General features: G+C 71.1%; 59 protein-coding genes and 2 pseudogenes (2 of these 61 cut by a window edge). 22 read left to right on the top strand and 39 right to left on the bottom strand.

Annotated features, from left to right (window positions below):
• Positions 1 to 351, top strand: partial view of a hypothetical protein gene (locus tag AB0C26_RS30830; protein ID WP_360254600.1) — the 3' portion only. It extends 54 nt beyond the left edge of the window; only the last 351 of its 405 coding nucleotides appear in the window; its start codon lies beyond the left edge, outside the window; its stop codon occupies positions 349 to 351.
• 62 nt (positions 352 to 413) lie between these two features.
• The gene (locus tag AB0C26_RS30825; RefSeq protein ID WP_360254598.1) at positions 414 to 1,349 is read left to right on the top strand and encodes a transporter; all 936 of its coding nucleotides are present in this window, start codon (positions 414 to 416) and stop codon (positions 1,347 to 1,349) included.
• Here the strand turns inward: AB0C26_RS30825 and AB0C26_RS30820 are convergent.
• The 4 genes from AB0C26_RS30820 to AB0C26_RS30805 form a co-directional block, all read right to left on the bottom strand.
• Positions 1,346 to 1,747, bottom strand: coding sequence for a VOC family protein (locus tag AB0C26_RS30820; RefSeq protein WP_360254596.1), 402 nt, complete (start codon positions 1,745 to 1,747; stop codon positions 1,346 to 1,348). The genes AB0C26_RS30825 and AB0C26_RS30820 overlap by 4 nt on opposite strands.
• Positions 1,748 to 1,897: 150 nt before the next feature.
• A complete protein-coding gene (locus tag AB0C26_RS30815) occupies positions 1,898 to 2,194 on the bottom strand; it encodes a barstar family protein (protein WP_360254594.1) in 297 nt (98 codons plus the stop codon).
• Entirely contained in the window at positions 2,191 to 2,448 is a 258-nt protein-coding gene (locus AB0C26_RS30810) for a hypothetical protein (RefSeq protein WP_360254592.1), read from the bottom strand. Before AB0C26_RS30810 ends, AB0C26_RS30815 begins: the two co-directional genes overlap by 4 nt.
• A gap of 9 nt (positions 2,449 to 2,457) precedes the next feature.
• Complete coding sequence (locus AB0C26_RS30805) at positions 2,458 to 2,826, bottom strand: MerR family transcriptional regulator (protein WP_360254590.1); 369 nt, start codon at positions 2,824 to 2,826, stop codon at positions 2,458 to 2,460.
• A gap of 91 nt (positions 2,827 to 2,917) precedes the next feature.
• Here AB0C26_RS30805 and AB0C26_RS30800 point away from each other — a divergent pair, with 91 nt between their 5' ends.
• Both AB0C26_RS30800 and AB0C26_RS30795 read left to right on the top strand, forming a co-directional pair.
• Entirely contained in the window at positions 2,918 to 3,667 is a 750-nt protein-coding gene (locus AB0C26_RS30800; RefSeq protein WP_360254588.1) for an NAD(P)-binding domain-containing protein, read from the top strand.
• A gap of 16 nt (positions 3,668 to 3,683) precedes the next feature.
• Entirely contained in the window at positions 3,684 to 4,331 is a 648-nt protein-coding gene (locus AB0C26_RS30795; protein WP_360254586.1) for a hypothetical protein, read from the top strand.
• On the opposite strand, the gene AB0C26_RS30790 is transcribed toward AB0C26_RS30795, so the two are convergent.
• Positions 4,328 to 5,116, bottom strand: a complete 789-nt coding sequence (locus AB0C26_RS30790) for an SAM-dependent methyltransferase (RefSeq protein WP_360254584.1) — start codon at positions 5,114 to 5,116, stop codon at positions 4,328 to 4,330. The two genes, AB0C26_RS30795 and AB0C26_RS30790, sit on opposite strands and share 4 nt — an antisense overlap.
• 49 nt (positions 5,117 to 5,165) lie before the next feature.
• Positions 5,166 to 7,916 carry a DEAD/DEAH box helicase gene (locus AB0C26_RS30785; RefSeq protein ID WP_360254582.1) on the bottom strand — a complete coding sequence of 917 codons (2,751 nt, stop codon included), beginning with the start codon at positions 7,914 to 7,916 and terminating at the stop codon, positions 5,166 to 5,168.
• Between the two features lie 64 nt (positions 7,917 to 7,980).
• Between AB0C26_RS30785 and AB0C26_RS30780 the strand changes: the two genes are divergently transcribed.
• The gene (locus tag AB0C26_RS30780; RefSeq protein ID WP_360254580.1) at positions 7,981 to 8,721 is read left to right on the top strand and encodes an HAD-IA family hydrolase; all 741 of its coding nucleotides are present in this window, start codon (positions 7,981 to 7,983) and stop codon (positions 8,719 to 8,721) included.
• Between the two features lie 2,243 nt (positions 8,722 to 10,964).
• On the opposite strand, the gene AB0C26_RS30775 is transcribed toward AB0C26_RS30780, so the two are convergent.
• The 8 genes and pseudogenes from AB0C26_RS30775 to AB0C26_RS30740 form a co-directional block, all read right to left on the bottom strand.
• On the bottom strand, positions 10,965 to 11,321 hold the full coding sequence (locus AB0C26_RS30775) for a hypothetical protein (RefSeq protein ID WP_360254578.1): 357 nt from the start codon (positions 11,319 to 11,321) through the stop codon (positions 10,965 to 10,967).
• A gap of 41 nt (positions 11,322 to 11,362) precedes the next feature.
• A pseudogene (locus AB0C26_RS30770) lies at positions 11,363 to 11,866 on the bottom strand (sphingosine kinase); the annotation flags it as partial.
• A gap of 465 nt (positions 11,867 to 12,331) precedes the next feature.
• Positions 12,332 to 12,649 (bottom strand): annotated as a pseudogene (locus tag AB0C26_RS30765) (acylglycerol kinase family protein); the annotation flags it as partial.
• A 39-nt stretch (positions 12,650 to 12,688) separates the two neighbouring features.
• Positions 12,689 to 13,654, bottom strand: a complete 966-nt coding sequence (gene tatC / locus AB0C26_RS30760) for a twin-arginine translocase subunit TatC (protein ID WP_360254576.1) — start codon at positions 13,652 to 13,654, stop codon at positions 12,689 to 12,691.
• Between the two features lie 9 nt (positions 13,655 to 13,663).
• A complete protein-coding gene (gene tatA / locus AB0C26_RS30755) occupies positions 13,664 to 14,023 on the bottom strand; it encodes a Sec-independent protein translocase subunit TatA (RefSeq protein WP_360254574.1) in 360 nt (119 codons plus the stop codon).
• A 162-nt stretch (positions 14,024 to 14,185) separates the two neighbouring features.
• The gene (locus AB0C26_RS30750) at positions 14,186 to 14,383 is read right to left on the bottom strand and encodes a hypothetical protein (protein ID WP_360254796.1); all 198 of its coding nucleotides are present in this window, start codon (positions 14,381 to 14,383) and stop codon (positions 14,186 to 14,188) included.
• 15 nt (positions 14,384 to 14,398) lie between these two features.
• Positions 14,399 to 15,358, bottom strand: coding sequence for a YafY family protein (locus AB0C26_RS30745; protein ID WP_360254572.1), 960 nt, complete (start codon positions 15,356 to 15,358; stop codon positions 14,399 to 14,401).
• A complete protein-coding gene (locus AB0C26_RS30740; protein WP_360254570.1) occupies positions 15,355 to 16,323 on the bottom strand; it encodes a WYL domain-containing protein in 969 nt (322 codons plus the stop codon). Before AB0C26_RS30740 ends, AB0C26_RS30745 begins: the two co-directional genes overlap by 4 nt.
• A gap of 133 nt (positions 16,324 to 16,456) precedes the next feature.
• On the opposite strand from AB0C26_RS30740, the gene AB0C26_RS30735 reads away from it, so the two are divergent.
• Both AB0C26_RS30735 and AB0C26_RS30730 read left to right on the top strand, forming a co-directional pair.
• A complete protein-coding gene (locus AB0C26_RS30735) occupies positions 16,457 to 17,458 on the top strand; it encodes a cation diffusion facilitator family transporter (protein WP_360254794.1) in 1,002 nt (333 codons plus the stop codon).
• Positions 17,459 to 17,469: 11 nt separating this feature from the next.
• Complete coding sequence (locus AB0C26_RS30730) at positions 17,470 to 18,540, top strand: DUF3866 family protein (RefSeq protein WP_360254568.1); 1,071 nt, start codon at positions 17,470 to 17,472, stop codon at positions 18,538 to 18,540.
• Here the strand turns inward: AB0C26_RS30730 and AB0C26_RS30725 are convergent.
• Positions 18,533 to 19,180, bottom strand: coding sequence for a class I SAM-dependent methyltransferase (locus AB0C26_RS30725; RefSeq protein ID WP_360254566.1), 648 nt, complete (start codon positions 19,178 to 19,180; stop codon positions 18,533 to 18,535). The genes AB0C26_RS30730 and AB0C26_RS30725 overlap by 8 nt on opposite strands.
• Between AB0C26_RS30725 and AB0C26_RS30720 the strand changes: the two genes are divergently transcribed.
• Positions 19,179 to 19,634, top strand: coding sequence for a DUF4362 domain-containing protein (locus AB0C26_RS30720; RefSeq protein WP_360254564.1), 456 nt, complete (start codon positions 19,179 to 19,181; stop codon positions 19,632 to 19,634). The genes AB0C26_RS30725 and AB0C26_RS30720 overlap by 2 nt on opposite strands.
• Here AB0C26_RS30720 and AB0C26_RS30715 read toward each other — a convergent pair.
• The 4 genes from AB0C26_RS30715 to pafA all read right to left on the bottom strand — a co-directional run bounded on the left by AB0C26_RS30715 (position 19,606) and on the right by pafA (position 22,729).
• Positions 19,606 to 20,439, bottom strand: coding sequence for a helix-turn-helix domain-containing protein (locus AB0C26_RS30715; RefSeq protein ID WP_360254562.1), 834 nt, complete (start codon positions 20,437 to 20,439; stop codon positions 19,606 to 19,608). The two genes, AB0C26_RS30720 and AB0C26_RS30715, sit on opposite strands and share 29 nt — an antisense overlap.
• Before the next feature lie 14 nt (positions 20,440 to 20,453).
• Positions 20,454 to 20,996 carry a flavoprotein gene (locus AB0C26_RS30710; protein ID WP_360254560.1) on the bottom strand — a complete coding sequence of 181 codons (543 nt, stop codon included), beginning with the start codon at positions 20,994 to 20,996 and terminating at the stop codon, positions 20,454 to 20,456.
• 180 nt (positions 20,997 to 21,176) lie between these two features.
• Entirely contained in the window at positions 21,177 to 21,344 is a 168-nt protein-coding gene (locus AB0C26_RS30705; protein WP_360254558.1) for a hypothetical protein, read from the bottom strand.
• Positions 21,345 to 21,370: 26 nt separating this feature from the next.
• Positions 21,371 to 22,729: a Pup--protein ligase gene (gene pafA, locus AB0C26_RS30700; protein ID WP_203379869.1), complete on the bottom strand. Its 1,359-nt coding sequence runs from the start codon at positions 22,727 to 22,729 to the stop codon at positions 21,371 to 21,373.
• A 55-nt stretch (positions 22,730 to 22,784) separates the two neighbouring features.
• Here pafA and AB0C26_RS30695 point away from each other — a divergent pair, with 55 nt between their 5' ends.
• Complete coding sequence (locus AB0C26_RS30695) at positions 22,785 to 23,711, top strand: GDP-mannose 4,6-dehydratase (RefSeq protein ID WP_360254556.1); 927 nt, start codon at positions 22,785 to 22,787, stop codon at positions 23,709 to 23,711.
• 348 nt (positions 23,712 to 24,059) lie between these two features.
• Here AB0C26_RS30695 and prcA read toward each other — a convergent pair whose 3' ends face one another.
• The 7 genes from prcA to arc form a co-directional block, all read right to left on the bottom strand.
• Complete coding sequence (gene prcA / locus AB0C26_RS30690) at positions 24,060 to 24,947, bottom strand: proteasome subunit alpha (RefSeq protein WP_360254554.1); 888 nt, start codon at positions 24,945 to 24,947, stop codon at positions 24,060 to 24,062.
• A 50-nt stretch (positions 24,948 to 24,997) separates the two neighbouring features.
• Entirely contained in the window at positions 24,998 to 25,837 is an 840-nt protein-coding gene (gene prcB / locus AB0C26_RS30685) for a proteasome subunit beta (RefSeq protein ID WP_360254552.1), read from the bottom strand.
• Positions 25,756 to 25,938 carry an endonuclease domain-containing protein gene (locus AB0C26_RS30680; RefSeq protein ID WP_360254550.1) on the bottom strand — a complete coding sequence of 61 codons (183 nt, stop codon included), beginning with the start codon at positions 25,936 to 25,938 and terminating at the stop codon, positions 25,756 to 25,758. Before AB0C26_RS30680 ends, prcB begins: the two co-directional genes overlap by 82 nt.
• A gap of 375 nt (positions 25,939 to 26,313) precedes the next feature.
• Positions 26,314 to 26,529 (bottom strand): ubiquitin-like protein Pup, encoded by a 216-nt coding sequence (locus AB0C26_RS30675; RefSeq protein WP_097321086.1) that lies wholly within the window; start codon positions 26,527 to 26,529, stop codon positions 26,314 to 26,316.
• Positions 26,530 to 26,628: 99 nt separating this feature from the next.
• On the bottom strand, positions 26,629 to 28,146 hold the full coding sequence (dop, locus tag AB0C26_RS30670) for a depupylase/deamidase Dop (RefSeq protein WP_360254547.1): 1,518 nt from the start codon (positions 28,144 to 28,146) through the stop codon (positions 26,629 to 26,631).
• A 47-nt stretch (positions 28,147 to 28,193) separates the two neighbouring features.
• Positions 28,194 to 29,429: an acyltransferase gene (locus tag AB0C26_RS30665; protein ID WP_360254545.1), complete on the bottom strand. Its 1,236-nt coding sequence runs from the start codon at positions 29,427 to 29,429 to the stop codon at positions 28,194 to 28,196.
• 60 nt (positions 29,430 to 29,489) lie between these two features.
• A complete protein-coding gene (arc, locus tag AB0C26_RS30660) occupies positions 29,490 to 31,271 on the bottom strand; it encodes a proteasome ATPase (RefSeq protein ID WP_360254543.1) in 1,782 nt (593 codons plus the stop codon).
• A 174-nt stretch (positions 31,272 to 31,445) separates the two neighbouring features.
• On the opposite strand from arc, the gene AB0C26_RS30655 reads away from it, so the two are divergent.
• Positions 31,446 to 31,739 carry a ferredoxin gene (locus AB0C26_RS30655; RefSeq protein WP_360254541.1) on the top strand — a complete coding sequence of 98 codons (294 nt, stop codon included), beginning with the start codon at positions 31,446 to 31,448 and terminating at the stop codon, positions 31,737 to 31,739.
• A gap of 91 nt (positions 31,740 to 31,830) precedes the next feature.
• Here AB0C26_RS30655 and AB0C26_RS30650 read toward each other — a convergent pair whose 3' ends face one another.
• From AB0C26_RS30650 to AB0C26_RS30640, 3 genes are all read right to left on the bottom strand, one after another.
• Complete coding sequence (locus AB0C26_RS30650; RefSeq protein WP_360254539.1) at positions 31,831 to 32,421, bottom strand: hypothetical protein; 591 nt, start codon at positions 32,419 to 32,421, stop codon at positions 31,831 to 31,833.
• A gap of 108 nt (positions 32,422 to 32,529) precedes the next feature.
• On the bottom strand, positions 32,530 to 33,510 hold the full coding sequence (locus AB0C26_RS30645; protein WP_360254537.1) for a tRNA (adenine-N1)-methyltransferase: 981 nt from the start codon (positions 33,508 to 33,510) through the stop codon (positions 32,530 to 32,532).
• A gap of 8 nt (positions 33,511 to 33,518) precedes the next feature.
• Positions 33,519 to 34,583 carry a site-2 protease family protein gene (locus AB0C26_RS30640; protein ID WP_360254792.1) on the bottom strand — a complete coding sequence of 355 codons (1,065 nt, stop codon included), beginning with the start codon at positions 34,581 to 34,583 and terminating at the stop codon, positions 33,519 to 33,521.
• A gap of 166 nt (positions 34,584 to 34,749) precedes the next feature.
• Here AB0C26_RS30640 and AB0C26_RS30635 point away from each other — a divergent pair, with 166 nt between their 5' ends.
• From AB0C26_RS30635 to AB0C26_RS30625, 3 genes are all read left to right on the top strand, one after another.
• On the top strand, positions 34,750 to 35,754 hold the full coding sequence (locus AB0C26_RS30635) for a PD-(D/E)XK nuclease family protein (protein ID WP_360254535.1): 1,005 nt from the start codon (positions 34,750 to 34,752) through the stop codon (positions 35,752 to 35,754).
• An 823-nt stretch (positions 35,755 to 36,577) separates the two neighbouring features.
• Positions 36,578 to 37,276, top strand: coding sequence for a response regulator transcription factor (locus AB0C26_RS30630; RefSeq protein ID WP_360254790.1), 699 nt, complete (start codon positions 36,578 to 36,580; stop codon positions 37,274 to 37,276).
• Between the two features lie 658 nt (positions 37,277 to 37,934).
• Entirely contained in the window at positions 37,935 to 38,792 is an 858-nt protein-coding gene (locus AB0C26_RS30625) for a universal stress protein (protein WP_360254533.1), read from the top strand.
• Between the two features lie 61 nt (positions 38,793 to 38,853).
• Here the strand turns inward: AB0C26_RS30625 and AB0C26_RS30620 are convergent, their stop codons facing one another.
• Genes AB0C26_RS30620 through AB0C26_RS30610 form a run of 3 tightly spaced genes read right to left on the bottom strand, consistent with a single transcriptional unit; the run spans position 38,854 to position 40,914 of the window.
• Positions 38,854 to 39,003, bottom strand: coding sequence for a hypothetical protein (locus AB0C26_RS30620; RefSeq protein WP_360254531.1), 150 nt, complete (start codon positions 39,001 to 39,003; stop codon positions 38,854 to 38,856).
• A complete protein-coding gene (locus AB0C26_RS30615) occupies positions 39,003 to 40,418 on the bottom strand; it encodes a DUF4097 family beta strand repeat-containing protein (protein WP_360254529.1) in 1,416 nt (471 codons plus the stop codon). Before AB0C26_RS30615 ends, AB0C26_RS30620 begins: the two co-directional genes overlap by 1 nt.
• Before the next feature lie 22 nt (positions 40,419 to 40,440).
• The gene (locus AB0C26_RS30610; protein WP_360254527.1) at positions 40,441 to 40,914 is read right to left on the bottom strand and encodes a hypothetical protein; all 474 of its coding nucleotides are present in this window, start codon (positions 40,912 to 40,914) and stop codon (positions 40,441 to 40,443) included.
• Between the two features lie 204 nt (positions 40,915 to 41,118).
• Here AB0C26_RS30610 and AB0C26_RS30605 point away from each other — a divergent pair, with 204 nt between their 5' ends.
• Positions 41,119 to 41,856 carry an ABC transporter ATP-binding protein gene (locus AB0C26_RS30605; protein ID WP_360254525.1) on the top strand — a complete coding sequence of 246 codons (738 nt, stop codon included), beginning with the start codon at positions 41,119 to 41,121 and terminating at the stop codon, positions 41,854 to 41,856.
• Positions 41,856 to 44,384 (top strand): ABC transporter permease, encoded by a 2,529-nt coding sequence (locus tag AB0C26_RS30600; protein WP_360254523.1) that lies wholly within the window; start codon positions 41,856 to 41,858, stop codon positions 44,382 to 44,384. Before AB0C26_RS30605 ends, AB0C26_RS30600 begins: the two co-directional genes overlap by 1 nt.
• Here AB0C26_RS30600 and AB0C26_RS30595 read toward each other — a convergent pair.
• A complete protein-coding gene (locus AB0C26_RS30595; protein WP_360254521.1) occupies positions 44,353 to 45,015 on the bottom strand; it encodes an HAD family phosphatase in 663 nt (220 codons plus the stop codon). The two genes, AB0C26_RS30600 and AB0C26_RS30595, sit on opposite strands and share 32 nt — an antisense overlap.
• Positions 45,016 to 45,111: 96 nt before the next feature.
• Between AB0C26_RS30595 and AB0C26_RS30590 the strand changes: the two genes are divergently transcribed.
• Positions 45,112 to 45,834 carry a DUF2071 domain-containing protein gene (locus AB0C26_RS30590; protein ID WP_360254519.1) on the top strand — a complete coding sequence of 241 codons (723 nt, stop codon included), beginning with the start codon at positions 45,112 to 45,114 and terminating at the stop codon, positions 45,832 to 45,834.
• On the opposite strand, the gene AB0C26_RS30585 is transcribed toward AB0C26_RS30590, so the two are convergent.
• Complete coding sequence (locus AB0C26_RS30585) at positions 45,803 to 46,609, bottom strand: class I SAM-dependent methyltransferase (protein ID WP_360254517.1); 807 nt, start codon at positions 46,607 to 46,609, stop codon at positions 45,803 to 45,805. The genes AB0C26_RS30590 and AB0C26_RS30585 overlap by 32 nt on opposite strands.
• A 97-nt stretch (positions 46,610 to 46,706) precedes the next feature.
• On the opposite strand from AB0C26_RS30585, the gene AB0C26_RS30580 reads away from it, so the two are divergent.
• On the top strand, positions 46,707 to 46,982 hold the full coding sequence (locus tag AB0C26_RS30580) for a YggT family protein (RefSeq protein WP_360254515.1): 276 nt from the start codon (positions 46,707 to 46,709) through the stop codon (positions 46,980 to 46,982).
• On the opposite strand, the gene AB0C26_RS30575 is transcribed toward AB0C26_RS30580, so the two are convergent.
• Genes AB0C26_RS30575 through AB0C26_RS30565 form a run of 3 tightly spaced genes read right to left on the bottom strand, consistent with a single transcriptional unit; the run spans position 46,975 to position 49,331 of the window.
• Complete coding sequence (locus tag AB0C26_RS30575) at positions 46,975 to 47,724, bottom strand: hypothetical protein (RefSeq protein WP_360254513.1); 750 nt, start codon at positions 47,722 to 47,724, stop codon at positions 46,975 to 46,977. The genes AB0C26_RS30580 and AB0C26_RS30575 overlap by 8 nt on opposite strands.
• Before the next feature lie 23 nt (positions 47,725 to 47,747).
• Positions 47,748 to 48,455: an SDR family oxidoreductase gene (locus AB0C26_RS30570; RefSeq protein ID WP_360254511.1), complete on the bottom strand. Its 708-nt coding sequence runs from the start codon at positions 48,453 to 48,455 to the stop codon at positions 47,748 to 47,750.
• A 9-nt stretch (positions 48,456 to 48,464) separates the two neighbouring features.
• Positions 48,465 to 49,331 carry a helix-turn-helix domain-containing protein gene (locus tag AB0C26_RS30565; RefSeq protein ID WP_360254509.1) on the bottom strand — a complete coding sequence of 289 codons (867 nt, stop codon included), beginning with the start codon at positions 49,329 to 49,331 and terminating at the stop codon, positions 48,465 to 48,467.
• A 754-nt stretch (positions 49,332 to 50,085) separates the two neighbouring features.
• Here AB0C26_RS30565 and AB0C26_RS30560 point away from each other — a divergent pair.
• Positions 50,086 to 50,412: a hypothetical protein gene (locus tag AB0C26_RS30560; protein WP_360254507.1), complete on the top strand. Its 327-nt coding sequence runs from the start codon at positions 50,086 to 50,088 to the stop codon at positions 50,410 to 50,412.
• On the opposite strand, the gene AB0C26_RS30555 is transcribed toward AB0C26_RS30560, so the two are convergent.
• Positions 50,306 to 50,878: a phosphoribosyltransferase family protein gene (locus AB0C26_RS30555; RefSeq protein WP_360254505.1), complete on the bottom strand. Its 573-nt coding sequence runs from the start codon at positions 50,876 to 50,878 to the stop codon at positions 50,306 to 50,308. The genes AB0C26_RS30560 and AB0C26_RS30555 overlap by 107 nt on opposite strands.
• A 100-nt stretch (positions 50,879 to 50,978) precedes the next feature.
• On the opposite strand from AB0C26_RS30555, the gene AB0C26_RS30550 reads away from it, so the two are divergent.
• Positions 50,979 to 51,749: a CDP-alcohol phosphatidyltransferase family protein gene (locus AB0C26_RS30550; protein WP_360254503.1), complete on the top strand. Its 771-nt coding sequence runs from the start codon at positions 50,979 to 50,981 to the stop codon at positions 51,747 to 51,749.
• Here AB0C26_RS30550 and AB0C26_RS30545 read toward each other — a convergent pair.
• On the bottom strand, positions 51,712 to 52,131 hold the full coding sequence (locus tag AB0C26_RS30545) for a GNAT family N-acetyltransferase (RefSeq protein WP_360254788.1): 420 nt from the start codon (positions 52,129 to 52,131) through the stop codon (positions 51,712 to 51,714). The two genes, AB0C26_RS30550 and AB0C26_RS30545, sit on opposite strands and share 38 nt — an antisense overlap.
• A gap of 58 nt (positions 52,132 to 52,189) precedes the next feature.
• Here AB0C26_RS30545 and AB0C26_RS30540 point away from each other — a divergent pair, with 58 nt between their 5' ends.
• The 3 genes from AB0C26_RS30540 to AB0C26_RS30530 all read left to right on the top strand — a co-directional run.
• Entirely contained in the window at positions 52,190 to 52,741 is a 552-nt protein-coding gene (locus AB0C26_RS30540) for a hypothetical protein (RefSeq protein ID WP_360254501.1), read from the top strand.
• A 126-nt stretch (positions 52,742 to 52,867) separates the two neighbouring features.
• Positions 52,868 to 53,737, top strand: coding sequence for a PAC2 family protein (locus tag AB0C26_RS30535; RefSeq protein ID WP_360254499.1), 870 nt, complete (start codon positions 52,868 to 52,870; stop codon positions 53,735 to 53,737).
• 212 nt (positions 53,738 to 53,949) lie between these two features.
• On the top strand, positions 53,950 to 54,472 hold the 5' portion of the coding sequence (locus tag AB0C26_RS30530; RefSeq protein WP_360254497.1) for a GntR family transcriptional regulator. Its footprint extends 269 nt past the window's final position; the window shows 523 of its 792 coding nt (coding positions 1-523); it begins with the start codon at positions 53,950 to 53,952; its stop codon lies off the right edge, out of view.

Genomic DNA, 54,472 nt, shown 5'->3' with positions numbered 1-54,472 from the left:
GGGCGACGACCGTCCTCGGCGGCATGGCCAACACCATCGGCGCCGACGGACCCGTACCTGCTGGGCGCTCTCGGGGCTGTGCTGACCCTGCCGTTCCCGGCCTGGAACGCCGCCGTCCTGGCCAGGACCGTCGCCATCACCCCCGAGCACCTGTTCGGCCGCGTGCAGAGCGTGCGCCAGCTGGTCTCCCGGCTCGCCACCCCGTGCGGCCCGCTGCTCGCCGGCCTCGCCTACGAGTCGTTCGGCGGGCACGCGACCGTCCTCATCCTGCTCGCCGCCGCCCTGCTGATGGCCGTCACCGGCAGCACCCTGCGCGAGCCTCGTCACCGGATCCGCCAGTCAATCGACTGATCCACCCCGATGGTCCTCCGGCGAGCCTGGAGGTGGCAGAAACCATCGATGGAAGGACCACGATGCCGCTCAACCTCTTCGGTATCGCCTTCGGGCTCGCCGGGCTGGCCGGCACCTGGACGGCCTCGGCCGCCGCCGGTCTCGTTCCCGCGGTCGTGGGCGACGTGCTCTGGTGGGCGGTGCTGGTCGTCTGGCTGGCCCTGCTGGCCCGCTACTTCACCAAGGCCTCGCCGGCCGACCTGCGCCATCCCATTCTGGGACCGTTCGCCGCGCTGGTGCCCACCACCGGCCTGCTGATGGGCGGCCGCCTGACCGGCGCCTGGCTCACCGGCGGGCGGGTCGTCATCGCCGTGATGCTGGTACTGGCCACGGTCTTCGCCGGCTGGTTCGTGGCCCACCTGCTCAGCGGCGGCCTCGACATCGACACCCTGCACGCCGGCTACCTGCTGCCGACGGTGGCCGCCTCGCTGGTCGGCGCCCAGTCGGCCGCGCTGGCCGGCTGGCACGCCGTCGCGGTCGGCGCGTTCGGCGTCGGCATCCTGTTCTGGTTCCTGATCGGCGCCCTGCTGCTGGGCCGGCTCGCCCTGCGGCCCGCCCTGCCCGGACCGCTGCTGCCCACGATGGCCATCTTCTCGGCCCCGCCGGCCGTCGCCGGCAACGCCTGGTACGCCATCAACGGCGGCACCCTGGACACCATCGACCTGCTGCTGCTCGGCACGATGGTGCCGCTGCTGCTGGTGCAGCTGTTCCTGACCCCGAACTACCTGCGCCAGCCGTTCGCCCACGGCTTCTGGGCCCTGACCTTCACCATCGCCGCCAGCGGCACCTACACCATCCACTGGCTGTCCGGCGAGCACGCGGCGGCCTGGCGCCCCCTGTCCTGGCTGGTCCTGGCCGTCGTCACGGTCCTGATCGGCCTGATCGCCCTCAAGTCGGCCACCCTGGCCCTGCGCAAGCAGTCCCGCCGCCACGCCGCGACGCCGGTCACGGTCGGCTAAAGACCGGGCGCGAGCAGCACGCAGAACTCGTTGCCGCCCGGGTCGGCCAGGGTCCACCACGGCTCGTCCGCGCTGGGCTCGGCCCGGGCGACGGCGCCCGCGGCGAGCAGGGCGGTCAGGTCGCGGTCGCGGGCTTCCAGGTGCCATCGGGTACGGCTGCGGTAGCGCTCGATTCCCGGAACCGGGTCGAAAACCATGTAGTCCCACGGGAACTCGGGGGCGCCGAGCACCGCCGCCGACTCGCCCTCCTCGACCACGCGGCCGCCGAGCACGCCGGCCCACCAGCGGGCCAAGCCGTGCGCGTCGGAGCATTTGACGACGAGCTCGAACATTCCGGCCGGCCGGTCGTCGACCGCCGGGAACGCGCAGAACTCGGTGCCCTCGGGGTCGGCCAGCACGAACCAGGGGTCGTCGCCGGGCGGCCGGACCCCGCCCGGGGTCGGCGGTGTCGAGGACCAGACCGTCGAACTGGGCGATGGGATGCGTCACCTGGCGCAGAGTGTCGGGCAGCATGCCGCCGATTACCGCGCCTCGCCGCCGTTCAAACTCTAACGATCATCCTCGATGGAGTGAACCGTCAGCCGCGACCGTTCGCCGCCGAAGTCCCGCGCGAACGGGCCCGCGTTCCGCTCGTCGGCGAACCACCCGGCCCGGTCGACGTGGACGACCACCCGGTCGTGGCCGTCGACGACCTCGGAGATGCCGCCGCTTTCGACGGTGTCCTGCCAGGCGTCGAGGTTGCGCCCGGCCCAGTCGGGCAGCCCGGCCGGCCCGGCCAGCGCCGCCCAGAAGTCACGCGCCGTCGCGAACACGCGGCCACGCAGGTCGATGACGAGCTCGTTCATTCGTACGCCACGATGTTCACGGCGGCCAGGGCCGCCCCGATCAGCACCGGCCACAACACGACCCCGGTGAACGCCCCGACCGCGTTGTCGGCCCGGGCCCGCCGCTTGTGCCAGACGCCGAGCACCACACACCCGAGAAGCCCGGCGGTCATCGCGGTCAGGGCCACAGCGCTATTGCGTACGGACAAAGCGACGACCACAACCGCAACCCAGATCGCCGCCGTCTGCCCGAGCCCCACGCCCACCGTCCGCACGCACCCAGCCTAGGACCCGGTCTCCACATCACATCTCCAGGTGGGGTCCGTGGCGATGGCGATGACCTCGTCGAGGCGTACCCGGGCCTCGGTCATCGCGGTGATCTCCGCCTCCAGCCGCTTCCGCTCGGCGTCCAGCAGGGCCCGCGAACGCGGCACGCACGCGGCCTCGAGCAGCGGCAGCAGCTCGGCGATCACCCGGCTGGACAGGCTCGCCGCGAACCCGCGCCGGATCAGCGCCACCCGGGCAACGGCCGCCTCGGCGTAGCGGCGGCGGCCCGCCGAGTCCCGCTCGGCCGTCAGCAGGCCCTGCTCCTCGTAGTAGCGCAGCGACCGCACGCTCGCACCGGTGCGGGCGGCCAGCTCCCCGATGCGCACCTATGACCACCACCACAACGCCGGGACCTCACATCAATGTCAGCTCCTAGCGTAGCCACCGCACCCGTTTCCCTCGCTCAGGAGCAGTCACATGACCGGAACGCTCGGCATCATCGGCAGCGGCACCATCGGCTCCGCCCTCGCCCGCAGCGCGGTCGGCGCCGGCCGGCACGTGGTGATCAGCAATTCGCGCGGGCCGGCGAGCCTCGGCGACCTGATCACCGAGCTCGGCCCGCTGGCCCGGGCCGCCACCCCGGCCGAGGCGGCGCGGGCGGGCGACCTCGTCGTCGCGACCATCCCGCTGGCCAACTACGAGCAACTGCCCCAGGAGGCGCTGGCCGGCAAGACGGTGATCGACATTATGAACTACGCACCGGCCGTGACCGGCTGGGCGCGCCCGGAGCTCGACGCCGACGAGCTGACCTCCAGTGAACTCGTGCAGCGGTTCCTGTCGCGCTCCTCGGTGGTCAAGGCGTTTCACGACGTGAACGGCAGACTGCTGCGCGAACTGGCCCGCCCGGCCGGCGCCCCGGACCGCACCGCCCTGCCCATCACGGGCGACGACGCCGCCGCCAAGGCGAGGGTCGCCGAACTGATCGACGACTTCGGTTTCGACACGGTCGACGTGGGCGGCCTCGCCGAAAGCTGGCGCATCGGGCCCAACACCCCGCTGTACTACGAGGTCTTCACCGGAACGGTTCCGCCCGGCCTGAGCCTGCCGGAGATCTACGCCTGGCTGGCCACCACGCCGCTGATCCCCATCTCGGCCGCCACGGTCGCCGAACTGGCCGCCACCACCGAACGCCAACCGGCCGGCTTCCGGATCACCCCCTCGGCCTGACGGATAGGGTCTGGCAGTGATCGACGAACGGGAATCCCGGGGACCGCTGCTGACCGCTGTCGTGATCGGACTCGGCGGGCTCCTGCTGGCGGCGGCCGCCCTGACGGTGGCCAGTCCGGCCATCACGGTCGGGCTGCTCCCGGACTGGCTCGCCGACCACGACGCCGCCCAGCTGACCATGCGCATCGCCGGCTGGGTGGTGATCGTGGTGGTCGTGCTGTGTCTCGTCGTGGCCGCCCGCTGGACCGCCTCCCACATCGCCGGCCGGATGCCCGCCCGCTCAACGGTGGTCAAGGGGCTCGCCGGCTCCGCCGTCGTGGCGTTCTGGCTGCTCTGCGTGGCGCTTCCCATGATCGCCGACAGGGATCCGGGGCTGCTGCGGGACGCCGCCCCGCAGACCTTCGGCGACTACTCGTCGATCGACCGGACCATGCTCCTCAGCGGCCTGCTGGCCCTGGGCCTGCCGCTGCTGGCCGCCCTGGTGGCCGGGGTTCGTTACCGGGCGCGCGGAACAGCCGGCGTACTCGTCGTCCTGGTCCTGGTGATCTTCTTCCCGGTCGTCACCTCGGTCCGGAACGGTGTCAACCACCTGCAGGACGAGCGCCGCCACCACCGAACCGAATGCGTCTACTTCGTCGGCGGTTACGACTGCCCGGGCGATTAGGGTACGCGGGCCACGAAACCGTTGCAGGCCACATCCTCCGCCGCCGGGCGGGGCTGCGGCTCGTCCGAGGCGTGCCAGTGGGCGACCGACGCCACGCCCGGGTCGACCAGTTCGAGGCCCTCGAACAGGCGCGCGAAATCCGCGCCGTCGCGGGCCTGGAAACGGCCGTCCGGGTTGGCCGCGGTCAGCTTGGCGATCGCCTCGGCCGGCAGGTATTCCCAGGTGGCGTGGGTCGCCGCGACGTAGCTGCCGGGGGGCAGGGCGTCGAGCAGCGTACGGATGACGCCGGTGACGTCCTCGTCGTCGCGGATGAAATGCAGCACCGCGATCAGCAGCAGCCCGACCGGCTCGCTCAGGTCGAGGGTGGCCTTGAGGTCGGCGTGGTCCAGGATGGACCGGGGATCGCGCAGGTCGGCGTCGAGGTACGCCACGGTGCCGGCCGGCGCGCTCGTCAGCAGCGCCCGGGCGTGGCTGAGCACGATCGGATCATTGTCGACGTACACGATCCGGCTGGCCGGGTCGACGGCCTGGACCACCTCGTGGGTGTTGCCGGGCGCCGGGATGCCGGTGCCGATGTCGAGGAACTGCCGCACCCCGCGGTCCGCGATGAGCCTGGCCGCACGGCCCAGGAAACGGCGATTTTCCAAGGCCATCGTACGGATCGACGGCATGGCCGCCTCGATCGCGTCACCGGAGGCCCGGTCGGCCGCGAAGTGGTCCTTGCCGCCCAGCCAATAGTTGTAGCGCCGCGCCGGATGAGCGACCGTGGTGTCCACCCTGTCCAAAGCCGACCCCCGCGTTTAATACATCGACAGTGCACACATCCTAGAGCGATCACAGCCCGGCCTGGTAGGCCAGGACCCCCCGGTTGACCAACTTGATCGCTTCGCGGGCCGTGTCGCGCACGTCGGCCGAGGCCGCCGACGCCTCCCGGATCTGGCCGAGCAGGTCGAGCACCTGACGGGCCCACCGCACGAAGTCGCCGGCCGGCATGTCGGCGTCGAAGTTGTGCCCGCTGGCCAGTACCCGGGCCAGCGGCTCACCCCGGGCCCACCGGTACATCGGCCAGACGAAACCGGGGTCGGGCTCGCGGGTCAGGCTGAGCCCGTGGCCGGACTCGTCGGCCGCGATCTCGCCCCACAACTTCGTGCACGCGTCGACCGCCGAGGTGACCGGCCCCTTCGGCACCGACGCCCGGTCGTCGCCCTCGCGGCGCGACTCGTAGAGCACCATGGACACCGCGGCCGCCAGCTCGTCGGGGGCCAGCCCGTCCCAGACGCCCTGCCGCAGGCACTCGGCGACCAGCAGGTCGGCCTCGGACCAGATACGGCCCAGCATCCGCCCGGCCTGGGTCACCTCGCCGTCCCCGCTCAGGTAGCCGCGCTCGGCCAGCACCGCGCAGACCTGGTCGAACGTGCGGGCGAGCGACCCCGTACGCCCGGCGACCTTGTCCCGCAGCGCCTCGGTGTCACGCTCGAGCCGGTGCCGCCGCTCGGCCCAGCGGGCGTGTTCCTCGCGATCGGGGCAGGCGTGACACGGATGCTGCCGCAGCCGCACCTTGAGCAGGGCGATCTCGGCGTCCTCACCCGGCTGGGCGCCCTTGTTGCGCCGGCGGCCGCTGCCGTGCCGGTCGAGGCCGGTGGCGGCGATCTGGGCGGCCAGGTCACGCCGGGCGCCCGGCGAGCGGTGGTTGAAGTGTTTCGGCACGCGCAGCCGCTCCAGCACCTCGGCCGGCCCGCCGAAGTCGGCCGGGCTGACCCGCCCGGCCCAGCGGTCCTGGGTGAGCACGAGCGGGCGCGGCTCGCCGAAGCCACCGGTCGGCGCCTCGAGCACGACGGCCAGCCCCGCCCGGCGGCCCTGCGGCACCCGGATCACGTCGCCCACCCGCAGTTTCTCCAGCGAGGAGGTCGCGGCCGCGCGGCGCTGCGAGGCGCCCTCGCGGGCCATGGCCCGCTCCCGGTCGGCGATGGCGACGCGAATGGCGAAGTACTCGTCGAAGTCACCGTGGTGGCAGGCGGCGTCATTGCCGTACGTCTGCATGGTGTCGACGTTGCGCTGCACCTGCCGCGCCAGCCCGACCACCGACCGGTCGGCCTGGAACTGCGCGAACGACGACTCGAGCAGCTCCCGCGATTTCTCGGCCCCGACGGTGCCGACGAGATTGACGGCCATGTTGTACGACGGACGGAACGACGACCGCAGCGGGTAGGTCCGCGTGGACGCGAGCCCGGCCACGTGCCGCGGGTCGACCTCGGGGCTCCACAGCACGACCGCGTGACCCTCGACGTCGATGCCCCGCCGGCCGGCCCGGCCGGTGAGCTGCGTGTACTCCCCCGGGGTCAGGTCGACGTGGGCCTCGCCGTTGAACTTGACCAGCCGCTCCAGCACGACACAGCGGGCCGGCATGTTGATGCCCAGCGCCAGCGTCTCGGTGGCGAACACGGCCTTGACCAGGCCCTGCACGAAGCACTCCTCGACCGCCTCCTTGAAGGCGGGCAGCATGCCGGCGTGGTGGGCGGCCAGGCCCCGCTCGAGACCGTCGAGCCACTCCCAGTAGCCCAGCACCGACAGGTCCTCGCGCGGGATGCTGGCCACCTTCGCCTCGGCGATGCGCCGGATCTCGGCCCGCTCCTCGGCGTCGGTGAGCCGCAGCCCCGCGCTCAGGCACTGCTGCACGGCGGCGTCACAGCCGGCCCGGCTGAAGATGAACAGGATCGCCGGAAGCAGGCCGGCCCGCTCCAGGCGGTCGACGACCTCGGCCCGCGGCGGCGGCTGCCACCGCTTCGAGCGTCCACCGCGAGGACCGTACGACCGATCGGTCAATTCGAGGCGGCGTTGCATCTCACGGGTGTAACGCAACAGCTCAGGGTGCACGTCGTGCTTCTTGGCGGCGTCGGCGTCGTGGAACAGGTCGAACATCCGGCGGCCGACCAGCATGTGCTGCCAGAGCGGCACGGGCCGGTGCTCACTGACCACGACCTCGGTCTGCCCGCGCACGGTGACCAGCCAGTCGGCGAACTCCTCGTAGTTGCTGACCGTCGCCGACAGGGAAACAAGGGTGACGGACGCCGGAAGGTGGATGATCACCTCTTCCCAGACGGCGCCCCGGAACCGGTCGGCCAGGTAGTGGACCTCGTCCATCACCACGTACGCCAGGTTCTTGAGCGCCGAGGAGCCCGAGTAGAGCATGTTGCGCAGCACCTCGGTGGTCATGACGACCACCGGCGCGTCCCCGTTGATGGCGTTGTCGCCGGTCAGCAGGCCCACCTTGTCCGGGCCGTACCGCTCGACGAGATCGTGGTACTTCTGGTTGGACAGCGCCTTGATCGGCGTGGTGTAGAAGCACTTGCGCTCGCCGGCCCGCAGAGCGAGGTGCACGGCGAACTCGCCCACCACGGTCTTGCCGGCACCGGTGGGCGCGCAGACCAGCACGCCACTGCCACGCTCGAGCGACTCACAAGCGGCACGCTGGAAGTCGTCGAGGTCGAAACCGACGTCGAGCATGAAATCGTCCAGCGCCGGAAACTCGGCCACCCGGGCCGCCCGCCGCTTCGATTCCGCATACCGTTCGGCGGGACTCGTCATGACCACAAGGCTAGTTCGTGGGTGTGACAACTTGCAGCACGGGCACGATAGGTATGGTGCTCCCGTGCCGGATGTTGAATCGACCGATCACCCTCCCCATCGGCCGCACCGTCAGGTCGACGCCGTGCTGTTCGACTTCCACGGCACGTTGGCGCAGGTAGAGGACCCGGTAACCTGGGTTCTGGCCGCGGCCGCGGCATGCGGTCACAGCCTCGACCGAGGCAAGGCCACCGTCCTGGCCGACCGCCTGGTCATGGCCGGCCGCGCCGGCGGCCCGCTTCCCACCCGCGTACCCCCACACCTGGCCGAACACTGGTCCGACCGCGACCTGTACGCCCACAGCCACCGAGCCGCCTACACCGGCCTGGCCGCCACGGTGGCCACGGACGTGGAGGGTCTGGCCGACGCCCTGTACGACCGTCTGCTGGGCCCCGACGGCTGGCTCCCCTACGCGGACACGGCGTCCACACTGCGCACCCTGCACGAGGCGGGCATCAAGGTGGCGGTGGTGAGCAACATAGGTTTCGACATCCGCCCCCACTTCGACGCGTGGGGCATGTCGCCCTTGGTGGACGCGTTCGCCCTGAGCTACGAGCTGGGCCGCACAAAGCCCGACCCGGCCATCTTCCTGCGCGCGTGCGGCATGGTCGGCGCCGACCCGGAACGCACCCTGATGGTCGGCGACACACCGGCCGACGCGGGCGCGGTCAAGGCGGGCTGCGCGGCCCTGGTCCTCCCCGCAGCCGAACCGGGCCGCCCCAACGGCTTGGCCGCCACGCTGGCACTGGCAGGGTGCGCGGCTTAGCGGTCTGGTCGCTTTGGGGCAGTTCGCCGCTTTCGGCGGTACGGAGGTGTGGGGTCGCGCTTCAAAGCCCGCCTCACCTCTCCACCTACCCGCTACCGCGGCTCTCTCGCCTCTCGAGTTACCGGCTTCCACGCCCGGCCTCGCGCCTCCGCTCACCCGCTTCCACGCCGGCTCGTCGTCCGCTTCCACGCCCGCCTCACCGCCTCGCCCCTCCCCTTCCACGCCCACCTCGCCCCTGCGCCCCTCCCCTTCCACGCCCACCTCGCCCCTGCGCCCCTCCCCCCATGCCCGCCTCGCCGCTCGGCTCGCCCACTTCCAGGCCCGCCTCGCCCTGCGCCCTCCCCTTCGACGGCTGCCTCGCCGCTCCGCTCGCCCGCCTACCCCTCACTCACCTGCTTCCACGCCCGCCTCGCCGCTCCGCCCAGCCGATTCGACCTCGCCGGCGGCGCCCCGCCGGCCACAGCGCGAGGCGCCGAGCCGCTCCGATACCCGCCTCACCCGGCGGCCGGTCGCGCTCCACTTCCACGGAACGGGCGTGCCTGGGCCCACTGCAACACCGACCTCACCCGCAGCGACCGATTGCGCCCACTTCCCATGGCGCCGGCTTCGCCTTTGGAGGGGCGGTTTGTTCGGCTCTCCACGGCACTGGGTGCCGAGTCGCGCATGGTGGCCCGACTTGCGCTTCGTGCGCTCCGGGCCTCGCGCACCTCGGCCCGCCTTTTTCCATGATTTGATTCATGTAATACCAGGCGCAGAGTGCTGGCACAAGTTGGCATGATCGAGAACCGATTCCGGATGGCCCGCCCTCGCCGATCGCGAGATAATTGGTCATGCATTACCAGCAGATCGGCCTATTCTCTCGCAAGCAGATGTCCGCGATGAGCGATCGAACACTGTCCCGCAAATGGTCACCCGGAAACGACGCCGAGCGACGCAAACTGGATCGCCGCCGAAAATGGGGCCTAGCTCAGCGTCACGGAATCAAGCTTTTCCGTTTACGAATGGAGGAAAGCCACCACCAGGCCGAGCAAGAAGCCAAGGCGCAACCACAAGCGGCAGCACCGCCCTCACCCCCGCAGCCGCCGGCACCCACGTCGGTTCCACCATCGCCGACATCCGTTCCACAGCCGTCAGCAACAGCCCCAGTTCCAGAGCCATCAACAGCCAGGCCCAGCCCTCAGCCGCAGGCGATCCCACCAACCCGCACGCCCAGCCCTCAGCCGCAAGCGATCCCACCCACACCCACGCCGAACCCTCAGCCGCAGGCGATCCCACCCACTCCGACACTTGCCCCTCCACCGCCGATGGCCCTTGCGACGCGACCGACTCCCACGCCGAGCCCACGCCCGCCAGCGATCACTGCGCCGACGCCACCGATGACGAATTCTGCCGCAGCCTCAATGTCAGCGAGTTCCGTCCCCCATTCGCGTGCCACGATTGCGGTAACGCGGTCGCGACCGACCATGACCAGTCGGAGCTCGCCGAATCAGGCCAGGACAAAAGCTCACGGACACTTCACCGCGCCTGCGTTCGAACGGGAGATCCGGTCGCCGCTTGCCGCACTCATCGGCGCAAGCCAACGAAAGCGTGCACTCTGTCGCACTCGCGCAAATATAGTCGATATCCGCAACTCAACGCCGAGAGAACGTCCGCCAAAGACTATACCGCCGAAGTGCACCACGCATACCGGCGGAATGCAGGAACTCGGCCATTCTCGCGAGGCGTGCGGCCGCAATAGTTCGGCATTAACGAGAGGCCGTCGGACCGTCACGCGGCCGCCTTGGTCGACGTCGGACGGAGGGAAGGTCAAACACGCCAGCCGCAAGCGACCGTCATCGGGCCGTCGTGCCGCACGCCCAAAACGTGGGCCGCCGTCGAGCCGATTCTGACCATCAGCGCACGTCTGCGACGGCCCATGCAGTCGACCGCGGCAAGACCGCGATCAAGGAAGGGGCCGTAGCCACCTGCGATCAGGGAAGGGGGCGTAGCCACCCAGGTGGTCTTGAGGGAGGGTCACGAGAAGGCACCCAAGGCGAGAACCTCAGCGAACCCCGAACGGCTCGGGCTCGCTGCCGCAACCTCGCGGGTGGGTCACGCGTAAGCGTCCAACGCGTGCCGTGGCGAACCTTGGCCAGTTCTAGCCTGGTACTCACAGCCTCGCGAGAAGGTCATGAGTAGGCGGCACGACCCCCCTGGCCGGACCTTGAACGGCTCGGGTTCGCTGCCGCGACCTCGCGGATGGGTCAGGCGTAGGCGTCGAGGGCGAGGCCCTGGCGGACCTTGAGTGGCTTGGGGTCGGTGGCGGCGGCCTGGCGGTCGGCCACGGCCTGCTCGATTGCGCCTAGGGTCGGCTTCTCGGCCGCGGCGGTGGGCTTCGTGGCGTCGGTGGGAGTGGCGCCGCCGGGCTTCGTGGAGCTGGAAGACTTCGCGGTGTCGGAGGACTGCGCGGTGTCGGAGGACTGCGCGGTGTCGGAGGACTTAGCGCGGGCGGCGTTGGCCTTCTCGGACTGGGCGGCAGCGGCCTCGGCCATGTCCTTCAGGGTGCTGCGGGCGCTGTTGAAGGCGGCGGACGCAAGCGAACTGAGCGAGGTCATCTGCATGCCTTCACGTTCGGCCGTGGGCCGCGATTCTGACCGTGTGGCTAGCGGAGCAACCGGACTGCACCCGGCACACACGTAATGTCGAGCTCCAAAGGGCCGACCCGCTCGCCGTCGGCGTAGCCGATGATGCCGGGCGAGCGGAGGCGCACCTGTTTTGCGCGGAATGTCTGGACACGCCGGTCATGGATGTGTGTGCCGCGATTGAGGCGTGGTTTGAGGCGGGCCAGGGCCAGACGGCCGAAGGGTACGGCGACAACAACATCGAGCAGGCCGTCGTACGGGTCGGCGCCCGGCAAGATGCGCATGCCGCCGCCGTAGCTGGCACAGTTGCCTACCGCCACCAGCATGCCGGTGAAGCCGTGGTCGGCGCCGTCGGTCTCCAGCTCGTAGACGCGCGGGCGCAGGCGGGCCAGCTCGAGCAGGATGGCCAGGTCGTAGCGGCGAGGCCCGCGCGGCCAGCGCATCCGGTTGGCCCGCTCGTTCACCAAGGCGTCGAAACCCCCGGCAAGCACCGCCCCGAACCAGCGGACCTGCCCCTCGGCCGCGACATCCCGATCCGCAGCCGGACCGACACCCCCGCCGGCGGCTGCGCCAAGGTCAGCGACCCCACCGCCAGCGGCCGACCCGAGGTCGACGACGGCACCGCGGTCGGCGCCCGGAGAGGCCAAGCCGAGGTCAACGACATCACCGCGGTCGGCGCCCGGAGAGGCCAAGCCGAGGTCAACGACATCACCGTGGTCGGCGCCCGGAGAGGCCAAGCCGAGGTCAACGACATCACCGCGGTCGACGGCCGGGGAGGCCGAGCCGAGGCCGTCGGTGGCCGGGCCAAGGTTGAAGACGGCACCGCGATCGGTGGCCGAGCCGGAATCGGCGGTGGGAGCGCGATCGGCGGCTCGAGAGAGGTCGATGCCAGAACTGCGATCAGCAGCGGCGGCGAGGGCGGTCGGAGCAAGGCGAGTCATGCGGGCCAGGTCGATGCCGACCGTCCGGTTTGCGGCGATGGCGCGGGTGATGACCGTGGCGGCTTCGGAGGGGTCGGTGGGGAGGCCTACGCCGGCTGCGAAGTCGTTGCCTGTGCCGGCGGGGATCACGCCGAACGGGATCTGGGTGCCCGCCACCGCCTGCAGAGCGCGATGCACGGTTCCGTCGCCGCCCACGGCGACCAAGGCCAGCGGGCCCGACGAGACGGCCTCGCGGCATGCTCGTTCGGCGTCGGGGCCGCTGTGGGCTTCCAGGACGCGTACGGCACCCGCCTGGGACAGGGTCTTCAGAGCCGCCGACAGCAGATCGCGGTGCCGGCCTCGCCCCGCGGAGGGGTTGGCCAGCACCGCGATCTCATTGCTCGTCACAGCCGAGGAGCGTAGACCCTACGAGATGTCGTCGAATCGTCCGTCCAGCGGGCGTGGCTTGGACACCGGGCTCGGGGCCTCGATCGGTGTCGGCGCCTCGATCGGGTCGGACGCGCCGACCGGCACCCGGTCGTCGGCCAGCGGTGAGATCTCGTCGTCGCTCAGGTCGGCGTAGAGCTCCTTGCCGCGGCCCTTGCGCTTGTCGTTCAGGAAGGCGACGCCGACCGCGATCCAGTACAGCAGGATCATGCAGGCGGCCAGCAGCGTCATGCCGAACGGGCCCGGGTCGGGGGTGGCGATCGCCGCGAAGGCGAACGACAGGAAGACCACGATCCGCCACCAGCCCGCCAGCCGGCGGGCCGAGACCACGCCGGTGAAGTTGAGCATGAGCAGGATCAACGGGAACTCGAAGGCCGCTCCGAAGATCAACAACATGTTGGTCACGAAGCCGACGTACGACGACACTTCTAGTTTGGTGCTCTCCCCCAGGACACCGGCCTCCATGATGAAGGCGAGGCTGTGGCCGACCACCAGGTAGGCCAGCACGGCGCCGGCCACGAACAGCGGCACGGAGATCGCGACGAAGACGTACGCCCACTTGCGCTCGTGGCGGTGCAGGCCGGGCGCGATGAACGCCCACAGCTGGTAGAGCCAGACCGGCGCGCCGACGATCAGGCCGACCCACAGGGCGATCTTGAGGCGGAGCAGGAGCTGGTCGCCGACGCCGAGCACGATCCAGTCGCAGTACTGAGTGCCGTCGGCGCGGCGCGCTTGCGAGCTCGGCAGCCGGCAGTACGGCTCCTCGAGCAGGTGGAACACCCACTTCGAGAGGATGAAGCCGACGATCAGGCCCACCACCAGGCCGAGCGAGGCGATGAACAGCCGGTTGCGCAACTCCCTGATGTGGTCGATCAGGGTCATCGAGCCGTCGGCCGCCTGCTCGAACTTGCTAGGCCCTCTGTTGCGGCGAAGGGTCAGCTGCATGGCCGAGGGTCAGCGGTCGTTGGTGCGCTGCACCGGGTCGACGTACGGCTGCGCCGGCGGCTGCTGCGGCTGCTGGTACGCCGACGCCGGCGGTGGCGGAGCCTGCTGGTACGCCGCGGAGGGCGGCGGCGGAGCCTGCTGGTAACCGCCGGGCTGCTGCACCTCGCCCTGCAGGGGCTGCCGGCCGTACTGCGGCTCGGCCTTCTCGGCGACGTCGTTGTTGTCGTCGACCAGGCCCTTGGTCTCGGCCTTGATGATCCGCAGCGACCGGCCCAGGGAACGAGCCGCGTCGGGAAGACGCTTCGCGCCGAAGAGCAGCACGAGGACCACCACGAAAACGATGATGTGCCATGGCTTGAGGGCGCCCATGGGTTTACTCCAGTCGGTCGGATCAGTTGTGCGGGGTCCATCGTACGTGTCAATTCTGGGGAGTTGACCCCGTGGACCCACTGGTTTTGGCACTATCTCCCGAAGTCTTGGACAACGGGGAAGGAACGCGGACGCTACCGTCGCGTCAAAGATCTGTAAAGACTATTGCCGGAGCTGCGGAAGCGATTCGGCCTTGCGCTGCAGCGCTTCGACCTCTTTCTGCAGCTCGAGCACCTCGGCCTGGCGGCGCTGCAGCTTCACGACGGCACGGCGAAGCCCGCCCAGCGGGCCGAGGAGCCGTCCGCCGGCGAAGCCGAGAATGACCAGCGCGACCACCACGACGGCGATCCAGATCCACATCAGCACCGGGCCACCCTACCGGCCGGGCGTGCTGTACTGATCCAGCGCGGCCGTGGCCTGGTCGTGAATCCGGGTCAGCAGCTCGGGCGGGCCGAGCACGGTGACGTCCGGCCCGAGGCCGAGCAGCAGCCGCTGGGCCCAGCCCAGGTCGGTGACCCGCATGGTCACGACCCATTCGTCGCCGCTGCGCGTCACCTCCTCCACCGGGTAGTACTCGGTGATCCACCGGCTGCCCCGGCCCACCCGCAGCGTCACCAGCTGCAGTTCCGGGCCCGGCCGGAAGACGCCCTCGCTCACGTCGTGCGGCACGGCCTCCTCCGGAGGCAGGGACGGTTCTTCGAGTTCCTCGTACGCGTCGACGCGGTCCACACGGAACAGCCGGGTCCCTTCGGCCCGGCGGCACCAAGCCTCCAGATAGGCCCGTCCGTCGACCATGACCATCCGCATCGGGTCGACGACCCGCTCGGTGGTCTCGTCGCGGGCCGCCGTGTAGTACGTCATCCGCAGCGCGTGCCCGCGCTCGACCACGGCCCGGAACTCGTCGAGCCGCTTCTCGTTGCCCGGCAGCCGCACCTCCACCGGCGCGTCGGCCTGGTCGCCGGCCGCCGTCTCGATCTTGGCGAGGGCGCGCTCGATGACGTCGCGGTTGCCCGTGCCGGGCGTCTCGGCCAGCATCCGCAGCGCCACCACCAGGGCCAGGGCCTCGTCCTGGGTCAGGCGCAGCGGCCGGTCGATGCCGGCGTCGTGGCTGATCGTCACCGTCGAGTCGTCCAGCGCCATGTCGATCAGGTCGCCGGGGCCGTAGCCGGGCAGCCCGCACACCCAGAGCAGTTCGAGGTCCTCGCGCAGCGTCTTCTCGCTGACCCCGAAGTCGGCCGCGGCCTCCGAGACGAGGATCCCGGGCCGGGCCAGCAGGTACGGGACGAGGTTGAGCAGCCGGCCGAGGCGATCACCGGTGGGACGGGGTCCGGTCATGAGCGGGCCACCACTTCCTTGAGACGCTGGATCACGGCGTCGCGCACCTCCGGCGGTCCCTCGACCCGGACGTCCGGCCCGTAGCCCACGATCTTCGACGCCAGGTAGTCGGCGTCGCCGTACGACAGGGTCAGCCGGTCGCCGTCCGGCCCGGGCACCGTGTCGGTGGCCCAGCGGCGCAGCATGGCGCCGCGCCCCGGCTTGACGATGACGGTGGCCCGGCCGTTGTGGGCCACCGGTCCCGACCACTTGGCGACGTGGCTGATCAGGTCGGGGTTCTCGGGCGGGGTGAACGCGTCGGGGCGGCCCACCGGCTTGACCGCGCCGACGATGCGCGAGAGCCGGAAGCAGCGGGTGGCGTCGCGGTCGCGGTCGTGCCCGACCACGTACCACCGGCCCCGCCAGCACACCACGCCCCACGGCTCCAGCCGGCGGGTGGCCGGGTCGTCGACCTCGGGCACCCGGTACGAGAACGTCACCGCCCGGCGGTCGCGCGCCGCCGCCGCCAGCGGACCGAACGCCGGGTCGACCGTGACGACCGGCTCGACGCCGAGGGTGGCCTGCGGGTCGACCTCGACGCCGGCCGCGCGCAGCTTGGCCAGCCCGGAGGACGCGGCGGCGGCCAGGCCCGCGTGCTGCCAGAGCCGGGCGGCGATGCCGACCGCGGCCGCCTCGTCGGGCTCCAGCAGAATGTCCGGCAGCGCGTACTCGCGGTGCGCGATGCGGTAGCCCGGCTCCTGGTCGAAGACGCTGGCCGTGCCGGTCTCCAGCGGCACGCCGAGCTCGCGCAGCTCGGCCTTGTCGCGCTCGAACTTGCGCTGGAAGGCCTCGTGGTCGCGCGGGTCCTCGGGGTCGTGCTCGTAACCGGGCACGGTCAGGGCGATCTGCGCGGCGGTGAGGAACCGTCGCGTGGACAGAAGGCAGATCACCAGGTTCACCAGGCGCTCGGTGCGGGTGCGCGACACGATTGGCAACGCTAGCAGCAAGGACGCCGGGGTGACGTACGCGCTACTCCCCGGCGGTTTCCGGTGGCCTCCGCCAGGAAAGGATGCCCGGGTGAGTCCCGCACAGACCCCAGACGAGCAGTTCCCGGTCGGCCTGGCCGCCGCCGAACCACTCAATCCGTTCGATTCGCCCCAACAGTCCGAAGAACCGGAGAATGAGAGCGTCGGCACCGTCGTGGTCGCCGGCGCCGCCAACCTGGGCATCGCCGCCGCCAAGCTGGTCGCTGGCCTGATCTCCGGGTCGGCCGCCATGATCTCCGAGGCCGCCCACTCGCTGGCCGACACGATCACCGAGGTGTTCCTCTTCGTCGCGCTGCGCCGCGGCGCCCAGCCGGCCGACGAGGAACACCCGTTCGGGTACGGCAAGGAGGGCTACGTCTGGGCCTTCATCGCCGCGATCTTCACCTTCGTGGGCGGCGCCGGCTTCTCGATCTACCACGGCGTCATGACGATCATCGACGGCGAGCACAGCGGCAACTACCTGTGGTCGTACATCGTCCTGGTCGTCTCCTTCGTCGCCGAGGGCATCTCGTTCCTGCGCGCGCGCCGGCAGGTGGCCGGCGAGTCGATGCGCTGGGGCATCAGCCCGTGGCGGTTCCTGCGGCTCACCCCCGACACCACGGTCAAGGCCGTCTACTTCGAGGACTCGGCCGCCCTGATCGGCCTGATCCTGGCCGGCGCCGGCCTCGGCCTGTCCCAGCTGACCGGCGACGAACGGTGGGACGGCGCGGCCTCGGTGGCCATCGGCGTGCTGCTGTTCCTGGTCGCGATGATCCTGGCCAAGAGCAACGCGTCGCTGCTGGTCGGCCGGGCGGTGCCGCGCCAGGTGCACAACCTGATCGCCCAGGACCTCAACTCGATTCCGATCGTGGTGGCCGTGCCGACCCTGCTGACCATGCAGCTCGGCCCGGGCGACATCCTGGTCGCGGCCAAGGTCGACTTCGTCGACGAGTGCACGGGCGCCGACATCGAGGCCGCCTCCGACGAGGCCGAACGCCGGCTGCGGGCCCGTTTCCCCGGCATCCGGTACGTCTTCCTCGACCCGACCCGGGGCATGGCCGGACGCAACCACATCGACGGCGGCATCGACGGATAGGGTCTGACGCCATGGTGCGGTGGCGGTCGGGGACGGTTCAGGCGGTACGGCGTCGGTGGCGAGGCGCCGTCGAACTGGACGTCGTCACTTCCGACGGCCCCCTCCGGGCGCTCGCCTACCCGGCGCTGGTCGGCTCGCCGGCCGAGGGCGACCGCGTGCTGCTCAACGTGGGCGCCCTGGTGATGGGCCTCGGCACCGGCGGCTACGCCCTGGTGGTGGCCCTGCCCGACCGGCTGCCGGCCGATCCCGTGGACGACGGCACCACCCGCGACGCCGGGCATCTGGTCAAGGCGCGCTACACGCCGTCGCAGGTCATCGGGCTCGGCGTCGACGAGGAGGCCTCACCGCACCGCGCGGTCATGGAGGCGGCGACGTCGCTGGACGGCATGCCGGTGGTCACGGCCGATCTCCACTCGGCCCTGCCGGCCATCCTGGCCGGGGTTCTGGCCACGGAGCCGGGCGCCCGGGTCGCCTATGTGATGACCGACGGCGGGGCATTACCGGCGTGGTTCTCCCGTACGCTCGACGGGCTCGCCGGCCACTTGGCCGGCACCGTCACCACGGGTCAGGCCTTCGGCGGCGACCTCGAGGCCAGCACCGTGCACACGGGTCTGCTGGCCGCCCGCCACGTCCTCGGCGCCGACGTCGCGATCGTCGCCCAGGGCCCCGGCAACCTGGGCACCGGCACCCCGTGGGGCTTCTCCGGGGTGGCCCTGGGCGAGGCCGTCAACGCGATCGGCACCCTCGGCGGCCGCCCGGTCGGCTCCCTGCGCCTGTCCACCGGCGACGCCCGGGCCCGGCACCAGGGCCTCTCCCATCACAGCCTGACCGCGTACGGGAAAGTGGCCCTGCTCCCGGCCGACCTGCCGGTCCCCGCCGGCCTCGAGGCGTCCCTGCGGGCCGAGATCGAGCCGCTCGCGGCGAGGCACCGCATCGTCACCGTCCCGGTCGACGGCCTGGACGAGGCGCTGCGGGCCTCCCCGGTCACCCTGTCGACGATGGGCCGCAAACTCGACGAGGACCACACGTACTTTATGGCCGCCGCGGCCGCCGGACGGCACGCGGCGAGCCTGCTCAGCTGAGCTTGCGGACCAGCGTCACGCCGTCGCGAACGGGCAGCAGGACCGACTCGACCCGGTCGTCGGTGACGATGCGGTCGTTGAGGGTGCTCACCACGACGTCGGACTCGTTGCCGGGGTTCAGGACCCGGCCGTCGCGCAGGGTGTTGTCCAGCACGAGCAAGCCACCGGGGCGCAGGCGCGGGATCAGCTCGTCGTAGTACTCCGGGTAGCCGGTCTTGTCGGCGTCGACGAACGCGAAGTCGACCTCCGGCGCCGAGGGCAGCGTCCGCAGCGTGTCGCCGGCCGGGCCCAGGCGCAGCTCGATCCGGTCGTCGACGCCGGCGCGCTGCCAGAAGCGGCGGGCCACCGCCGTGTACTCCTGCGAGACGTCGCAGCACAGCAGCCGGCCGTCCTTCGGAAGTCCCCGCGCGATGCACAGACCCGAATAGCCGGTGAAGACGCCGACCTCGACGGCATTGCGGGCGCCGGTCAACCGGACGAGCATGGTGAGCAGCTCGCCCTCGTCGTGCGAGATCTGCATGCCGGCCGCGTCCGGGAACAGGCGCCGGGTCTCGGCGGCCAGGTCCCGCAGGACGTCGTCCTGGGGCGTGCAGTGGGCCAGGAGGTAGTCGCTGATCGTGTCGCTGAGGATTTCCGCCATGCCCTCCACCGTTGACCCTTCGCGTCCCGCCCGCAAGACCGGGAGCCGACGGCACCCCCGGCGCATCGCGCTTGTCGCCGTGCTCGCGCTGGCCGCGTGCTCGGACACGGCGGCCGAACCGCCCGAGGTGCTGAGGCTGGCGTCACCGGGGACGGTCGTCGACTGTGGAACGTTCCGCCTGGAGGACCGGCAACTGCCCCAGGAGGCGGGGCTGTGCCTGCTCGGGGCGGCGCGGCAGGGGCAGATCGCCCGCCTCGAGGTGACCGCGCCGACGACCGAGGGCGACCCCATCACCACCGTGTACGCGACGAGGCCGGACGGCGGCGTCGAGGTGGTCGAGGACAACCGGCGGGATTCGCGGGGCTCGCGGGAGGTCACGCGCGAGGTCTGCACGGGTCCGGCCATCGGGGAGTACGGGCTGCAGTTCAGCCAGTGCGGTAAGCCCCCGGAGTAGTGCCCAGGACGGCCCGGAACGCCCGCCGCAGCTGAGTCTCCCCGCCGAAGCCGCAGGCGGTCGCGAGGCCGGCCACCGCCCGGTGCGGGTGCAGCCGCAGCAGCCGCGCCGCCTCGGCCACCCGCAGCCGGCGCAGTTCCCCGGCCCACGACAGCGGCTCCCCCGCGAAGCTCCGGAACAACGCCCGCCGCGACAGGTGGCAGGCCCGCGCCACGGCATCGGCGTCGAGGCCCGGATCCCGGTAGGCCTTACCCAGATACTCCAGCACCCGCTCGCGGGCGCTCGCCGCCGGCGATCCGGCAGCGCCCGCGAGCGCCAGCGCCTCTCCCAGCAGTCCGATGCCATAAGGGGCGAAACGGGCGGAGACATGTGGCGTCAGCGAGCGGAAGAACGCCACCACCGGGTCGGCCCCCTCGACCGGGACGGCGGTCGCGCGGGGCGACGGCCAGGACGGCAGCAGGTGGGCGGGGACCTGGACGACGATCTGCTCGAACGGGGCCGGGAAGGTGAACGCGAACGGCCGGGTGCTGTCGCAGAAGACCAGGTCACCCGGTTTCAGCCGGGACGTGCGGCCGTCCTGCGACACCTCGCTGTGGCCGCTCACCTGGATGGTGGCCAGCGCGTACGCCTCGGCCCGGTCGTCGGTGCGCCGCACCCGGTGCGGGGACGCGGCCACGGTGGTGATCCGCAGGTCGCCGTCGCCCGCGGGCCGCAGCCGGGCCTCGAACGGGGCCGGGCCGAGCGGCTGGGCGGTCAGCGGGACGAACGTCCGGCTGATCGCCGCCCGGTAGTCGCTGAACTCCATGCCCCGATCATGGATCAGCCGAGCGCCTCCTTGGTTGCGGCCACAACTTCCGCCGGCGACGGCAGCGACGGCCCCCGCGCCGTCCGCACCGGATCGACGACCCGGTATCCGTCCTGGCGGAGCCGCTCGATGGTGCGCCCGACGGCGGCCTTGGCCAGCATCGGCGGGCTCATCATCGGAAAGAACACGACGGGCACGGCCGCGGCCAGGATCACACCGCCGAGCAGGTTCGGCGCCGCCCCCGACGCCGCCACCGACAGCATGTTGGCGGTGGCCGGCAGAATCAGAACCGCGTCATGCGACCCCGCCAGCGCCGCCTGGTTGTCACTCGGCCACCGGCGGGGATCCTCCCCGGTCACCACCCGGTCGGCGTGCAGCGCCACAGTCTGCTCAGGCAGAAACAGCCGAGCCGACCGCGTCATCACCACAGTGACGGTCGCGCCGAGATCAATTCGCAGAGCATCGAGGTACGCGGGCAGCCCCGCCACAGAAGCAGAGCCCGAGGCCCCCACAAGCAGTTTGGTCATGCCGCCAACGGTGGTCCCGGCCGAGCCCACCCCCGCACACCATGAGTGCCAGCCAACGGTCAAGAAGTGACAAGAGCGCGACCACTCACGCACGTCGCCGTGGCGGGCCGAGCGTCCTGGGCGCGCCAGCGCCCAGCTCGGCTCGTCGCGGCCCTCGGCGGGAGCGACGGTCCGAATCCCCCACCCCGCTACGACATCAAGCCTTTGATCTTAAGAAGTTAAGATCAAATACGCCCAGCCCAGCAGGATCACGCCGAGGACGGCCGCCAATACCCAGGTGGGGAGGCGATGGCCGCCGGCGCGGTTGCGCTGGATCTCGGCGCGGATGCGTTCGCGCTTGCGGTCGACGCGGGAGGACGGCTGGTCGGGCTCGTTCATGGCCCGACCAGCCTAACGACAGTTCGTCACATGCTGGCGATCAGCCGCTCCACGCGTTCGTCGTAGGCCCGGAACGGGTCCTTGCAGAGCACGGTGCGCTGGGCCTGGTCGTTGAGCTTGAGGTGGACCCAGTCGACGGTGAAGTCGCGGCGTTTCTCCTGGGCGTGGCGGATGAACTCGCCGCGCAGGCGGGCCCGCGTGGTCTGCGGCGGGGTCTCCTTGGCCTCGAAGATCTCCAGGTCGTTGGAGATGCGGTCGACCTGCTTGCGCTTCTCCATCAGCGCGTAAAGGCCGCGGCCCCGGCGCACGTCGTGGTAGGCCAGGTCGAGCTGGGCGATGCGCGGGTGCGACATCGGGATCTCGTGTTTGGCCTGGTAGCGCTCGATCAGCTTGTACTTCGAGACCCAGTCGATCTCGCGCGAGACCGGGTCGAGGTCGCCCGACTCGATCGCGTTGAGGACCCGGCCCCACAGTTCGACGACGCGCTTGGCGGTCTGGTCGCCGCCGCGGCGCTCGACGAACTCGGTCGCCTTGGCCAGGTATTCCTGCTGGATCTCGAGGGCGCTGACCTCCTTGTTGTTGGCCAGGCGGATCTTGCGGCGGCCGGTGACGTCGTGGCTGACCTCGCGGATGGCCCGGATCGGGTTCTCCAGCGACAGGTCGCGCATCACCACGCCGGCCTCGATCATCCGCAGCACGATGTCGGCGCTGCCCACCTTGAGCAGGGTGGTGACCTCGTTCATGTTCGAGTCGCCGACGATCACGTGCAGGCGGCGGTAGCGCTCCGCGTCCGCGTGCGGCTCGTCGCGGGTGTTGATGATCGGCCGGGACCGGGTGGTGGCGCTGGAGACGCCCTCCCAGATGTGCTCGGCGCGCTGCGACAGGCAGAACACGGCCCCGCGCGGCGTCTGGAGCACCTTGCCGGCGCCGCAGATCAGCTGGCGGGTGACGAGGAACGGGATCAGGACGTCGGCGAGCCGGCCGAACTCGCCGTGCCGCGACACGAGGTAGTTCTCGTGGCAGCCGTACGAGTTGCCGGCGGAGTCGGTGTTGTTCTTGAACAGGTAGATCTCGCCCGCGATGCCCTCGTCGTGCAGCCGTTTCTCGGCGTCGACGAGCAGGCCTTCCAGGATCCGCTCGCCGGCCCGGTCGTGGGCGACCAGGTCGGTGACGGAGTCACACTCGGGCGTCGCGTACTCGGGGTGGGATCCGACATCCAGGTAGAGGCGGGCGCCGTTACGGAGAAAGACGTTGCTGCTGCGTCCCCAGGACACCACTCGGCGGAACAGGTAGCGAGCCACTTCGTCCGGAGACAGCCGCCGCTGCCCCCGGTAGGTGCACGTGACTCCGTACTCGGTCTCGAGGCCGAAAATTCGCCGTTCCATGACGAAACATTAGCCTCATCGGCCACCCGATGGCAGCCACTAAACTGCTGGCAGGATGAACGTTCTGGTCACCGGTGGCGCGGGCTTCGTCGGGTCGCACTTCGTGCGGGCCGTCCTCGGCGACCGGCTGCCGGGCCTGCGAGGCGCGTCGGTCACGGTTCTGGACAAGCTTGTGTACGCCGGCGCGGCGTTCGCCAACCTCAACGAGGTCACCCACGCCAAGCGGCTCGACTTCCACCCGGGCGACGCGGCCGACGCGGCGCTCGTGAGCCTGGCCCTGCGGGGCTGCGACACGGTCGTGAACTGCGCGTACTCCCCCGGCCCGGAGCACGTGCTGGCGACTTCGACACTCCTGGAAGCGGCCCAATATCACGGGATCGCCCGATTTGTACACATGTCGTGCGATTCGGTGTACGGTTCTGTCGCCGAGGACGCGCTCACCGAGGCCACACCGTTGTCCCCCACCAGCCCGGCCGCCGCCTGCGTCGCCGGCGCCGACCTGCTCGCGACGGCCTTCCATCGCACGCACGGCCTGCCCGTCGTGATCGTCCGTGCCGCCACGACGTACGGAAGCCGTCAGCCACCCACCGCCGTGCTGCCCCGGGCCGTGACGGCGCTGCTGGACGGCCGCACGGCACCCATGTGCCCCGGCCGGGTGCGGGACTGGCTGCACGTCGACGACCTCTGCCGGGCGATGGCCCTGGCGGCCACCGCGGGCGAGCCCGGCGCCACCTACCACGTGGGCGGATCGGTGGAGCTCAGCGAACGCGCACTCCTGGAACTGGTGCTGGCCGAGTTCGGCGCCGGCTGGGACCGGGTGACGACCGAGCCACCGTCAGGCGATCTCCGGTACGCCCTGAACGACGACAAGATCCGCGAGCACCTGGACTGGCACCCCCGGGTGGAGTTCACCTCGGGCCTGGCCCACACGATCCGCTGGTACCGCGACAACCCCGGCTGGTGGCGCCCGCAGCTCTACTAGTTCGACTTCAACCCGTTCAGCAAGGCCTGTTTCCGCGCCGGCGCCTGGTTTGCTCGTGGTGACGAGGTGGACGCGTCGTGGCGGGTGCCGGATGCCGGTTGCGGCGTCCCGGTGGCCGGCCGAGAGGTTGTGGCGCGGCGGCGGGGTTGCCGGCTTCGCGGTGCGGGAACCGAAACCCTCGCCGGACACGAACGGGAGTGAGCCGGTCGCTGGGGGCGGGCGTTCTCGGGGCCGGCGTAGATCCGCGACGGCGCTCCGGGCGAGGCGTAGTGCGGTGTAGGCGGCCAGAACCAGCGCAGGACAGTCTCCAGACCGTGGGGCGCGGCGTTCCCGCCGCGCCCCGCGTTGTCAGGAACCGTCGCCGTTGACGCCGTCGGCCGGCTCGGCCGGGTCCTTCGGCTCGGACGGCTGGGGGGCGGCGGCCTTCTCGGCCGCCTTGTCCTCGGTGTCCTCGGAAGCGGCCGACACGGTCGGCTTGTCGGTGGCCGGGCTCGGCGGCGCCGCGTCGACGTCGCCCAGCTCCTTCTCCGGCACGTCCTGGCCGCCCTCGAGCAGCGTGGACAGGGCGGCCCCGGCGATCCGGCGGAACGCGCGGCCCTTGCGGCGCCGGTCGAGGACCGCCACCTCGAGCTGCTTGGTGGTCAGCTGGCGGGTGGCGCCGTTCTCGCCGCCCACGCTGCCCAGCGCCTCGGCCGCCAGGGCCAGCGCCGACGGCAGGTCGGCCGCGGTGTCGTGCCGCTCGCGCAGCACGTTCGAGATCGCCTCGGCCTGCCCGCCCATCGCCATGAAGCCCGGCTCGTCCATCACCGAACCGTCGTAGGTGATCCGGTACAGCTCGTCGGTCTCGGGCGAGGAGCCGACCTGCGCGACGCAGATCTCCACCTCGTACGGCTTCTGGGTCTCGGTGAAGATCGCACCCAGGGTCTGCGTGTACGCGTTGGCGAGGCCGCGCCCGGTCACGTCGCGCCGGTCGTAGCTGTAGCCGTTGAGGTCGGCCATCCGCACGCCGGCCCGGCGCAGGTTCTCGAACTCGTTGTACCGGCCGACCGCCGCGAAACCGATCTTGTCGTAGATCTCGCTGATCTTGCGAAGGGTGGTGATGTTCTCGGCGACCAGCAGGATGCCGCCCTCGTACGTCAGCACCACGGCGGAACGGCCGCGGGCGATGCCCTTGCGGGCGTACTCCGAGCGGTCACGCTGGACCTGCTCGGGTGATGCGTAGAACTGCATGGCCACGGGTGGCTACTCCCTCATGAAGTCGACTGCGGGCTCTGGTCGGCGGGCGTCTAGCCGCCCGGGTTCTCCATGCGGCCGGAGACCACCTGCTCGGCCACCGCGGTGATCTCCTGCTCGGACAGACGGTGCGTGCCGTTCGCCGTCGCGCTCATCACCACCGGGAAGATCTTGCGGGTCAGGTCGGGCCCACCCGTCGCCGTGTCGTCGTCGGCCGCGTCGTACAGCGCCTCGACGGCCAGCCGGACCGCCTCGTCGGTGCTGATGCCGGGCCGGTACTTCTTCTTCAGCGCCGACTTGGCGAACAGCGAGCCGGAGCCGATCGAGTCGTAGCCGGTCTCCTCGTACAGACCGCCGGCCACGTCGAAGCTGAAGATGCGCCCCACCCGGGCCGGGTCGGCCGGGGTCAGGTCGAAGCCCGCGAACAGCGGCACGACCGCGAGGCCCTGCATGGCCGCGCCCAGGTTGCCCCGGACCATGCCGGCCAGCCGGTTCGCCTTGCCGTCGAGCGAGAGCATCGTGCCCTCGATCTTCTCGTAGTGCTCCAGCTCGACCTGGAACAGCCGCATCAGCTCGATGCCGATGCCGGCGGTGCCGGCGATGCCGATCAGCGAGTACGAGTCGGCGGGGTGCACCTTCTCGATGTCGCGGCTGGCGATGAGGTTGCCCATGGTCGCCCGGCGGTCGCCGCCCATGACCACGCCCTCGGCGGTGGCGATGGCGACGATCGTCGTACCGTGCGGCGCGATGTCAGCGGCCATCCCCGGCGGCAGCGGCCGGCGCCCCGGCAACATCTCGGGCGCCGCCTGGGTCAGGAACTGCGTGAAGGACGACGTCCCCGAGTTTTGGAAGAATGCTGGTAGACGCCCGGATGGATCAAAGTCCATTGCCACGTGGTTCCTTTCAGATACGTGATCGCCTCGGCGAGGAACACAGGATTGTCCCGGAACTGCCCGAGCCCGCCGTTGCAGTTGAAGCACAATATCCCGCGCACCCATCCAGTGCGATGATCGTGATCGACGTGTTGAGGGTCAGGAGCGCCACAGATCGCACCCCACCCTGCTCCGCCAGAAGCTCTTCAACGTCAGCTTCGGTGATGCCGTAGCGCCGCCGAAGGTGATACTCGCGAGAGCCACCCCAGAGCCGTTCCCTCGACTCCCGGCCGCGCGCGTTGGGACAGGGCTTGCAGTACCGGCCGTGGCCACCACTGTCGTTTCGGCTGCGGGGAAACTCCGCCAACGGCTTCGTCTCCCCGCAATCAGGGCAATAGCAGAGATCGGGCGGCTTCCACTCGCCGCAATCGCGACAGCGACGCCGCCCGTTCTCATCATCGCCCGGGAGAGGCATGTCCGATTTGTTCGGCTATGCCCTATTCTCCGCCCTTTTGCACGTATCCGCGCACAAATTCTTCGGCGTTCTCTTCGAGGACCGAGTCGATTTCGTCCAGGAGGTCGTCGACGTCCTCGGTGATTTCGGCGTGCCGCTCGGCTACCTCCGGGTTGGCCTCAGTGGTGACGTCCTCAACCTCTGAGTCCTGCCGGCCCTTGCCGGACTGCGACTGACCGCCGGTGTCTCGAGTTGCCATGGGGTACCACCTTTCTAGCCACCCGAAGCCCGCGACATCGGGTGGCTAAAACCTACCTCGCCGTTACGACAAAAAACCGCCCGTGGCCGCTCGTGTTTCTCAGCGGCTCGTGATGACTTCGAGGAGGTCCTTCGCGCTCTCGCACTTGTCGAACAGCGCGCCCACGTGCTTCTTGGTGCCGCGCTCGGGCTCCATCATCGGCACCCGCACCAGCGACTCGCGCCCGACGTCGAAGATGACCGAGTCCCAGCTCGCCGCGACCACTTCGGACGCGTACTGGGCCAGGCAGCGCCCGCGGAAGTACGCACGCGTGTCCTCCGGCGGCTCGGACATGGCCAGCTGCACGTCGGCCGGGTCGAGCAGCGTCTTCATCGAGCCGCGGGCCACCAGCCGGTGGTAGAGGCCCTTCTCCGGGCGCACGTCGGAGTACTGCAGGTCGACGAGCTGGAGTTTCGGCGACGACCAGGTGAGGTTCTCCCGCTCGCGGTAGCCCTCGAGCAGCCGCAGCTTGGCCACCCAGTCGAGGGTGTCGGCGCACTCGAACGGGTCGCGGCCGAGCTTGTCCAGGACGTCTTCCCAGCGGTCGAGCACGTCGAGGGTCTGCTCGTCGGCGTCGTCGCCCTCGCGCTCCTCGACGAACGCGCGGGCCCGCTCGTAGTACGCCCACTGCAGGTCGAGCGCCGTGAGGCGGCGGCCGTCGCGCAGGCGGATCAGGTGTTTGAGCGAGGGGTCGTGGCTGACCGATTTCAGCTCGCTGACCGGGTCGGCGATGCCGAGGTCGCCGCTGAAGACCTTCTCCTCGATCATGTTGAGGACCAGCGACGTGGTGCCGACCTTGAGGTAGGTGGCGATCTCGGAGAGGTTGGCGTCGCCGATGATGACGTGCAGGCGCCGGTACTTGTCGGCGTCGGCGTGCGGCTCGTCGCGGGTGTTGATGATCGGCCGCTTCAGGGTGGTCTCGAGTCCGACCTCGACCTCGAAGAAGTCGGCCCGCGAGGAGATCTGGAAGCCGGAGCCGGAGCCGTCCTGCCCGAGGCCGACGCGGCCGACACCGGTGAAGATCTGCCGGGTGACGAAGAACGGCGTCAGGTGGGCGACGATGTCGGCGAACGGCGTCTGCCGGCGCATCAGGTAGTTCTCGTGCGACCCGTACGAGGCGCCCTTGTTGTCGGTGTTGTTCTTGTAGAGCTGGATGCGGTGGGTGCCGGGGATCGTGGCGGCCCGCCGCGACGCCTCGGCCATGACCCGCTCGCCGGCCTTGTCCCACTTGACGATGTCGAGCGGGTTGGTGCACTCGGGCGTGCTGTACTCGGGGTGCGCGTGGTCGACGTAGAGCCGGGCGCCGTTGGTCAGTATCACGTTGGCCAGGCCGAGGTCTTCGTCGGCGAGGGCGTCGGCCGGGTCGTAGGCGGCCCCGGAGTAGGTGAATCCGCGTGCGTCGCGCAGCGGCGACTCTTCCTCGTAGTCCCACCGGGCGCGGCCGCCGCGGTTCAACTCGGGTCGTGCGCCGTAGGCATTGACCACCTGCGATGAGGTGACCATCGGGTTGGCGCCGGGCTGCCCCGGGACGGAGATGCCGTACTCGACCTCGGTGCCCATAATCCGTCGAACGCTCATGCGACCACCCCGCCCGCCGTACTGCCCCTGCTGCTCATGTACCGAGCCTAGACGCTCTGGCGCTCGTTCTCGCCCCGGGCCGTGCCCGGCAGCGCACGCTCGGTGGCCGTTATCGGCCTCGCCGGGCCGGGTCCAGCGATCTTGCGAACCAGTCGCTGGGCGGGAAGTTCCACCATTCGGTACGAGAGCCACGCCAGTCCTATCGCTCCAATGAGGTACGTAACCCCAGCGAGCAGGCGTACGAGGACGGGCTGCGTCCCGAGTTCCGGGACGATGCGGAGGGTCAGGAAGAGCAGAACGACGTGCAGCAGATACAGCGAGTAGCTGATCCGTCCGAGCCATGGCAAAACGAGGGGCATGGCCCGGTTTCGCATGGCGTATGCGAAAAGGAACGTGACGGCGAGCGCGGCCGTCGTCGCGTACGTCCTTTGCGAACCGAGAAGCCCGAGAGTGACCATCGTCAGGGCCGTGAGGCCGGCGAAGCGGCCGATCTGGCCGTGCTGCCAGCGGTAGACGACGGTGCCCGCGAACATCACGGCCAGGAACGTCAGGGCTTGCCGGGAGGAGGTGACGGTGCTGTCGGCGGTCGGATGCCCGTTGAGCGCCGGCACAAACACCACGGCCAGGCCGAGAACCCCGGCCAGCTTCACGAAGCGCCGCTTCAGACAGGCCAGGACCACCAGAGCCACGACAATGAGGAGTACGCCGGCGAGCACGCGACGCCGCGCGAAAGTGTCTCCGAACAGATCGTCGGGCAGGTACGGCCCGGCCAGCAGCGAGACGATCGCGAGCCCGGCCGCCCACCAGGCGCTGAGCCGGTGCAGGCGCCAGGCGTAGAGCCCGGTGACGATCAGGTAGAACACCATCTCGTACGACAAGGTCCAGAAGACCCGGACCACGCCGCGCAGCCCGGCCAGATCGGGGGTCATGCTCGCGTGGGCGAGGACGCCGGTCACGGTCTCGGCCCGCAGGGAACCTTGCCAGCGCATGAGCCCGGCCGTGACCAGCAGCGTGACCAGGGCGATCGTGACCAGGTAGGCCGGGTAGATCCGCAGCAGACGGCCGATCCAGAACCGGCGCAGCGAGCCGTGCCGCTCCAGCGACATCGGGATGACGTAGCCACTGACCAGGAAGAACAGGAGTACGCCGTACTTGCCGACGTCGATCTGGCGGTAGATCGCCAGGTGGCGGTCGACGCCGATCATCTGCGGGCTGAGATGGAACAGGACGACGGTGAGCGCCGCGTAGCCGCGCAGCGCGTCGAGCCACGCCATACGTCTCATGCCGTGGAGAACGACGACGCGGGCCGGGGGAAACCCCCGGCCCGCGTCTTACCGCTGTCGTTACAGGTACTGACCGGTGTTGCTGGCCGTCTCGATGGAACGGCCGGCCTCGGCGCCCTTGCCGCCGGAGACGAGCGTACGGATGTAGACGATCCGCTCGCCCTTCTTGCCGGAGATGCGGGCCCAGTCGTCCGGGTTGGTCGTGTTGGGCAGGTCCTCGTTCTCGCGGAACTCGTCGACGCAGGAGTCGAGCAGGTGCTGCAGGCGCAGCCCCTTCTTGCCGGAGGTGAGGAATTCCTTGATGGCCATCTTCTTGCCGCGGTCCACGATGTTCTGGATCATCGCGCCGGAGTTGAAGTCCTTGAAGTACAGGACCTCCTTGTCACCGTTGGCGTAGGTGACCTCCAGGAAGCGGTTCTCCTCGGACTCCGTGTACATCCGCATGACCACGGCGTCGATCATCGCGGCGACCGTGACGTCGGCGTCGTTGCCGTGCTCGGCCAGGTCTTCCGAGCTCAGCGGCAGGCCCGGCAGGATGTACTTGCCGAAGATGTCCTTGGCCGCCTCGGCGTCCGGGCGCTCGATCTTGATCTTCACGTCGAGCCGGCCCGGCCGCAGGATGGCCGGGTCGATCATGTCCTCGCGGTTGGAGGCGCCGATCACGATCACGTTCTCCAGGCCCTCGACGCCGTCGATCTCGCTGAGGAGCTGGGGAACGATCGTGTTCTCCACGTCGCTGGAGACACCGGAGCCACGGGTCCGGAAGATCGAGTCCATCTCGTCGAAGAACACGATCACCGGGGTGCCCTCGCCGGCCTTCTCACGGGCCCGCTGGAAGACCAGGCGGATGTGCCGCTCGGTCTCACCCACGTACTTGTTCAGCAGCTCCGGGCCCTTGATGTTGAGGAAGTAGCTGGTGTGCTTCTCCTCGCCCCGGCGCTCGGCGATCTTCTTGGCCAGCGAGTTGGCCACCGCCTTGGCGATCAGGGTCTTGCCACAGCCGGGCGGGCCGTAGAGCAGGATGCCCTTCGGCGGGCGCAGCTGGTGCTCCCGGAACAGGTCGGCGTGCAGGAACGGCAGCTCCACCGCGTCGCGGATCTGCTCGATCTGCGAGTGCAGGCCACCGATGTCGGTGTAGTCGACGTCGGGGACCTCCTCGAGGACGAGCTCCTCGACCTCGCTCTTGGGGATCCGCTCGTAGGCGTACGCCGACCGCGGCTCGATCATGAGCGAGTCGCCCGCGCGGAGCTTCTCGATCTCGAGCGAGTCGGCCAGGGAGACGATGCGCTCCTCGTCGGCGTGCGACACCACGAGCGCCCGGTCGCCGCGCTGCCCGTCGGGGCCCGCGAGGACCTCCTTGAGCGTGACGACCTCACCGGTGCGCTCGAAGCCGAACGCGTCGACCACGTTGAGCGCGTCGTTGAGCAGTACTTCCTGGCCACGCTGGAGGTCCTCGACCGTCAGCGACGGCGAGACCGCCACGCGAAGCTTGCGGCCGCCGGTGAAGACATCGACGGTGCCGTCCTCGTGTGCCGTCAGGAATACGCCGTAGCCGCTGGGCGGCTGGGCGAGCCGGTCAATCTCTTCCTTGAGAGTGACGATCTGGGCCCGGGCTTCCTTCATGGTCGCCACGAGCCGGTCGTTGTTCTCGGTCACTCGGGCCAGCTGCGCCTGCGTCGCCGCAAGCCGTTCCTCGAGCTGCCGGACGTGTCGTGGGCTTTCGGTCAACTTCCGCCTGACAAGGGCGAGTTCCTCCTGCAGGAACGCGACCTGGCTGGAGAGATCGTTGGCCTCTTTTTCCCAACGTGCGGCGCGGTTGTCCGCCTCGTCGCTGCGTGCCACGTCCCACCTCCCCGGGGGCTCGAACGTCTTGGGTTAACACTAGCCGCTGCGGGCCGGATTTCGACCCATGCAACACCCTCGTCACCGAGTCTTGATCCATTCGGCCGGTCCTCGCAAGTGTCTTGTCGGACCGTTCCGGTACGGTCGGCGGGGGCTACTTGCGGGAGGTACGGGGTGACGGCGCGGACCGGGAACGAGGAGTTGCAGGTCTGGGTCGATCAGGACCTGTGCACCGGTGACGGGCTCTGTGTGCAGTACGCGCCGGAGGTTTTCGAGCTCGACATCGACGGACTCGCGTACGTCAAGGACACCGCCGGTGAGCTGCTGCAATCTCCCGGTGAGCGCACGCCGGTGCCGCGTCGCCTGCTGCTCGAGGTGATCGACTCGGCCAAGGAGTGCCCGGGCGACTGCATCCACGTCGTGCGGCGCGCCGACGACGTCGAGATCGCCGGCCCCGACGCCGCCTGAGGTCTTTGCCACACAACAGCTTTCGCCGCATCCGCGGTCGGCTGAACCGGCCGTAAATTCGCGGAAAAAGTCACACGGACGTAACCGAGGTTTAGAGTGTCGGCCGTCCCACCAACGACGCAACGACGCGCGAAAACTCCTCAAGACGGGCGATTTGTCCGGGTCCGCCGTCGTCGAGGGTCTTGCCGAAGCGCAGCGCGTCGTGCCGGATCGTCTGCCGCGACTCGCCCTCGTCCATGCCGGGCGGCGGCACCGCGTCGTCGACCGAGCTCAGCAGCAGGTAGACGTCGATGCTGTCGACCCGGGCCTGCCCGTTCGAGGTGCGGGTGAGCCGGCGGCGGCAGCCCACCTCGGTGACCGTCGACAGCGGCACCACCCGCAGCGACGAGGTCATCGAGCCGACCGGGCCGTCGCCGGGCGCCACGTCCTCACCGTGCCACAACACCAGCCGGCTGCCGTCGCAGATGACGACCTCCTGCCAGACGCCGTTCACCTCGTTGACGAAACGCTCGAGGGTGAAGCAGAGCACCGAGGCCCCGCGCAGGACCCCGAAGAGCGCGTCCAGCGCCACTTCGGGGTCACGCAGATAGGCCCGGGCCGCCGAGTCGAGATCCTGGTACGGCGACCAGTCGGGGAAGACCGCCGGCATCTCGTTGCTGCCGCCGAATGGCGGAGAGCTCATCGCGCCCACCGGTCCCTCCCCCGTCGACCACCCCGCCCGCCACACTTGAACGGACTGAGGCAGTTCTCCTGTCGCCGCTTGGAAGCTACCCGACCCAGCCCGGTGGCGTCACATCTCCGGGGCAGTCTCGGGGCCCTCTTCGTCCGAGCGAGTGTCATCGATCTCGGCCACGGCCGCGGCGGCCAGGGCGGCCTGGGCGGCGCGGCGCAGCGCGTACGCCTCGGCGCCCTTGCTCGGCTTGCGCCGGCGCGGCGGTGCGGTCACACCGGGCGCTAGCTTGCGCGCCGAGACCAGGAAGGCGGTGTGCGCGATCATGCGGTGGTCGGGGCGTACGGCCAGGCCCTCGGCGTGCCAGTCGCGCACCAGCGACTCCCAGGCCCGCGGCTCGGTCCAGCCGCCACGCTCACGCAGCGCCTCCACCAATTCGGACATCTGCGGCGTGGTTGCCACGTACCCGATGAAAACACCGCCCGGGATGAGCGAACGCTCGACCATGTCGAGCGCCTCCCACGGGGTCAGCATGTCGAGGATGATCCGGTCGAAACCGGTCTCGGTGTTCGTCGCCACGTCGCCGTGGTGCACGTGCCAGGCCGGGTGCGGGCCGCCCAGGAAGGCCTCGACGTTCTTGCGGGCGATCGCGGCGAAATCCTCGCGCAACTCGTACGAGTGAAGCTCACCCGACGTGCCGATGGCCCGCAGCAGCGACATCGACAGGGCGCCGGAGCCGACGCCGGCCTCGAGCACCTTGGCGCCCGGGAAGATGTCGCCCATGGCGACGATCTGCGCGGCGTCCTTCGGGTAGATGACCTGCGCGCCGCGCGGCATCGACAAGACGTAGTCGCTGAGCAGTGGGCGGAGCGCGAGATAGGCCGTACCACCGGAAGAAGTCACCACGCTGCCGTCGGGCAGGCCGATCAGCGCGTCGTGGGCCAGCGCGCCCCGGTGGGTGTGGAACTCCTTGCCCGGCTGCAGCACGATCGTGTGCATCCGGTTCTTCGGGTCCGTGAGCTGGACGCGATCGCCCTCCCGGAACGGCCCGCGGTGCGCGGGCAGCGATTCGGTGTCGACAGCTTCAGGCGTAAGGGTCACAGCGTCTTTCACTTCCGTTGCTTAATGGGACGGCGGGGCTCCAGCACCTGGGCGACGTCGCCGACGCGGAGCACCCCGACGACGTCCTCGCCGGAGATGACCACGTACTGCGCGGCGGGATGCGCCTGGAGCGCGCGCACCACCTGCTCGCCGCTGAGGTCCAGCGGCAGCGCGGGCACCGCGTCACGCGAACGCGACACGCTGTCCACCGCCACCCAGGGGCGGCGATCCACGGGAACCCGCTCGGCGGCGACCGGGTCGACCAGTGCGGTGAGATTACCGGCCGAGTCCGAGACGGCCAGCACCACGTTCGGCCGGGGGTCCTCCGAGCGGCGCCGCTGCGCCTCACCCAGCGGCGTGCCGGCCGGCACGGTGAGCAGCGGGCGGGCCAGCTCACGCAGCTTGACGAGCGGGAAACGCCGGGTCATCCGGGCCAGCCGGATCGACTGGCCGGCGCCCTGCCAGAGCGTGAAGACGACCAGCAGGACGAAGAGCATGCCGAACAGGGTGAGCGTGCCCAGCTGGAAGAACCAGAGGGCGACCATGCCGGTGGCGAAGGCGAGCACCCGCCCGGCCCAGCCGGCGGCCTCGGTGGCCCGGTTCCGGTCCTTGATCAGGGCCCACAGTCCCGCCCGCAGCGCCCGCCCGCCGTCCAGCGGCAGCCCCGGCAGCACGTTGAAGAGCGCGACCAGGATGTTGCTGGCGGCGAGCTGGAAAGCGATCTGCCCGGCGGTCGTCCGGTCCGGGAGCGCGAACGTGGCCGCGGTGGCCACCCCGCCCAGCACCAGGGACACGGCCGGCCCGGCCAGGCTGACCAGGGCGTCGACCCGTGGGGTGGGCGCGTCGCGGTCCATCTCGGTCCAGCCGCCCAGCAGCTCCAGGGTGATCCCGCGCACCCCGATGCCGAAGCGGCGCGCGGTCAGCGCGTGACCCAGCTCGTGCAGCAGCACGGAGCCGAGCAGGCAGATCACGAAGCCGAACCCGACCAGGTACGCGACCGGACCCGGCAGGTCGAGCCCGTCGCGGACATAGTTGCCGTACACATAGGTGACCAGCACGGCGAGCAGGATCATCGACCCGTTCACGAAGACCGGGATGCCGAGGACGTGACCCACCGGCCGGGCGCCGCGGCGGTTCCTGGGTGTCGTCCTGCTCTCGTCCACGCCGTCGATGCTACGGAGTCGGTGTCACGGGACGGTCAGCGCGTTTTCGTCGTACCCCTGCCCTAGCCTCTTGGACATGACAGCACCCACGGTCTCCCCACCCCCGCCCGGCTCCTCCCGCCGGGACTCCACCGACCGGCCGGCCGGGCCCTCGCTGTCGCCGTCGCGGGCGGCCGACTTCAAGACGTGCCCGCTGCTGTTCCGCTTCCGCACCATCGACAAGCTCCCCGAGCAGCCTTCGGCCGATCAGGTACGCGGCACGCTCGTCCACGCCGTACTGGAAAGCCTCTTCGACCTGCCCGCCGCCGAGCGCACCCCCGAGGCCGCGGCGGCCCTGGTCGAGCCCGCCTGGCAGCGCATTCTGACCGAGGAGCCCCGCGCCGCCGAGATCCTGACCGAGTCGCCCCGCCGCGGCGTGACCGACCCGGCCGCCGTCGCCGCCGAGGCCGACGCCACCGGCTCGGCCATCCCTGGCCAGACGGCCCTGGTCGACGTGCCCGAGGACGCCCGGCTGGCCCGCTTCCTCGACAGTGCCCGCGACCTGCTGCCCGGCTACTTCGCGGTCGAAGACCCCAGACGCCTCGAGCCGGCCCAGCGCGAGAGCCTGGTCTCCACCCTGATCGACGACGAGTTGCTGATCCGCGGCTACATCGACCGCCTCGACGTCTCCCCCGCCGGCGACCTGCGCGTGGTCGACTACAAGACCGGCGGCGCCCCTCGCGAGGCCTTCGAGGGCCGCGCGCTGTTCCAGCTGAAGTTCTACGCCCTGGTCCTGTGGCGCACCCGGGGCGTGGTCCCCCGCGTCCTGCGCCTGCTCTACCTCAAGGACGCCGAGGCCCTCGACTACAGCCCCGAGGCCGAGGAACTGGAACGCTTCGAGCGCACGCTGGTGGCCCTGTCCGCCGCCATCGAGCGCGCCAAGAAGGACCAGGACTTCCGCCCCAAACCCAGCCGCCTCTGCGGGTGGTGCAACCACCAGGCCCTGTGCCCCGAGTTCGGCGGCACCCCGCCCCCGTTCCCGGCCACCCCCGACGTCCTCCAGATCGACACCACTCCCACCGACGACGACCGCCTGGCATGACCGGCAGTCCCCGGCTGATCCACTCGACCCCGTCCTTATGTGCCGTCCCCCACCGTGACGTCCGCCTGGCACATCCCGACCCTGTTCCTGGACGGTTTGTCGGCAATGGACGGTGTGTCCCGCCGGACCCGGCAATACTCCGCAACATCGTGCCCGAGCCGGACGAGAGCTACCGGCTGCCCGCGCCCCTCGCCCACGTGCCCGTCTCACGCCCCGCGACCCCACCCGAGGGCACGGGTGCCGGGATCGGCGGTACGGAGGCCCACGCGCTACTGGCCGAACGGCGCTGGCGGCCCATCGCCGGGGAAGCTCTGGCCCGCCCTTGGACTCCGGCGTCGCCAAGAAGCCGATCCTCGCCGCCTCACCAAACCCACCAACTGCCTGAGCCTCGCGTCCGGACAGGGCACCAGGTGTGGCGTCGCGGCCGGGTGCCGGGGTTAGTGCTGCACTGGGGTATCGGGGTCAGCGCTTCACTGGGCGCGGGGATCAGCGCTTCACTGGGCGCCAGGGTCAGCGCTGCGGCCCGTGCCGGGCCGGCGGTAGGGCGGGCTCCGGGCATGTCGCCGGTTCCGAGCGCTGGGCCGGGCGCGGGATCGGCACTGGGCTGGGCGTCGGTGCGCCGGGCGTCAGACTGAGCACGAGTTCGGCGGCGAACGGGCGCTGGCCGGATGCTGCGTCGGGGTCGCGTGCGGCGCGGAGCCCTGTCGTCGGGCAGGGCCTCGGGGCCGGCGGTGGTGATCAAGGGCTCCGGTGGCGGTGGGACGTCGTTCGGGGTGTCGGGATCGCTTAGGGTGGCCGCCATGTGCGTCGCTGTTGGCCGGGAGTGCCGGTGACCGTTCTGCGACCGCTGCGGGTCTTGGTGGCTGATGCGGCTCCTATGCAGCGGTCGGGGCTTCGGATGGTTCTCAGCGGAGCCTCAGCCGATGGGGGCGCGGCCGAGATCGTGGTGGCGGGCGAGACGGGGGACGGCGGCGAAGCTGTCGACCTCGCTCGGCGGCTTCTGCCCGACGTGCTGATCACCGATCTGGCGCTGCCGCGCGTCGACGGGCTCGGGGTCGCAAGGGCGGTCACCGAGGCCGGGCTTCCGGTGCGAGTGCTCGTCATGGGGGCCGGCGACACCGACGACGACGTGCTCGCCGCCATCGCGGCGGGGGCGGCCGGGTTTCTGAGCAAGGACGTGCCTGGTGCCGAGCTGATCGCGGCCGTACGGGCGGTCGCGGCCGGCGGGGCGGTCATCACGCCGGCGGTGCTGGCGCGGATCCTGGCCCGGGTCGCCGACGCGCTGCCGGCGCCCGAGACCACGACGGCCAGCAAACTCGACGCGCTCACCGAACGGGAACGGGAAGTCCTCGTGCACGTGGCCCGCGGGCACTCCAACGCCGAGATCGCCGCCGCGCTACGGGTCAGCGAAACCACCATCAAGACCCACGTCGGTCACGTGCTGACCAAGCTGCGCCTACGCGACCGCACCCAGGCCGTAGTCCTCGCCTACGAGACGGGCCTGGTCAAGCCGGGCGCCTGACCCGCTGCCGCTACTGGGGGTGCCGCTGCCGGGTATCCGTGCGCCGTGTGGCTGCCGAGTACCGGTGCCGCGTGCGGCGTGTCGCTGCCCGGTGCCGCGTACCCCTGCCGGGTGCCGTGTGCCCCGCCGCGTGCCGCCGTCCGGTGCCGCGTGCCCCTGCCAGGTACGGCTTGCCGCTGCCGGGGTGCGGCTTGCCGGTGCCGGGGTGCGGCTTGCCGGTGCCGGGGGCAGCTTGCCAGTGCCGGAGGCAGCTTGCCAGTGCCGGAGGGCGGCTTGCCAGTGCCGGGGCGGCTTGCCAGTGCCGGGGCGGCTTGCCGGTGCCGCGGGGCTGCCGAAAGTGCCGCGAGGCGCTGGCGGATGCGGTTCGGGTGCGGGACGCCGCTGGTGCTGCCGGTGCCGCTGTCCGCAGCCGAGTGCAGGTGCCGGTAGCGGGTGTGGGCGACGGTGGCGGGCGTGGGTGGCGGTGAAGGTGGCGAGCGTGGGTGGCGGGTGAGGGATGGCGGTGGCGGGTGTGGGCGACGGTGGCGGGCGTGGGTGGCGGTGAAGGTGGCGGGCGTGGGTGGCGGGTGAGGGATGGCGGTGGCGGGTGTGGGTGGCGGTGGCGGGTGTCACGGAACTCGGGGCTGCGGTGTCTTCGTGGGAAACGAGGAGGCACATCATGGCCGCGCCGGTGATTGTGGGAATTGACGGGTCCGAGCAAGCTCTGTCCGCTGTCAGGGCCGCGGCCGTTCAAGCGTGGCAGCGGAAGCTTCCACTTCGGATCGTGCACGCCTTCGTCTGGCCCTCGCTTCACGTGGGTGTCGGGCCCGTTGCCGATGACATGCCGGGCACTGGGCTTCGGCACCACGCCGAGGATCTGCTGGTGGAGGCGGCTGGGGTGGCGGCCGAGGCCGCGCCCGGGGTGCCGGTCGGCACGGCGCTGATCGACGGGGCGGCCACCCCTGTGCTGCTTGGCGAATCCCGCCAGGCTTCTCTGCTCGTGCTCGGCGACCGGGGGCTGGGTGGCGTCAGCGGGCTGATCATCGGCTCGGTGGCCGTGCATGCGAGCGCCCACGCACACTGTCCCGTCCTGGTGGTGCGGGGAGCCGGCCATCCCGGCGGACCGGTCGTGGTGGGCGTGGACGGGTCCGAGAGTTCACGGCTTGCCGTCGCGGCGGCGTTCGAGCAGAGCGCCGCCGCCGGTGCCGAGCTGGTCGCCGTCCTCGCCGGTGACGACGGTCTGGCGGGGCGGCTGCTGCTCGGTGAGGTGCTGGCCGGCTGGGGCGAGCGCTATCCGCAAGTGCGGGTGCGGGCGGAGGCCGTACGGGAAAGCGCCCGGAAGGTCTTGACCGAACGCTCGAGGACGGCGCGGCTGATCGTGGTCGGGGCACGGGGACGCGGCGCCTTCGAAGGGCTCGTGCTCGGTTCGGTCAGTCAGGCGCTGCTGCATCACGCGGGCTGCCCGGTCGAGGTGGTGCGGGCGCCGAAGGTCGAGCCGTCCGGCAACGTTGACATGTTTCCCGCGAAAGCGTCCTGAGCGGCGGTCCACGGCACGGCGAAACGCCCCGAGCGGGGCTCGGGGCGTTTCGGGCGGCGGGTCAGCCGCGGCGCGGGTTCGGGGTGGGGCCGCGGCTCACGGGCCACTCCGGCGGGGCGAAGCGGTCGGCGCGGCCTCGGCGGCCGGTCAGGAGGCGGCGGCGTACGCCGGTGGCGGAGTTCTCGACGCCGAAACGGTTGTCCGGGAACATCAGGCTGCCCTTCTCTCGGTGGCGCGGAAGATGTGGATGTCGCCGCTGGCCGTGCGGACCCGCAGCTCGACCGTGCCGGCGCCGTCGGCCGAGGGCGGGAGCACATCGTCGGGCACAGCCTCGGGCGCGGGGCCGAACCCGCGCACGGAGCCAGGTTCAAACCCGGGACCGGGCTCGAATCCAGGGCCAGGCTCGAATCCAGGGCCAGGCTCGAATCCAGGGCCAGGCTCGAATCCAGGGCCAGGCTCGGAACCAGGACCGGGCTCGAACCGTGAGCGAGGCACAGGCGGGAGGCCGGGCGGGGGCGGGGCACCGGGACCCGGCGGCGCGGGCGGCGCGCCGGGAGTCGGCGGAGCGGGCGGCGCGCCGGGAGTCGGCGGAGCGGGCGGCGCGCCGGGAGTCGGCGGAGCGGGCGGCCCGGAAGAAGGCGGCGGGCCGGGAACGCCGCCGGGACCCGGCCGGAACCCAGGACCGGGGCCGGGGCGGAAGGCCGGGCCAGGACCGGGACGGAAGTCGGGGCCGGGGCCGGGGTGGTGGCCGGGAGTCGCGCGGAAGCCGGTGCCGGGCTCGTAGCCGAAGGTCGGTACGTGGACGGACTGGAGCATGGCCTTCAGGCCCGGCACCGCCGACAGGCCCGGCAGGGAGTCCAGGTCGACGAAGGCGCCCAGGCCCACGCCCGGCGCCGGCGGTGGTGCTGCCGTGCCGGCCGCTTCCGGGGTCAGGTCGCTGGTGGTGCGGCCGGAGGCGCTGCTCAGGTCGAGCCAGACGCGCGTACCCGGGGTGATGCCGACGCTGACGTCACCCGAGGCCGTGCGGATGTCGCCGGTGCCGTTCGCCAGGCGGCCGATTTCGATGTCGCCGCTGGCGACCGTGGAGCGGACCGAGCCGCCGATGCTGTCGATGCGGATGTCGCCGCTGGCCGTCTTGGCGCTGACGTCACCGGTGACGTCACCGATGCGCAGGTCGCCCGAGGAGCTTTCCGCCTTCAGGGAGCCGCCGACCCGGCGTACCCGCAGATCGCCGCTGGCCGCCTGGAGCCGGGCGTCGCCGGTGACGTCGGCCAGGTCCACGTCGGCCGAGGCCAGGTCGAGTTCGACGGCCGACCAGACGCCGTCGGCCCGGACGTCGGCCGCCGTGCTGCGGCCGGTCAGCGCGCTGCCCAGTGGCACCCGGGCGGTGACGCGCAGTTTCGGTGAGCGGCGCAGCCGCCAGCCGGAGTCGGCGCCGGGTGGCTCGATGAGCAGCCGGTCGCCCTCGAGGACGACCCGGGTGCGGTCGGCGTCGTCGCGGCCCTTGTCGTCGAACGGCTCGATGTCGACCAGCACCGAGTCGCGGGACTCGGCGACCAGGTCGACCGTGCCGTTGAGGGCCCGCAGCGCGATGACGACCGGCGCCGGGTGCTCGAACTCGTACATGGGAGTCTCCTGATAGAGGGGGTCAGGCCTGGAAGTAGCCGGTGATGCGCTTCGAGCTGCGCGTTTGAGGAACCGCCGGGCCGTTGACGGCCGCGGTGACCGCGCGCACGAGCCACGCGTTGACCGAGGTGCCCTCGGCCGCGGCCGTCTGCTCGACGTGGGTCTTGAGGGCTTCCGGCATGCGCAGCGTGAGCCGGGTGAGGTCGCCGCCGTCGACCGGCGGCGGCGGGGGCGCGGCCGGCGGCGTGAAGTCGGCGTGCTGGGTGACGACCAGGTCGGCCTCGCGGCCGCGTAACCGCACCTCGACGGTCGCGTCCCGCAGCCGGGTGGTGATCTCGGCGGCGGCGTCGGCCAGCGCCTCGAGCAGGGCCAGCCGGGCCGACGGTTCGAGCGAGTGGCCGAGCAGTTCGGCCGCGCGGGTGGTCTCGGGTCCGCCCGGGGCGGCGGCCGCGGCCAGGTCCGCCCGGAGGGTCTCGAGATACGGCGTCAGGTCCATGTCGCCACTATGACGTCATGAGTGACGTCAGTCAAGCGTCATCAGTGACATCTCAGGGACCACCCTGATGTCACCTACGGAATTCCCGTACCGAAATCTCCGCGTCCCGATACGACCCTGGGCTGACGTTTCCGCCCCGGTGCGCCGAAACACTGAGTCGGCCGGCCGGGGACTCGCCCCGGCCGGACCAAAGGGGGCACGGCAATGGACACATCGGTGGCGGCGCGCGCCGAGGAAGTGTGGAAGGTCTACGGCACCGAGGAGGCGCGCGTGGTCGCCCTGCGCGGCGTCAGCGCGAGCTTCGCCCGGGGCCGGTTCACGGCCATCATGGGCCCGTCCGGCAGCGGCAAGTCGACGCTGATGCACTGCCTGGCCGGCCTGGACACGGTCACCCGGGGCACGGTGCGCATCGGCGACACGGAGGTGACCGGGCTCGGCGACAAGGCGCTGACCCGGCTGCGCCGTGACCGGGTCGGCTTCATCTTCCAGCAGTTCAACCTGTTGCCGACGCTGACCGCGGCCGAGAACATCCGGCTGCCCATGGACATCGCGGGCCGCAAGCCCGACCCGCGGTGGTGGGACACCGTGATCGAGACGGTCGGCCTCAAGGACCGTCTGGGCCACCGGCCGAGCCAGCTTTCCGGCGGTCAGCAGCAGCGCGTCGCGTGCGCGCGGGCGCTGGTCAGCCGCCCCGACGTGATCTTCGCGGACGAGCCGACCGGCAACCTCGACTCGAAGTCGGGCGCCGAGATCCTGTCGTTCCTGCGGGACAGCGTGCGCGAGCACGGGCAGACCATCGTCATGGTCACCCACGACCCGGTCGCCGCCAGCTACACCGACCGGGTGGTCTTCCTGGCCGACGGCGAGATCGTGGCCGAGCTCGACGACCCGACCCCGGAGACGGTGCTCGAGGCGATGAAGTCCGGGGAGGTGCTGGTCTGATGCTGCGCGCGACGCTGAAAAGCTTGCTGGCGCGCAAGCTGCGGCTGGTGCTCTCCGGCCTGGCCGTGGTGCTCGGCGTCATGTTCGTCTCCGGCGCCTTCGTCACCACTGACACGCTTGGGCGTACGTTCGACAACCTGTTCACCGAGGGCTACGCGACCACCGACGTGGCCGTGACCGCGAAGCCGAAGGTCGCCGTGGCCGAGATGGACGGCGAAGAGGTGCCCACGCCGCTCAAGGCCTCGGTCGTCGACCAGGTGGCCAAGGTCGAGGGCGTCAAGGAGGCGATCGGCATGGTGGGCGCCGACGGCGCCCGGGTGATCGGCTCGGACGGCAAGGTGGTGACCAGCTTCGGCCCGCCGCGGATCGGCGCCAACTGGACCGGCCTCGACGCGATCATGGAGATGCGCGAGGGCCGCGGCCCGACGGCCGACACCGAGATCGCGGTCAACGCCGAGGTCGCCAAGGCCGCCAACATCAAGGTCGGCGACCGGGTGGCGGTGCTGACCCAGCTGCCGAAGCAGACGTTCACACTGGTCGGCGTCTGGGGCTACACCGACGACCGCGACTCGATCGGCGGCGTGCAGGAGGTCGCCTTCACCACCCCGGTCGCGCAACGCTCCATGCTGGGCCAGACGGGCGTTTTCACCCAGGTCACCGTACGGGTCGACGGCGGCCGGACGCCGGCGGCGGTGCGTGACCGGATCGCCGGGCAACTCGGCGACGCGTACGAAGTCAAGACCGGCAAGCAATTGGCGGAGGAAAGCTCGGCCGGGTTCAAGGACGCGCTCAGCTTCTTCAACAACATCCTGCTCGGCTTCGCCGGGGTGGCGCTGTTCGTCGGCATCTTCCTGATCCTCAACACGTTCTCGATCATCGTGGCCCAGCGGACCAAGGAGCTGGCCCTGATGCGGGCGCTCGGCGCCAGCCGCCGCCAGGTGATCAACTCGGTGCTGACCGAGGCTGTGGCGATCGGCCTGATCGCCGCGGTGCTCGGCCTCGGCGCCGGTATCGGGGTGGGCGCGCTGCTGGTCTGGCTGTTCGGCCGGATGAGCGGCGGCATGGACCCGGCCACGGTCGGCGTGCCCCTGGCCGCGGTGCTCAGCGCGCTGATCGTCGGTGTGGTCGTGACCGTGGTGGCGGCGGTGCTGCCGGCGCTGCGGGCGTCGCGGATCGCCCCGGTCGCGGCGATGCAGGACGTGGCCACGCCCGACCGGCCGCTGACCAAGGTCACGGTGGCCGGCGCGATCGTCGGGGCGGCCGGGGCGGCACTGCTCGGCGTGGGCCTGTACGGGGCGAGCTCGCTGCTGCTGATCCTGGCCGGCGTGCTGGTCACGTTCATCGGGATCGCGCTGCTCACCCCGCTCATCTCGAAGCCGGTGGTGGCCCTGCTGGGCCGGCTGTTCTCGTGGTCGGTGCCGGGCCGGCTGGGCCGGCTCAACTCGGGGCGCAACCCCCGCCGTACGGCCATCACCGCGGCCGCTCTCATGGTCGGCATCGCCCTGGTCACCGGTGTCACCGTGATCATGGACTCGGCCAAGCAGAGCCTGGCCGCGCAGGCCGAGGACACCATCAAGGCGCAGATCGTCGTCTCGGGCGAGCAGAACGGCCCCCGGCCGCCGACGTTCGACGAGACCGTGCTGACCAAGGCGCAGCAGATATCGGGGGTGCGCTCGGTCGCGGGGGTCTGGAGCGACCAGGCTGTCATCGACGGCGAACGGACGTACGTCAATGCCACGGATGATCTGGCCAAGCTGGCCGACACCTTCGGGACGCCGGGGCTGACCACGCTGCGCGGCAACCAGATGGCCGTCAGCGTCGAGGAGGCCAAGGACCACGGCTGGACGGTGGGCAGCGTCCACGAGGTGCAGCTGCCCCGCGGCGAACTGCACAAATACACGATTGCGGCGACATACGACGAGGACCGGATGCCCGGCAGCTACCTGCTCCCGGCCGCCGCGACCAAGGAGTTCGGGCTCGTCCAGCCGGAGATCGGATTCGTCCGGCTCGACGACGGCGTCGCCGTCGAGCAGGTGCTGCCGCAGGTCAAGCAGCTGGTGGCGGACAGTCCGGAGGTCAACGCGACCGACCGCAGCGCCTTCATCGCGCAGCAGAGCGGCGACTTCGACACGGTCATCACGATGGTGCAGGTGCTGCTGGGCCTGGCGATCCTCATCGCCGTGCTCGGGGTGGTGAACACTCTGGCGCTGAGCGTGCTCGAGCGTACCCGGGAACTCGGTCTTCTCCGGGCCGTCGGCCTGGGAAGGGCGCAGACCATGCGCATGGTCACCGTCGAGTCGGTGGTGATCTCGGTGTTCGGCGCCCTGCTCGGCGTGGTGGTCGGCGCCGGGCTGGGCACCGCGGTGGTCCGCGCCCTCGACGGCGAGGGCATCACGGACCTGGTCCTGCCGTGGGACCGGATGGGCCTGTACCTGGGCCTGGCCGCCCTGGTCGGCGTGCTGGCGGCGGTGCTGCCGTCGATCCGCGCGGCCCGGCTCAACGTTCTCGCGGCGATAGCCCACGATTGACGAGCAGGCTCGCCAGGTAGTCGGGGTCCACACCCACCAGGGAGGTGCGCAGGTGGACCCCGTCGGTGGGTGGCAGCTCCAGTTCCGCCGGCACGGCCAGCACGGCCGCCCCCGAGGCGAGCGCGCTGGCCACGCCGGCCGGCGAGTCCTCGATGGCGACGCAGTCCTCGATCGGCACGCCGAGCAGGGTGGCGGCGGTCCGGTACGGCTCGGGGTCGGGCTTGGGCATGCTGACCTCGTCGCCGACCACCACGACGTCGAAGTTCTCGGCGCCGAGGGTCTTGAGGGCGACCTCGACCAGGCGGCGGCCGGTCGAGGTGACCAGCGCCGTGGGCAGCCCGGCCAGGCGTACGGCCTGAAGCAGCTCCATCGCGCCCGGGCGCCACACCAGGCCCTCGCCGAACAGCTCGAAGACGCGGTCGGTCAGCCACTCGACGTCGGGCGCCTCGGGCCGGTCGGGCTGGCCCAGATCCGCACGCAGGATCCGCATGCTGTTGGCCATGCTGCTGCCGATCATCGCGTGCCGCGCCTCGGGGGACAGCGTCCCGCCGGCGTGCGCGGCCAGCTCGTGCAGCGCGATCTCCCACACCTTCTCGCTGTCCACCAGCGTGCCGTCCATGTCGAAGAGCACCGCTGCGGGTCGTCGCGCGTTCAGGATGAGCCCCTATCCGTGTGTGCCGTCACTGCCGGCCCATTGTCCCTTCACCTGCGGCGTAGCGTCTGGCTCATGAGAGACGTCTCACTGGAGCCGGTCACCGCGACCACGCCCCGGCCGGTGCGGCCGGCCCTGCTCGGCCAGCGCTGGGCCTCGGTGGCGTTCCTGCATTGGCCGCTGGACCCGGCGCTGGCCGCGCCCCTGCTCCCGGCGGGCACGATGCCCGACACCTTCGACGGGGTCACCTACGTCGGGCTGATCGGCTTCCGGATGGAGGACGTTCTGCACGCCCCCTACTTCGGTAGGTTCCCGGAGACGAACGTCCGTCTCTACTCTGTGGATTCGCAGGGCCGACGGGGTGTCGTCTTCCTCTCCATGGAGGCGTCGCGCCTCGTTCCGGTCCTCATCGCGCGGGCCACGCTCGGTCTGCCGTACCGGTGGGCCCGCATGCGGCTGACCAGAGAGGGGGACCATGTCACGTATTCGACGCGGCGCCGCTGGGGTGCCCGCGCGGGCAGCGACATGACGATCCGGGTCGGTTCACCGGTGACCGATCCGACACCGCTGGAGCTGTTCCTGACCGCGCGCTGGGGGCTGCACACGCGCGCCCGCTATCTGTCGAACGAGCATCCCCCTTGGCCGCTGCATCGGGCCTCGGTGGTCTCGCTGGCGGACGGGCTCGTGGCGGCCGCCGGCCTGCCGGCGCCGGCAGGCCCGCCCGTCAGTGTGCTCTACTCCCCCGGGGTCCCGGCCGTCTTCGGCCCTACCGCTTCCGGACGAGCGCGACGTCGGTGACGACCAGGAACGTGATGTGGCCGCCGTGCTGCTCGATGGCGGACGCGGTGTCGGCCAGGGCGGCCTCGGCCGCGGCCGGTTCGAGGATCCGGTACATCGAGACGGTGCTCAGGTAGTCGCGGTAGGCCCGCGCGTCGTAGCTCAGCGTCCGCTCGTAGCGGCGGATCTCGGGGGCGGTGAAGCGCTCGTCGGTGAGACCGGCCGCTGGCAGCTCCTGCTCGAACTCGGCGCGCATGGCGTTCTCCGTGCCCGCGTTCTCCGTGCCCGCGTTTCCGGTGGCCGGGAACCGGTGGCTGGTGTCCTCGACGAGGCCGTGCCGGGCGTCGACCTCGGCCAGCGCCGCGTGCAGGGCCGGGTCGGCGACCAGGAAGAGGTTCCAGAACGGCGCGAAGAGGCCGCCGGTCGCCAGCGCGCCCAGGGCCAGATCGGCGCGCCGGGCCGGGTCGACCCAGTGCCAGGCCTGGGCGCTGAAGACCAGTCCGTACGGCCGGTCGGGCTGCCACTCCTCCAGCGACGACTCGACCACTGTCACGCCGGGCACGTTGCGCCGCAGCACCCGTGCCATTCGGGCGTCCGGCTCGACGCAGGTCAGGTCGACGCCGGGCCGGGCGAACAGCGCGGTCGCCTTGCCGGTGCCCGCGCCGACCTCCAGCACCGGGCCGGGAGCCGCCTCGGCCAGCAGATCGTCGGCCAGCTGCCGGGGATAACCGGGCCGTACCCGGTCGTACTCGTCGGCCGCCTCGCCGAAGACCGTTCGCCGTTCACGCACGCTCATGGGGCCCCAACCTAACCGCTCAGAGGGCGCACAGCGATCCCACAGTTTTCCGACGCACAGTAGGTGCACCAACCCATCCGGTTACTGGAGGTTCCTCGTGGGTGCTGTCCTCGCCATCGTGAGCCTGGTGCTCCTGCTGGTGCAGCTGCTGCTTGTGGCCCGGGCGGTGCTCGACTGGAGTGTCGTCCTGGCCGGCCCGTCCGCGCCCGGCGGTCTGCGCTCGCGCCTGACCAGCGGCGTGTTCAACCTGACCGAGCCGATCCTGGCGCCCGTCCGGCGGGTCGTTCCGCCGATCCGCGCCGGTGGCATGTCCATCGACCTGGCCTTCATCATCGTGTTCTTCGCCATCGTGCTGATCCGGTCGTTCATCTGACCTCGAGCGGGCCCATGTGCTGGACCCACAGGTTCTCCTCGACATAGACGCCGCGGTCCTGCCCGACGTCGACGCGCACCAGGTTGAGGGCGTCGGGCACCACGTAGTCGTACGTGACGGGAAAGACCATGCCGGTCCAGCTCTCCCACTCCGCCACGGTGCCCGCGATCACCATCGACTCGGTCGCGGGTCCCAGGATCCGGGCGCCCATCCGCTGGTGCGTCCGGATCCACGGGTCGATCGACAGGCCGTCGGCCCGCGTCCACGACGCGTACTCGGACATCGGCACCGTCGGATAGCGGTGTTTCCAGGTCGGCCGCAAAGGCGCGATCACATGCACCAGACCTTTGCTGTACGCCCGTCGGGTGAGCTCCCGGAGCACGACGGCCGCCAGGCCGCGCTTGTCGTGCGCCGACCCGACCGCCGCCGCCATGAAACTCAGCGTCGTCGCCTCCCGGCCGCCCTCGTGCCCCTCGACCGCGCGCACCAGCGCGCCGTCGTAGCCGGACGGCAGGTCGGCCACGGTGCCGTCCCAGGCCAGCGGGACACCCCAGCCGCCGGCCACCACCGCGCCGTCGTCGTCGAGCGCCATCACGTCGAAGAAGCTGAAGTGCTCCTCGACGCGGGCCAGATACTTCTTGGGTACGTCGTCGTGGAAGATGAACTCCGGCCAGCGCTCACGGAAGACCGTCGCGGCCTCCTCCTGCAGCTCCGGGTGATCGACGCGCGTCACGATCTTCACCCCCGCGAGGGTAGACGCTCCGCTCACAGGAAGAGACCCCCTGTAGCGCGGATGTTCTGCCCGGTGACCCAGCCCCCGTCCGCCGACGCCAGGAAGGCCACCACGGCGGCCACGTCGTCCGGCCGCCCGAGACGCCGCAGCGAGGTCAGCTCGGCCGTCCGCGCCAGCACCTCGGCCGAGTTCGCGCCGCGTAGCAGGTCGGTGTCGGTGGCACCCGGCGACACCGTGTTGACGGTGATACCGCGGGGCCCGAGCTCCTTGGCCGCGACCACGGTGATCTGCTCGAGCGCGCCCTTGGTGGCGCAGTAGAGCGCCAGTCCCGGCGCCGCGACCAGGGTGTTGAGGGTGGAGATGGTGATGATCCGGCCACCGTCGCGCAGCAGCGGAATCGCCTCGCGGATGGCCAGCAGCGGAAACTTCACGTTCACCAGGAACGCCCGGTCGATGTCGTCCCCGCCCAGCTCCCCGATCGGCGCCGCCGCCACGATCGCCGCGTTGGCGACGAGAATGTCCAGCCCGTCGCGCACCGGCTCGAACATCGCCGCCAGGTTGCCGAGGTCCTCCTGATCGGCCCGTACGGCCACGGCACCGGCCACCTCCTCGGCCGCGGCTCGATTCTCCTTGTACGTGAACACCACGCGGGCCCCCGCCGCGGCGAGCCGCTTCACGATCGCCCGCCCGATCCCCCGCGACCCACCGGTCACCAGCGCCGTCTTTCCCCTCAGAGTCATGCCCGCACGCTAGGGACCCGGCCGCCCACCGGTCTTGAACAATCGCGCACCGGCCTCCTCGAACAGCACCCGCAGCTCCCCCGGCGTGACCCCGGCCAGCACCCGCATCTCCCGCGTGAGATGCGACTGGTCGGCATACCCGTTGCCGGCCGCCACCGCGGCCGGCGCCGCCCCACCGCCGAGCTGCGCGGCCGCCCGCTGAAACCGCGCGATCCGCGCCACCTGCCCCGGCGACAGCCCGACGTCCCGCCGGAACTCGCGCTCCAGCCGCCGCCGGCCCCGTCCCACTTCCCCGGCGACAGCCTCGACCCGCGGCGCCCCGGCCTCCTGCAACCGCCGCCAGGCCCACACCACCGCCGGATCCGGCCCCGCAGCCCTCGGCGCGGGAACAGCGGACGAGCCCTGCGCGGGTGCTTCGAGGCCGAGCGCGCCACCCAGGATCAGGTCGAGCAGTTCCCACCGGGCCGCCCAGTCCGGTGCGGCGGCCAGCCGCGACGGTAGCCGCGTGGCGTTCGGGCCCATCAGCTCCGACAGGGCCACCGTTTCACCGGCCAGCTCACCCATCGGCACGCCGAGGAGGGCGGCCACCCCGGCCGGGGTGAGCCCGACCGACACGCCGTGGCCCCACGTGGTGTCGCCGTCGGTCGTATGCTCCGACCGCGGGCCCGTGACCAGCCCGGACGCCGACCCGAAGTCGATGATCAGCGTTGCCGAGGACACCGCCAGCAGCCGGTGCGCGATCGGCGCGCGGGCGCCGGACCGAAACCCGGAGTACCCGATCACATGCCCACGCAGCCGGCAGTCCGGCCGTCCCACGGCAACTTCGCAGGCCGCGACCGGCACCCCCACCGGCACCGAATGCACCTGCTCCCGCATCCACCCAGCTTCCCCGCCCCACCGCCCCCACACCAGCGCCGCGGACCACGCCTCGCCGCCCGAGTTCCCCGCGCCCCCTTGCCGCCCTACGCGCCGCCCGCCACGCCTCGCCGCCCTGCTCCCCACGCCCCCTCCCCGCCACACGCGCCGCCCGCCACGCCTCGCCGCCCCGCTCCCCGCACCCCCTCGCCGCCACACGCGCCGCCCGCCACGCCTCTCCCACTCCCTCCCCGCCACACACGCCGCTCAGCCCCCCGCACTTCCTCGCCTCCACACGCGCCGCCCGCCACTCGGCTCCCCGCGCCCCTCGCCGCCACACCAGCGCAGGCCACGCTTCCCCGCCCGAAGCGCGCCCTCGACCGCCACGGCGACGCTGGGCCGCCCGCTCGCTTCGTCGCGCGGAGCGCCGCCTGCCAGCTATCGCCTTCGCCGACGCGCGAGACGGCGAGGTACAGACCCGGGAGTGGACTCGGGCCAGCCATGCAAAGGTGGCGTCAGGCTGCCAGAGGCAAAAGCGGCGTTAGGCAGGCCGAAGGCAGAAACAGCGTCAAGCGGGCTAAAGGGCGTCAAGCGGGCCAAAGGCAGAAACGGCGTTAGGCAGGCCGGAGGCAGAAGGGATGTCCGGATGGGCTGATGAAGACGCGGCCGCCCTGGTGCGTGGCGAGGTCGGCGTCGTCCAAGGGGCGCACTCGGCGGGCGCCGGACTGGCGGGCCGCGCTGTCCGCCGCTCGACCACGCCGCCGTCGGCACGGGCATGGCCGAAGCGCTCGAGAGCATCATGACCACCGACTCGCCGGTCTTCGAGGACGCCCGCACGCGGATGGCCGGGTCTCTCGATCAGCTGCTCGCCGCCGGGACGGCCGTGGGCACCGTTCGCGGCGACGTCACCGGGCGCACCCTCCTGCGCGCCTTGGGCGGCGTCTGCGAGATGCGCGCCGTCGACGGCTGGCGGCGGGAAGCCCGACTGATCACCACTATCCTCTTCGACGGCCTGCGGCATGGCGCGCCTGCGGGGCAAGAATCGCGGCGCAGCGCAGGTTCCGGTAGCGGCCCTCGTGGTCCAGGCCGTAACCCACGATGAGGCCGGGGCCCACGTCGAAGCCCACATAGGTCGGGGTGTCGGCGAAGCGGGCCGTTTCCGGTTTGCGGAGCAGAGCGCAGACCGAGAGCGACCGCGGGGCGCGCTGGGCCAGGTTGGCGATCAGCCAGGTCATGGTGAGGCCGGTGTCGATGACGCCGTCGAGGATGACCACGTCGCGGTCGCGGATGTCGACGTCGAGGTCCTTGAGGAGGCGGACGGAGCCGGAGGCACGATTGCGGGTGCTGTACGACTTGACGGCCATCCAGCCGATCTCGGCCTGGGCCGGGTAGGCGCGGGCCAGGTCGACGGTGAAGGTGGCGGCGCCGCCCAGCACACCGACCAGGACGGGGACGCTGTCGGCGTAGCGGGCGTGCAGGTCGGTGGCGAGCGCGGCGACCCGGGCGAGGATCTGCTCCTCGGTCAGGATCACCGCTTCGAGATCGCCGGCGACGTGGATGGCCTCCACCGTTAGTACTCCCGGGTGCTTGAGGATCTTTGTCTGTCCAGGACGATTCAGGTTCTAGTAAGGTCCGCGAGGTCCGAAATTCACTTTCTGGGGCGGCAGCATGGGGCGGCACTACACCCTCGACGAGATCCGGTCGCGCACCTACAAGGAGAAGGACGCGTGGTGGACCGTGCTGCTGGTCGACCCGCTCGCGGCGCGGCTCGTCAAGCTGGTGGCCCCTTTCCGCTCGGTCACGCCGAACCGGCTGACCGTCCTGGCCTTCGTGGTCGGGCTCGGCGCGGCGTTGTGCTTCTGGCGTGCAAGCTACCCGTGGCTGCTCGCCGGCGCGCTGCTGTTCCACCTCAGCTTCGTCCTGGACTGCATGGACGGCAAGATCGCGCGGCTGCGCGACGAGTCGTCGCCGTTCGGCTCGTGGCTCGACTACGTGTTCGACCGGCTGCGGGTGCTGGCGTGCGCGGTCGGCCTGTTCGGCGGGCAGTACGAGGCGACGCGCGACTTCACGTACATCTGGCTGGCCGGCCTGGTGATCTTCCTGGACATGTTCCGGTACCTGAACGCCCTGCAGATGGGGAAGGTGCGGGCCGAGGTCGGCGCCCCGGACCCGGTCGTGGTGGTGGACGCGCCGGTCGGCGCCACGGTGGCGCCCCGCTGGTGGAGGTACCGCAACATGCTCGTCGGCCGCCGCATCCGGCCGCACCTGTTCAGCGGCATCGAGTTCATGATGTTCGTCTTCATCGTCGGGCCGGTTCTGCACCAGGTCGTCGCGCTGACCGTGGTGTCGGCGCTGCTGATGCTCGCGTTCGAGCTGCTGCTGATCTACCGGCTGTACAACTTCACCCGAGCACATCGTCCATCACTGTCACCTCTGTGACCGCCGCGAAGCCGCTGGCCGCGTAAAGGTCGATCGCCCGGCTGTTGGCGGTCTCGGTCTGCAGCGACAGCCGGTGCGCGCCGCCGGCCCGGGCCTCCTGTTCGACGGCGGCCAGCAACGCCCGGGCCAGCCCTTGCCGGCGGGCCGCCGGGCGGACATAAAGATCTCGGATCAGCCAGACCGTACGCAGGGTCAGGGCCGCCGGCACCACCGCCACCGTGCAGATCGCGTCGCCGGCCACCCAGACCTTCATCCGCCCCGAGTCGACCTGTTCCCCCAGCCAGGCCTCCACCGCCTCCGGCGCCGGGTTGGCCCCGTAGTGCTGCCGGTACTCGTCGAGCACCCTCGCCGCCTCGCCGTACGGCGGCCCGGTCAGTCGCATCACGCCCACCCACCCATAATCGCCCGCTATGTCCCGAAAGATCGGTCATAATTCGAGCGTGGCGCACATCGACGAAGTGCTCGGACCGGACGACGACACGCTGACGTTCTTCCAGCCCCGGGCCCACGTCTTCGTCACCATGCTCTGGGTCGTGGCCGCGGTCTGGGCCACCACGCTCGGCCTGTTCACCGTGCTGCGGCTCGCCCTGGGCGCCACCCTCACGGCCGGCGACCTGGTCGTGACCGTGGAGCTGGCGCTGATCGTCCCGGTGGTCACCTCGGCCCTGATCATGCTGCTGGTGTGGCACCGCCTCGGCTGGCTGCACACCTCGATGCGGGGCCTCGACTTCGCGGCCACCGGACGCCGCCCCGTCCACCTGCCCTGGGCCGGCGTCGACACGGTCGCCCTGCGCTACCGGGGCCCGTTCGCCGAGCTGATCGTCACCCCGCGCGACGGCGAGTTCGCCCAGGAACTCGACGGCCCCGGCCGCGCGCCCCGCACCCGCCGCCGCGACGGCCGCGTGGCGTATCTGGTCGACGTCGGCCTCATGTCGCCGGGCCCGGACGTGCTGATCACCGAACTGCACCGCCGCATCCCCGCCAAGGTTTGACCGAGCCAGGCCGTACGAAATAAGCGTGTTTTGGCGTTTTAGAGGGGGAATGTTCGGGCGCTGAGCGTGACACTGCGGCGGCGCGGCCGACGGGTGGTGTGGTGCGGGCGCAAGTAGGCTTTGGCTATGACTGAGTTCGACGGCCTTCCGCTGCTCCGCTCCCCCGTGGCTATCGCCGCCTTCGAGGGCTGGAACGATGCTGCGGACGCATCGACCGCGGCCGTGGAACACCTCGAGCAGGTGTGGCAGGCCCGCGAGATCTCCACCATCGACCCGGAGGACTTCTACGACTTCCAGGTCAGCCGGCCCACCGTCACGATGTCCGACGGCGAGACCCGCAAGATCGAGTGGCCGACGACGCGGTTCACCGTGGCCAGCCCGCCCGGCAGCGACCGCGACGTGGTGCTGATCCGCGGCATCGAGCCGAGCATGCGCTGGCGCACCTTCTGCGAGCAGATCCTCGAGGTCTGCCACAGCCTCGAGGTCACCCGGATCGTGCTGCTGGGCGCGCTGCTCGCCGACGTGCCCTACACCAGGCCCCTGCCGATCAGCGGCTCCGCCACCGACAAGGGCGCGGCCGAGAAGTACAAGGTGGCCCCCACCCGCTACGACGGGCCCACCGGCATCGTCGGCGTCCTGCAGGAAGCGGCCGGCCGCGCCGAGCTCGACGCGCTGAGCTTCTGGGTGCACGTGCCGCACTACGCCAACAACCCGCCCTGCCCCAAGGCGACGCTGGCCCTGCTGAGCCGCCTCGAGGACGTGCTCGACCTGCCGGTGCCCATGACCGACCTGGCCGAGGAGGCCGACGAGTGGGAGAAGCGCGTCCGCGCCGCCGCCGAGCAGGACGCCGAGCTGGGTGAGTATGTCCGCGAGCTCGAGGAACGCGTCGGCGACGAGGGCATCCAGCCCCTGACCGGCGACGAGATCGCCAGCGAGTTCGAGAAGTACCTGCGCCGCCGCGGCGGCTCGGCCGGCCCCACCGCCGGTTCCTGGTAACGGTTTTCCGAGCGCCACCACTCACGCACGTCGCCGTGGTGGGCCGAGCGTCCTGGGCGCGCCAGCGCCCAGCTCGGCCCGCCGCGGCCCTCGACGGGAGTTACGGTCCGTACGCCCCACCCCGCTACGACATTCTTATGCTTCCCGGCGTGTCGCTCCGGGCATGTCGCACCCTCTTGTGCATCCTAGGAACCTAGGGTTAGGAGGTCGGCATGACGATCAATCCCGGCGCCGCGGAGTTCCCTCACCGGCAGATCGCCGCCCAGCTGCGGGAACGCATTCGGCGCGGCGACTGGCAACCCGGCGAGCGGCTGCCCTCCATCCCGGCCATGGCGGAGATGTTCGGCGTGGCCAAGCAGACCGTGCAGCGGACCGTCGACCAGCTGCGGGTCGAAGGCATTCTGATCACAAAACCGGGTTCCGGTACGTACGTGCGCGGCACCCGCCGCCGCCTCAACCGCCTGTCCCGCGGCCGCTACGGCGCCCACCGCGGCTACCACGCCGACCTGGCCGCCCGGTACCGCCAGCAGCTCGTCAGCGTCGGCCGCGAACCGGCCCCGCCCGAGGTGGCCGACGCGTTCGGGGTCCGGGACGGGACGGAGATGCTGGTCCGCCGCCACATCGTCAAGACGGACGACGCCACAGTGGAGCTGGGCGCCTCGTGGTTCCGCGTGACCGACGCGAGCGGCACGTCGCTGGAGCGCGCGGAGGCGTTCGGCCGGCCCCTCTACCAGG

Origin of the sequence: Actinoplanes sp. NPDC048796, from assembly GCF_040650035.1 — a bacterium.
GTDB lineage: Bacteria > Actinomycetota > Actinomycetes > Mycobacteriales > Micromonosporaceae > Actinoplanes.
The sequence above is the reverse complement of the archived record's forward strand: the minus strand, read 5'-3'. Positions and strand labels throughout refer to the sequence as shown.

Coding starts and splice junctions, on each gene's coding strand:
- AB0C26_RS30825 (WP_360254598.1), top strand. CDS start 414: ATGCCGCTCAACCTCTTCGGTATCGCCTTCGGGCTCGCCGGGCTGGCC.
- AB0C26_RS30815 (WP_360254594.1), bottom strand. CDS start 2,194: ATGAACGAGCTCGTCATCGACCTGCGTGGCCGCGTGTTCGCGACGGCG.
- AB0C26_RS30800 (WP_360254588.1), top strand. CDS start 2,918: ATGACCGGAACGCTCGGCATCATCGGCAGCGGCACCATCGGCTCCGCC.
- AB0C26_RS30785 (WP_360254582.1), bottom strand. CDS start 7,916: ATGACGAGTCCCGCCGAACGGTATGCGGAATCGAAGCGGCGGGCGGCC.
- AB0C26_RS30775 (WP_360254578.1), bottom strand. CDS start 11,321: ATGCAGATGACCTCGCTCAGTTCGCTTGCGTCCGCCGCCTTCAACAGC.
- tatC (WP_360254576.1), bottom strand. CDS start 13,654: ATGCAGCTGACCCTTCGCCGCAACAGAGGGCCTAGCAAGTTCGAGCAG.
- tatA (WP_360254574.1), bottom strand. CDS start 14,023: ATGGGCGCCCTCAAGCCATGGCACATCATCGTTTTCGTGGTGGTCCTC.
- AB0C26_RS30750 (WP_360254796.1), bottom strand. CDS start 14,383: ATGTGGATCTGGATCGCCGTCGTGGTGGTCGCGCTGGTCATTCTCGGC.
- AB0C26_RS30745 (WP_360254572.1), bottom strand. CDS start 15,358: ATGACCGGACCCCGTCCCACCGGTGATCGCCTCGGCCGGCTGCTCAAC.
- AB0C26_RS30730 (WP_360254568.1), top strand. CDS start 17,470: ATGGTGCGGTGGCGGTCGGGGACGGTTCAGGCGGTACGGCGTCGGTGG.
- AB0C26_RS30720 (WP_360254564.1), top strand. CDS start 19,179: ATGCCCTCCACCGTTGACCCTTCGCGTCCCGCCCGCAAGACCGGGAGC.
- AB0C26_RS30725 (WP_360254566.1), bottom strand. CDS start 19,180: ATGGCGGAAATCCTCAGCGACACGATCAGCGACTACCTCCTGGCCCAC.
- AB0C26_RS30715 (WP_360254562.1), bottom strand. CDS start 20,439: ATGGAGTTCAGCGACTACCGGGCGGCGATCAGCCGGACGTTCGTCCCG.
- AB0C26_RS30705 (WP_360254558.1), bottom strand. CDS start 21,344: ATGAACGAGCCCGACCAGCCGTCCTCCCGCGTCGACCGCAAGCGCGAA.
- pafA (WP_203379869.1), bottom strand. CDS start 22,729: ATGGAACGGCGAATTTTCGGCCTCGAGACCGAGTACGGAGTCACGTGC.
- AB0C26_RS30695 (WP_360254556.1), top strand. CDS start 22,785: ATGAACGTTCTGGTCACCGGTGGCGCGGGCTTCGTCGGGTCGCACTTC.
- AB0C26_RS30675 (WP_097321086.1), bottom strand. CDS start 26,529: ATGGCAACTCGAGACACCGGCGGTCAGTCGCAGTCCGGCAAGGGCCGG.
- dop (WP_360254547.1), bottom strand. CDS start 28,146: ATGAGCGTTCGACGGATTATGGGCACCGAGGTCGAGTACGGCATCTCC.
- AB0C26_RS30665 (WP_360254545.1), bottom strand. CDS start 29,429: ATGAGACGTATGGCGTGGCTCGACGCGCTGCGCGGCTACGCGGCGCTC.
- AB0C26_RS30650 (WP_360254539.1), bottom strand. CDS start 32,421: ATGAGCTCTCCGCCATTCGGCGGCAGCAACGAGATGCCGGCGGTCTTC.
- AB0C26_RS30640 (WP_360254792.1), bottom strand. CDS start 34,583: ATGATCCTGCTCGCCGTGCTGGTCACCTATGTGTACGGCAACTATGTC.
- AB0C26_RS30635 (WP_360254535.1), top strand. CDS start 34,750: ATGACAGCACCCACGGTCTCCCCACCCCCGCCCGGCTCCTCCCGCCGG.
- AB0C26_RS30625 (WP_360254533.1), top strand. CDS start 37,935: ATGGCCGCGCCGGTGATTGTGGGAATTGACGGGTCCGAGCAAGCTCTG.
- AB0C26_RS30620 (WP_360254531.1), bottom strand. CDS start 39,003: ATGTTCCCGGACAACCGTTTCGGCGTCGAGAACTCCGCCACCGGCGTA.
- AB0C26_RS30615 (WP_360254529.1), bottom strand. CDS start 40,418: ATGTACGAGTTCGAGCACCCGGCGCCGGTCGTCATCGCGCTGCGGGCC.
- AB0C26_RS30610 (WP_360254527.1), bottom strand. CDS start 40,914: ATGGACCTGACGCCGTATCTCGAGACCCTCCGGGCGGACCTGGCCGCG.
- AB0C26_RS30605 (WP_360254525.1), top strand. CDS start 41,119: ATGGACACATCGGTGGCGGCGCGCGCCGAGGAAGTGTGGAAGGTCTAC.
- AB0C26_RS30600 (WP_360254523.1), top strand. CDS start 41,856: ATGCTGCGCGCGACGCTGAAAAGCTTGCTGGCGCGCAAGCTGCGGCTG.
- AB0C26_RS30590 (WP_360254519.1), top strand. CDS start 45,112: ATGAGAGACGTCTCACTGGAGCCGGTCACCGCGACCACGCCCCGGCCG.
- AB0C26_RS30585 (WP_360254517.1), bottom strand. CDS start 46,609: ATGAGCGTGCGTGAACGGCGAACGGTCTTCGGCGAGGCGGCCGACGAG.
- AB0C26_RS30570 (WP_360254511.1), bottom strand. CDS start 48,455: ATGACTCTGAGGGGAAAGACGGCGCTGGTGACCGGTGGGTCGCGGGGG.
- AB0C26_RS30565 (WP_360254509.1), bottom strand. CDS start 49,331: ATGCGGGAGCAGGTGCATTCGGTGCCGGTGGGGGTGCCGGTCGCGGCC.
- AB0C26_RS30560 (WP_360254507.1), top strand. CDS start 50,086: ATGGCCGAAGCGCTCGAGAGCATCATGACCACCGACTCGCCGGTCTTC.
- AB0C26_RS30550 (WP_360254503.1), top strand. CDS start 50,979: ATGGGGCGGCACTACACCCTCGACGAGATCCGGTCGCGCACCTACAAG.
- AB0C26_RS30545 (WP_360254788.1), bottom strand. CDS start 52,131: ATGCGACTGACCGGGCCGCCGTACGGCGAGGCGGCGAGGGTGCTCGAC.
- AB0C26_RS30535 (WP_360254499.1), top strand. CDS start 52,868: ATGACTGAGTTCGACGGCCTTCCGCTGCTCCGCTCCCCCGTGGCTATC.